Annotated in this window: 32 protein-coding genes and 1 tRNA gene (2 of these 33 cut by a window edge); 19 read left to right on the forward strand and 14 right to left on the reverse strand. The window is 73.5% G+C overall.

Annotated elements, in window-relative coordinates; genetic code table 11:
* The 6 genes from AB0I49_RS03165 to AB0I49_RS03190 form a co-directional block, all read left to right on the forward strand.
* A protein-coding gene (locus AB0I49_RS03165; RefSeq protein ID WP_363225072.1) for an amino acid adenylation domain-containing protein crosses the window boundary here: on the forward strand, positions 1 to 434 show its 3' end. The gene continues 4,672 nt to the left of window position 1, outside the view; only the last 434 of its 5,106 coding nucleotides appear in the window; its start codon lies beyond the left edge, outside the window; its stop codon occupies positions 432 to 434.
* Positions 431 to 24,463, forward strand: coding sequence for a non-ribosomal peptide synthase/polyketide synthase (locus AB0I49_RS03170; protein ID WP_363225073.1), 24,033 nt, complete (start codon positions 431 to 433; stop codon positions 24,461 to 24,463). Before AB0I49_RS03165 ends, AB0I49_RS03170 begins: the two co-directional genes overlap by 4 nt.
* A gap of 107 nt (positions 24,464 to 24,570) precedes the next feature.
* Positions 24,571 to 25,518: an ornithine carbamoyltransferase gene (locus AB0I49_RS03175; protein ID WP_363225074.1), complete on the forward strand. Its 948-nt coding sequence runs from the start codon at positions 24,571 to 24,573 to the stop codon at positions 25,516 to 25,518.
* Entirely contained in the window at positions 25,515 to 26,840 is a 1,326-nt protein-coding gene (locus AB0I49_RS03180) for an MFS transporter (RefSeq protein ID WP_363225075.1), read from the forward strand. The genes AB0I49_RS03175 and AB0I49_RS03180 overlap by 4 nt, the downstream gene beginning before the upstream one ends.
* Positions 26,837 to 27,781, forward strand: coding sequence for a TauD/TfdA family dioxygenase (locus tag AB0I49_RS03185; protein ID WP_363225076.1), 945 nt, complete (start codon positions 26,837 to 26,839; stop codon positions 27,779 to 27,781). The genes AB0I49_RS03180 and AB0I49_RS03185 overlap by 4 nt, the downstream gene beginning before the upstream one ends.
* 42 nt (positions 27,782 to 27,823) lie before the next feature.
* Positions 27,824 to 27,988 (forward strand): hypothetical protein, encoded by a 165-nt coding sequence (locus AB0I49_RS03190; RefSeq protein ID WP_363225077.1) that lies wholly within the window; start codon positions 27,824 to 27,826, stop codon positions 27,986 to 27,988.
* On the opposite strand, the gene AB0I49_RS03195 is transcribed toward AB0I49_RS03190, so the two are convergent.
* Entirely contained in the window at positions 27,975 to 29,306 is a 1,332-nt protein-coding gene (locus tag AB0I49_RS03195) for a sensor domain-containing protein (RefSeq protein WP_363225078.1), read from the reverse strand. The two genes, AB0I49_RS03190 and AB0I49_RS03195, sit on opposite strands and share 14 nt — an antisense overlap.
* A 176-nt stretch (positions 29,307 to 29,482) precedes the next feature.
* On the opposite strand from AB0I49_RS03195, the gene AB0I49_RS03200 reads away from it, so the two are divergent.
* The 3 genes from AB0I49_RS03200 (at position 29,483) to AB0I49_RS03210 (ending at position 33,847) form a co-directional block, all read left to right on the forward strand.
* A complete protein-coding gene (locus AB0I49_RS03200; protein WP_363225079.1) occupies positions 29,483 to 30,220 on the forward strand; it encodes an ABC transporter ATP-binding protein in 738 nt (245 codons plus the stop codon).
* Positions 30,214 to 32,748: an ABC transporter permease gene (locus AB0I49_RS03205; RefSeq protein WP_363225081.1), complete on the forward strand. Its 2,535-nt coding sequence runs from the start codon at positions 30,214 to 30,216 to the stop codon at positions 32,746 to 32,748. The genes AB0I49_RS03200 and AB0I49_RS03205 overlap by 7 nt, the downstream gene beginning before the upstream one ends.
* A 181-nt stretch (positions 32,749 to 32,929) precedes the next feature.
* On the forward strand, positions 32,930 to 33,847 hold the full coding sequence (locus AB0I49_RS03210; RefSeq protein WP_363225082.1) for a thioesterase domain-containing protein: 918 nt from the start codon (positions 32,930 to 32,932) through the stop codon (positions 33,845 to 33,847).
* Here AB0I49_RS03210 and AB0I49_RS03215 read toward each other — a convergent pair.
* Complete coding sequence (locus AB0I49_RS03215; RefSeq protein ID WP_363225083.1) at positions 33,736 to 35,601, reverse strand: BTAD domain-containing putative transcriptional regulator; 1,866 nt, start codon at positions 35,599 to 35,601, stop codon at positions 33,736 to 33,738. The two genes, AB0I49_RS03210 and AB0I49_RS03215, sit on opposite strands and share 112 nt — an antisense overlap.
* Positions 35,602 to 35,873: 272 nt before the next feature.
* Positions 35,874 to 39,224, reverse strand: coding sequence for a BTAD domain-containing putative transcriptional regulator (locus AB0I49_RS03220; protein WP_363225084.1), 3,351 nt, complete (start codon positions 39,222 to 39,224; stop codon positions 35,874 to 35,876).
* A 456-nt stretch (positions 39,225 to 39,680) separates the two neighbouring features.
* On the opposite strand from AB0I49_RS03220, the gene AB0I49_RS03225 reads away from it, so the two are divergent.
* The 3 genes from AB0I49_RS03225 to AB0I49_RS03235 all read left to right on the forward strand — a co-directional run bounded on the left by AB0I49_RS03225 (position 39,681) and on the right by AB0I49_RS03235 (position 43,379).
* On the forward strand, positions 39,681 to 42,368 hold the full coding sequence (locus AB0I49_RS03225) for an FtsX-like permease family protein (RefSeq protein WP_363225085.1): 2,688 nt from the start codon (positions 39,681 to 39,683) through the stop codon (positions 42,366 to 42,368).
* A gap of 484 nt (positions 42,369 to 42,852) precedes the next feature.
* Positions 42,853 to 43,017, forward strand: a complete 165-nt coding sequence (locus tag AB0I49_RS03230) for a hypothetical protein (RefSeq protein WP_363225087.1) — start codon at positions 42,853 to 42,855, stop codon at positions 43,015 to 43,017.
* 68 nt (positions 43,018 to 43,085) lie between these two features.
* Complete coding sequence (locus tag AB0I49_RS03235) at positions 43,086 to 43,379, forward strand: Dabb family protein (protein ID WP_363225088.1); 294 nt, start codon at positions 43,086 to 43,088, stop codon at positions 43,377 to 43,379.
* A gap of 159 nt (positions 43,380 to 43,538) precedes the next feature.
* On the opposite strand, the gene AB0I49_RS03240 is transcribed toward AB0I49_RS03235, so the two are convergent.
* Positions 43,539 to 44,054, reverse strand: a complete 516-nt coding sequence (locus AB0I49_RS03240) for a hypothetical protein (RefSeq protein ID WP_363225089.1) — start codon at positions 44,052 to 44,054, stop codon at positions 43,539 to 43,541.
* Here AB0I49_RS03240 and AB0I49_RS03245 point away from each other — a divergent pair.
* The 4 genes from AB0I49_RS03245 (at position 44,053) to AB0I49_RS03260 (ending at position 49,936) form a co-directional block, all read left to right on the forward strand.
* Positions 44,053 to 44,871: an RNA polymerase sigma factor SigF gene (locus tag AB0I49_RS03245; protein ID WP_363225090.1), complete on the forward strand. Its 819-nt coding sequence runs from the start codon at positions 44,053 to 44,055 to the stop codon at positions 44,869 to 44,871. The two genes, AB0I49_RS03240 and AB0I49_RS03245, sit on opposite strands and share 2 nt — an antisense overlap.
* A gap of 200 nt (positions 44,872 to 45,071) precedes the next feature.
* Positions 45,072 to 45,908: an RNA polymerase sigma factor SigF gene (locus tag AB0I49_RS03250; RefSeq protein WP_030892813.1), complete on the forward strand. Its 837-nt coding sequence runs from the start codon at positions 45,072 to 45,074 to the stop codon at positions 45,906 to 45,908.
* Between the two features lie 84 nt (positions 45,909 to 45,992).
* Positions 45,993 to 46,787, forward strand: a complete 795-nt coding sequence (locus AB0I49_RS03255) for a hypothetical protein (RefSeq protein ID WP_363225091.1) — start codon at positions 45,993 to 45,995, stop codon at positions 46,785 to 46,787.
* Between the two features lie 2,390 nt (positions 46,788 to 49,177).
* Positions 49,178 to 49,936 (forward strand): phosphotransferase, encoded by a 759-nt coding sequence (locus AB0I49_RS03260; RefSeq protein ID WP_363225093.1) that lies wholly within the window; start codon positions 49,178 to 49,180, stop codon positions 49,934 to 49,936.
* A 90-nt stretch (positions 49,937 to 50,026) separates the two neighbouring features.
* Here the strand turns inward: AB0I49_RS03260 and AB0I49_RS03265 are convergent, their stop codons facing one another.
* Positions 50,027 to 50,527: a flavodoxin family protein gene (locus tag AB0I49_RS03265; protein WP_363225094.1), complete on the reverse strand. Its 501-nt coding sequence runs from the start codon at positions 50,525 to 50,527 to the stop codon at positions 50,027 to 50,029.
* Positions 50,528 to 50,641: 114 nt separating this feature from the next.
* The gene (locus AB0I49_RS03270) at positions 50,642 to 51,196 is read right to left on the reverse strand and encodes a hypothetical protein (RefSeq protein ID WP_363225095.1); all 555 of its coding nucleotides are present in this window, start codon (positions 51,194 to 51,196) and stop codon (positions 50,642 to 50,644) included.
* Positions 51,197 to 51,240: 44 nt separating this feature from the next.
* Between AB0I49_RS03270 and AB0I49_RS03275 the strand changes: the two genes are divergently transcribed.
* Positions 51,241 to 51,708, forward strand: a complete 468-nt coding sequence (locus tag AB0I49_RS03275; RefSeq protein WP_363225096.1) for a MarR family winged helix-turn-helix transcriptional regulator — start codon at positions 51,241 to 51,243, stop codon at positions 51,706 to 51,708.
* 107 nt (positions 51,709 to 51,815) lie between these two features.
* On the opposite strand, the gene AB0I49_RS03280 is transcribed toward AB0I49_RS03275, so the two are convergent.
* The 6 genes from AB0I49_RS03280 to AB0I49_RS03305 form a co-directional block, all read right to left on the reverse strand.
* Positions 51,816 to 51,887, reverse strand: a tRNA-OTHER gene (locus tag AB0I49_RS03280).
* A gap of 104 nt (positions 51,888 to 51,991) precedes the next feature.
* Complete coding sequence (locus tag AB0I49_RS03285; RefSeq protein WP_363225097.1) at positions 51,992 to 52,402, reverse strand: hypothetical protein; 411 nt, start codon at positions 52,400 to 52,402, stop codon at positions 51,992 to 51,994.
* A 68-nt stretch (positions 52,403 to 52,470) separates the two neighbouring features.
* Entirely contained in the window at positions 52,471 to 53,193 is a 723-nt protein-coding gene (locus tag AB0I49_RS03290) for a hypothetical protein (protein ID WP_363225098.1), read from the reverse strand.
* A 487-nt stretch (positions 53,194 to 53,680) separates the two neighbouring features.
* Positions 53,681 to 53,899, reverse strand: a complete 219-nt coding sequence (locus AB0I49_RS03295) for a DUF397 domain-containing protein (RefSeq protein ID WP_363225099.1) — start codon at positions 53,897 to 53,899, stop codon at positions 53,681 to 53,683.
* A 47-nt stretch (positions 53,900 to 53,946) separates the two neighbouring features.
* Positions 53,947 to 54,165 carry a DUF397 domain-containing protein gene (locus tag AB0I49_RS03300; protein WP_363225100.1) on the reverse strand — a complete coding sequence of 73 codons (219 nt, stop codon included), beginning with the start codon at positions 54,163 to 54,165 and terminating at the stop codon, positions 53,947 to 53,949.
* Positions 54,166 to 54,176: 11 nt separating this feature from the next.
* Positions 54,177 to 55,013, reverse strand: coding sequence for a helix-turn-helix transcriptional regulator (locus tag AB0I49_RS03305; RefSeq protein WP_363225101.1), 837 nt, complete (start codon positions 55,011 to 55,013; stop codon positions 54,177 to 54,179).
* A gap of 215 nt (positions 55,014 to 55,228) precedes the next feature.
* Between AB0I49_RS03305 and AB0I49_RS03310 the strand changes: the two genes are divergently transcribed.
* Positions 55,229 to 55,639 (forward strand): ATP-binding protein, encoded by a 411-nt coding sequence (locus AB0I49_RS03310; RefSeq protein WP_363225102.1) that lies wholly within the window; start codon positions 55,229 to 55,231, stop codon positions 55,637 to 55,639.
* On the forward strand, positions 55,636 to 56,814 hold the full coding sequence (locus tag AB0I49_RS03315) for a methyltransferase domain-containing protein (protein WP_363225103.1): 1,179 nt from the start codon (positions 55,636 to 55,638) through the stop codon (positions 56,812 to 56,814). The genes AB0I49_RS03310 and AB0I49_RS03315 overlap by 4 nt, the downstream gene beginning before the upstream one ends.
* A gap of 52 nt (positions 56,815 to 56,866) precedes the next feature.
* Here AB0I49_RS03315 and AB0I49_RS03320 read toward each other — a convergent pair whose 3' ends face one another.
* Together AB0I49_RS03320 and AB0I49_RS03325 are read right to left on the reverse strand one after the other, a co-directional pair.
* Positions 56,867 to 57,244 carry a nuclear transport factor 2 family protein gene (locus AB0I49_RS03320; protein WP_363225105.1) on the reverse strand — a complete coding sequence of 126 codons (378 nt, stop codon included), beginning with the start codon at positions 57,242 to 57,244 and terminating at the stop codon, positions 56,867 to 56,869.
* 170 nt (positions 57,245 to 57,414) lie between these two features.
* On the reverse strand, positions 57,415 to 57,671 hold the 3' portion of the coding sequence (locus tag AB0I49_RS03325) for a helix-turn-helix domain-containing protein (protein ID WP_363225107.1). It continues 121 nt past the right edge of the window; only the last 257 of its 378 coding nucleotides appear in the window; the start codon falls outside the window, past its right edge; the stop codon is at positions 57,415 to 57,417.

The raw sequence follows: 57,671 nt of genomic DNA on the forward strand, positions 1-57,671 counted from the left end.
TGCCCGACTACATGGTCCCGGCCGTCTTCCACACCCTCGACGCCCTGCCGCTCACCGCCAACGGCAAGCTCGACCGCGCGGCGCTCCCCCGCCCCGAGACCGCCGCCGACGCCCCGCCGGGCGCCGGGCGGCCCCTCGACGTCGTGGAGGAGCGGATCTCCGAGATCTGGGCCGAACTGCTGGGCGCCGCGCCCGGCGTGGACGACGACTTCTTCCGCACCGGCGGCAACTCCATCCTCGCCATCCGGCTGATCTCCCGCGTCCAGGGCGCGTTCGACGTCGGCCTGCCGCTGCGCGCCATCTTCGAGTCCCCCACCGTCGCCCGGCTCGCCGCCGCCGTCACCGCGCTCGTCCAGGCCGAGATCGACGCCATGTCCGACGCCGAGGTCCTCGCGGACCCGGCCCTGCCGACGCTGAAGGAGCACGACGCATGACCACCGGCGAAGCCGAGCACACCACCGTGGCCGACGACCGGCTCCGCGCGGAGCTGCTGCGCCGGCGGCTCGCGGGCCGCGGCGCCGGACGGCGCGCGGCCATCCCCCGCGCCGACCGCTCCGCGCCCCTGCCGCTCTCCGCCGGCCAGCAGCAGATGTGGTTCCTCAGCCGCCTCGACCCGGACAGCGGCGAGTACCTGGTGCCGCAGGCCCTGCGGCTGCGCGGGCCCCTCGACGCGGACGCGCTGCGCGGCGCGGCGACGGCGCTGGTGGCCCGCCACGAGATCCTGCGCACCCGGTACGCCTTCGAGGGCCCCGAGCCCGAGCAGCGCGTGGACGCCCCCGGCCCGGCCCCCTTCACCACCGACGACCTCGGCCGCCTCCCGGCCGGCGAACGCCTGGAGCGGGCCCGGAGCCTGCTGGCCCGCGACGCCGCCGAACCCTTCGACCTCGCCGAGGGGTGGCCGCTGCGGATGCGGCTCCTGCGGCTCGCCGACGACGACCACATCCTGATCACCGTCTTCCACCACATCGCCTGCGACGCCTGGTCCACGCAGGTCTTCGCCGCCGAACTCAGCGCCCTCTACCGCGCCGCGACGACCGGCGGGATGTCCGGCGGGGTGTCCGCCGAGGCGGCCGGGCTGCCGCCGCTCGACGTGCAGTACGCCGACTACGCCGCCTGGCAGCGCGAGCAGCTGTCCGGCCCCGCCCTCGACCGGCACCTGGCCCACTGGCGGCAGCGGCTGGCCGGGCTCCGGCCGCTGGAACTGCCCACCGACCGGCCGCGCCCCGCCGTCCGCGACTGGCGGGGCGCGTCGGCGGAGGTCCCGATCCCGGCGGAGACGGCCGCCGCCGTACGGGCGCTGGCCGCGGCCCACGACACCACGGCGTTCACGGTGCTGCTCGCCGCGTACCAGGCGCTGCTCGCCCGCTACACCGGATCGACCGACATCGCCGTGGGCACCGTGGTCTCCGGCCGCGCCCGGCCCGAACTCCAGCACCTCATCGGCTACGGCATCAACAGCCTCGTCCTGCGGGCCGAATGGGACGGCGACCTCCGCTTCGAGCACCTCCTCGGCCTGGCCCGGACCACGGTCCTGGACGCCTTCGACCACCAGGAGACGCCGTTCGGCCGGCTCGTCGACGAGCTCCAGCCCGAACGCGACCTGTCGCGCACCCCGCTGTTCCAGACGGCGTTCACCCTCCACGAGCCCCGCACCGCAGCCTTCGACCTCCCCGGCGTGCGCGTCGCGCCCTTCGGGACGGACAGCGGGATCGCCCGCTTCGACCTGCACCTCCAGGTGCTGGAGGAGGGGGACGGAGCTCTGCGGGGCCGGTTCGAGTACGCCACGGCCCTCTTCGACCAGGGCACCGTCGAGCGGATGGCCCGCCACTTCACCGCGCTCCTCACGGCCGTCACCGCCGACCCGCGCACCCGGCTCTCGGCCGTGCCCCTCTACGACCCCGCCGAACTCCTCCCGGCCGCCGACGGGCCGCGCGCCCCGGCGGCCGACGACGACCCGCGCCTGGTCCACGAGGCGTTCGAGGAGCGGGCCGCCGCCGCCCCGGACGCCGTCGCCGTCACCTTCGACGGCCGGGACCTGACGTACGGGCAGCTCAACGCGGAAGCCAACCGCGTCGCCCACCGGCTCCGCGAACTGGGCGCCGGACCGGAGCAGTTGGTCGGCGTCTGCCTGGACCGCGGCCGCCACCTGCTGCCCGCCCTGCTGGGCGTCCTCAAGTCGGGGGCCGCCTATCTGCCGCTCGACCCCGCCAACCCCGCCGACCGCCTCGCCTACATCGTCCGCGACGCCGCCGCGACCGTCGTCCTCACCGAGGAGCGGCACGCCCCGCTGGCCGAGGAGATCCACCGGGGCCCGGCCGTCGTCCTCGACCGCGCCGACAGCGGGCTCGACCGGCAGCCCACGACCGACCCGGCCGTGGGCGGCGTCCCCGACCGGCTCGTCTACGTCATCTACACCTCCGGCTCCACCGGCCGCCCCAAGGGCGTCTGCCTGACCCACCGCAATGTGCTGCGGCTGCTGACCACCGCCCAGCGGCACTACGGCTTCGGCCCGCGCGACGTGTGGCCGCTGTTCCACTCGTACGCCTTCGACGTCTCCGTCTGGGAGATGTGGGGGGCGCTGCTGGCCGGCGGCCGGCTCGTCGTCGTACCGGCCGACACCGCCCGCTCCCCCGAGGACTTCCTCGCCCTCCTCGACGAGCAGCGCGTCACCGTGCTCAACCAGACGCCCTCCGCGTTCCGCGCGCTCGTCGCCGCCGCGGCCGACGACGACCCGCGCGTCGACCGGCTCGCGCTGCGCGCCGTCGTCTTCGCCGGCGAGAAGCTCACCCCCGCCGACCTGCGGCCCTGGGTGGAGCGGCGCGGGCTGGAGAACCCCGCGCTCGTCAACATGTACGGCATCACCGAGACCACCGTGCACACCACCTACCGCCAGCTCACCGCGGCCGACCTCGCCCCCGACGCGGGCAACCCCATCGGCCACCCGCTGGACGACCTGCGCGTCCACCTCCTCGACCGGTGGGGGCGGCCCGTGCCGATCGGCGCGACCGGCGAGATCCACGTCGCCGGCCCCGGCGTCGCCCGCGGCTACCTCGGCCGCCCCGCCCTGACCGCCGAGCGCTTCGTGCCCGACCCGTACGGGCCGCCCGGCAGCCGCCTCTACCGCAGCGGCGACCTCGCCCGGCGGCTCCCGGACGGCGCGCTCGAATTCCTCGGCCGCATCGACGCCCAGGTGAAGATCCGCGGCTACCGCGTCGAACTCGGCGAGATAGCAGTCGAGTTGACCTCGCACGCGGCGGTACGCGACGCCGTGGTACTGCTCCGCGAGGACACCCCCGGCAGCCCCGAACTCGTCGCCTACCTGATCCCCGAGGCAGGCGACGCGCCCACCCCGGCCGAGCTGCGCGAAGCCCTCGGCCGCACCCTGCCCCCGTACATGGTTCCGGCCGCGTACGTCACCCTCGACGCCCTGCCGCTCACCACCAACGGCAAACTCGACCAGCGCGCCCTCCCCGCCCCCGATGGACGCGCCCGCCGGGCCGCCGACGCCTACACCGCGCCCCGCACCCCCACCGAGGAGCGGCTCGCCGCCGTCTGGGCGACCGCACTCGACCTGCCGCGCGTCGGCGTGGACGACGGCTTCTTCGAGCTCGGCGGCGACTCCATCCGCGCCGTGGCGCTCGTCGGCGCGCTCCGCGCGGCGGGCTACGACCTCGCCGTGCGCGACCTCTTCGAGCACCAGAGCGTGGCCCGCCTCGCCCAGCTGCTCACCGGCCGCCCCGCCCCCGCGGAACTGCCCGCGCCCGTCGGCCCGTACGAGCTGATCGGCGCGGCGGACCGGGCGCTGCTGCCGCCCGGAACCACCGACGCCTACCCGCTGTCGCAGGTGCAGACCGGCATGGTGCTGGAGATGCTCGCCGACGGCGGCCGCAACAACTACCACAACGTCACCACCTTCCGAATCCGCGACGGCCGCCCCTTCGACCCCGAACTCCTGGCCCGCGCGGCCGAGACCGTCACCGCCCGCCACGAGGCCCTGCGCACCTCCATCGACCTCGACGCCTACTCCGTGCCGATGCAGCTGGTCCACGCGCGGGCCGCGATGCCCCTGGGCTCCCGATCGCTGCGCGGCCTCGACGCGACCGCGGTGGAGGCGGAGCTGCGCGCGTACACGGCCCGCGAACGCGCCGAACTGTTCGACCTCTCGACGCCCTCCCTGATGCGCCTCTTCGCCCACGACACGGGCGACGGCGGCTGGTGGCTGTCGGTCACCGAGTGCCACCCGGTACTGGAGGGCTGGAGCCACCACTCCCTGCTCATGGAGCTGCTGGAGGTATACGGGCGGCTCAGGGACGGCGGCGCGGAAGCGGAGCCGGAACCGGAGCCGGAGTCGGCGGAGGCCCCCGGCGTGCGGTTCGCCGACTTCATCGCCGCCGAGGCCCGCGCCCTGACCGACGACGGCGACCGGCGGTACTGGCAGGGGCTCATCGAGGCGTACGAGCCCTTCGCCCTCCCCACCGGCTGGGGCGACGGCTCGGCCCCCGGCGCACCGCACGCCACCCACCAGGCCGAAGTCCCCGTCCAGGACCTCATGGGCCCGCTGCGCGCCCTGGCCACGCGGTCCAGGGCGTCGCTGAAGAGCGTCATGCTGGCCGCGCACCTCAAGGTCATGAGCCAGCTCACCCACGAGCCCCGGTTCCTCACCGGCCTCGTCACCGACTCCCGCCCCGAACTGCCGGGCGCGGACCGGGTGTACGGCATGTACCTCAACACCGTGCCGTTCGCGTACGACCGCACGGCCGCCACCTGGCGCGACCTGGTCGGGCAGGTCTTCGCCCGCGAGGCGCAGATGTGGCCGCACCGCCGCTACCCGCTCCCGGCGATCCAGCGACTGGCGGACGGGCGGCAGTTGCTGGACGTCTACTTCAACTACCAGGACTTCCGGCAGGTCGACACCGACCTGGTCGACTACCTGGCGAGCATCGACGACAGCCCCACTGAGTTCCCGCTGACCGTCTCCAGCCGCGCGGGCCACGTCATCCTCACCGCGAGCAGCCGCGCCCTGTCGCAGCGGAACACGGACCGCATCGCGGCGATGTACCGCCTGACCCTGGAGGCCATGGCCGCCGACCCGGACGGCGACGCCCGCGCCGTACGCCTCCCCGAAGACGAACGCGCGCGGACTCTGGAGGACGGGAACGACACGGCCACGGCGGAGGCGGCGGCCTGCCTCCCGGAGGCATTCGCGGCGCAGGCCGCCGCCCGGCCGGAGGCCGTCGCGGTGACCGGCGGCGACGGCACCGGGCTGACCTACGGCGAACTGGATGCGCGCTCCACCCGGCTCGCCCTGCACCTGCGGGGCTCGGGTGTGGAGCGCGGCGATGTCGTCGGGGTGCTCATGGACCGCTCACCGGCGCTGCTCACCACACTGCTCGCGGTGCAGAAGGCGGGCGCGGCCTATCTGCCGCTGGACCCCGCGCACCCCGGCGAACGGTCGGGCCGAACCCTCGCCGACGCGGGCGTACGGACCCTCGTCACCTCCACGGCCGCGCAGGCGGAGACGGTGGCCGGTGCGTACGGCGGGCCGTCGGTCGTGCTGGACCGGGACGCGGCGGCCGTCGCCGAGCAGCCGGCCACCGCGAACTGGCCCGCCACGGACCCGAACGCGCTCGCCTACGTCCTCTACACCTCCGGCTCCACGGGCCGCCCCAAGGGCGTCCGCATCCCGCACGGCGCACTCGGCAACCTCCTCGCCGGAATCCGCCGCACGCTCGGAGACTCCGAGGCGGGCGCGGAGACCTGGCTCGCGTCCACGTCGGTCTCCTTCGACATCTCCGGCCTGGAGCTCTACCTCCCGCTGGCCGGCGGGCACCGCGTGGTCCTCGCCGACGACGGCCAGGCCAAGAACCCGCAGTCGCTGCTCGGCCTGATCGCCGGGCAGGGCGTGACGCACATACAGGCCACCCCGTCCGGCTGGAAGCTCCTGCTGGAGTCCGGCTTCGACGCGCCCTCCGCCACCGCTCTGGCCGGCGGCGAGGCACTGCCGCTGGAGCTGGCACGCGAACTGCGGGGACGCGTGGCGCGGCTGGTCAATGTCTACGGGCCCACGGAGACCACCATCTGGTCGGCCGCCTGGGACGTACCCGCCACCCCCGAGGCCATCTCCATCGGCACACCCATCGACAACACGCAACTCCACATACTCGACCCGCACTTGGACCTCGTGCCTACGGGCGTGATCGGCGAACTGTGCATCGCCGGGGACGGGCTGGCGCACGGCTACCACCGCCGACCCGACCTCACCGCCCGGAGCTTCGGCCCGAACCCATACGGGCCTGCGGGCTCACGCCTCTACCGCACCGGCGACCTCGCACGACGGCTCGACGACGGGACCATCGAATTCCTCGGCCGCACCGACACCCAGATCAAGATCCGCGGCTACCGCATCGAACCCGGCGAGATCGAGACCGCACTGACCGCCCACGAGTCGGTCCGGGACGCGCTCGTCACCCTCCACGGAGACGCCGAACTCGTCGCCTACCTGATCCCGGAGGCGGACCGCTCCCCCACCCCCGCCGACCTGCGCGAAGCCCTCGCCCACACCCTGCCCGCCTACATGGTTCCGGCCGCCTACGTCACTCTCGACGCCTGGCCCCTCAACGCCGCCGGAAAACTCGACCGCCGCGCCCTCCCCGCCCCCGGCGGAGACAGCAGGCAGGCCGCCGACACCTACACCGCGCCCCGCACGGAGACCGAAACCCGCATCGCCGACGCCTGGGCCACAGCCCTCGGGGTGGACCGGGTCGGCGTCCACGACAGCTTCTTCGACCTGGGCGGCGACTCCATCCGCGCCATCGTCCTCGTGTCGGCGGTGCGCAACGCCGGTTACCGGCTCGCCGTGCAGGACGTCTTCGAGCACCGCACCGTCGCCGAACTGGCGCTGCACCTCGGCGACAGCACCGAGGAAGTGGAGGAGACGGCGTCCACCGAGCCGTTCGCCCTGATCTCCGCCGAGGACCGCGCCGCGCTCCCCGACCACATCACCGACGCCTACCCCGTCTCCCAGGTCCAGCTCGGCATGCTCATCGAAATGGACCTCGACCCCGACCGGGTCACGTACCACAACGTCGACGCCTTCCGCATCCGCGACCGCCGGCCACTGGACCCGGCAGCGCTCCAGAAGGCCACCGACACCCTCACCGCCCGCCACGAGATCCTCCGCACCGGCTTCGACCTCACCGGCTACTCCCAGCCCCTCCAACTCGTCCACACCACCGCCCCCAACCCCCTCACCACCACCGACCTCACCCACCTCGACGAAGCAGCGCGGAACGCGGCCATCGAGGCGTGCATCGCCGAACAGCGCACCACGCCCTTCGACATGTCCCGGCCGCCGCTGGTGCGCTTCATCGCGCAGGCGCTCGGCGACAGCGAATGGCACCTGGTCTTCACCCACTCCCACCCGATCCTCGAAGGGTGGAGCCACCACTCCCTGCTCACCGAGCTGCTGGAAACCTACGAGCAGGTGCGGGACACCGGGGCCCCGGCGGCGGCGGAGGCGCCGCCCAGCCGCTACGCCGACTTCATCGCGGGCGAGCTGGCCTCCCTCGCCGACGAGGACGACCGCGCGTACTGGAGCGGCGTCGTCGGCACGTACGCGCCCTTCGCCCTGCCCGCCGGCTGGGGCGGCGGAGCGGACGGCGCCCCCGCCTCGTACCGGACGTCCGTCCCGGTGCTCGACCTCGAAGCGCGGCTGCGCGCACTCGCCGGGGAGACCCGCACGTCGATGAAGAGCGTGCTGCTGGCGGCGCATCTGAAGGTGCTGAGCCAGCTCACGCACGAGACCCGGTTCCTCACCGGCCTCGTCACGGACTCCCGGCCCGAACTGCCGGGCGCGGACCGGGTGTACGGCATGCACCTCAACACCGTGCCGTTCGCGCACGACCGCACGGCCGCCACCTGGCGCGAGCTGATCGCCCAGGTCTTCGCCCGCGAGGGCGAGCTGTGGCCGCACCGCCGCTACCCGCTGCCCGCCATCCAGCGGCTCTCGGGCGAACAGCAGCTGCTGGACGTCTACTTCAACTACCAGGACTTCCGGAAGGTGGACACGGACTGGGTCGACTCGCTCGGCAATCTGGACGACCTGGACGACAGCGCCACCGAGTTCCCGCTGACGGTCTCCACGCGGGGCGGGCATCTCGTGCTCGCCGCGGACGGCCGCTCGCTGTCCCGCGCGCAGACGGACCGGATCGCGGCGATGTACCGCCTGGTCCTGGAGGCCATGGCCGCCGACCCGGACGGCGACGCCCGCGCCGTACGCCTCCCCGAGGACGAACGCACGCGGACTCTGGAGAACGGGAACGACACAGCCACGGCGGATACGGCGGCCTGCCTGCCGGAGGCGTTCGCGGCGCAGGCCGCCGCCCGGCCGGAGGCCGTCGCGGTGACCGGCGGCGACGGCGCCGAACTGACCTACGGCGCACTCGACCTGGGGTCCGACCGGCTCGCCGCGCACCTGCGCGAGCTGGGCGTACGGGCCGGGGACGTCGTCGGCGTGCTGCTGGACCGGTCGCCCGGCCTGCTCACCGCGCTCCTCGCGGTGCAGAAGGCGGGCGCGGCCTATCTGCCGCTGGACCCCGCGCACCCCGCCGACCGGCTGCGGTACCTCGTCGAAGACGCCTGCCCCAAGGCGTTCGTGTCCCAGAGCACCCATGCCGCGACGGTGCAGGCCATCCATCCCGCCGGCCCCTCGGTGCTGCTGGACCGGGACGCCGCCGCCATCGCCGAGCATCCCGCCGCCGGGGCCCGGCCCGCGACGGACCCGGACTCCGTCGCGTACGTCCTCTACACCTCCGGCTCCACCGGCCGCCCCAAGGGCGTCCGCATCCCGCACCACGCCCTCGGCAACCTCCTCGCCGGAATCCGCCGCACGCTCGGAGACTCCGAAGCGGGCACGGAGACCTGGCTCGCATCGACCTCCGTCTCCTTCGACATCTCCGGCCTGGAGCTCCACCTCCCGCTGGCCGGCGGACACCGCGTTGTCCTCGCCGACGACGACCAGGCCAAGAACGCCGAGGCCCTCACCGCGCTCGTGGCACGGCACGGCATCACGCACGTACAGGCCACCCCGTCCGGCTGGAAGCTCCTGCTGGAGTCCGGCTTCGACGCGCCCTCCGCCACCGCTCTGGCCGGCGGCGAGGCACTGCCGCTGGAGCTGGCGCGCGAGCTGCGGGGACGCGTGGCGCGGCTGGTCAATGTCTACGGGCCCACGGAGACCACCATCTGGTCGGCTGCCTGGGACGTACCCGCCGAACCCGAGGCCATCTCCATCGGCACACCCATCGACAACACTCAACTCCACATCCTCGACCCGCACTTGGCCTTCGTGCCTACGGGCGTGATCGGCGAACTGTGCATCGCGGGCGACGGTCTGGCGCACGGCTACCACCGCCGCCCCGACCTCACCGCCCAGGCGTTCACCCCCGACCCGCACGGGCCCGCGGGATCACGCCTCTACCGCACCGGCGACCTCGCGCGGCGGCTCGACGACGGCTCCATCGAGTTCCTCGGCCGCACCGACACCCAGATCAAGATCCGCGGCTACCGCATCGAACCCGGCGAAATCGAGACCGCGCTGACCGCCCACGAGTCCGTGCGGGACGCACTCGTCACCCTCCACCGAGACGCCGAACTCGTCGCCTACCTGATCCCGGAAGCGGGCAGCACGCCCACCCCCGCCGACCTGCGCGAAACCCTCGCCCGCACCCTGCCCCCATACATGGTCCCGGCCGCGTACATCACCCTCACCGCCTGGCCCCTGAACACCGCCGGGAAGCTCGACCGCCGTGCCCTCCCCGCTCCCGACGACGGAAGCAGGCAGGCCGCCGATGCCTACACCGCGCCGCGCACGGAGACCGAAACCCGCATCGCCGACGCCTGGGCCGCCGCCCTCGGGATGGACCGGGTCGGCGTCCATGACGGGTTCTTCGACCTCGGGGGCGACTCCATCCGCGCCATCTCCGTGACGGGGGCGCTCAAGGCCGCGGGGTACGACCTCTCGGTCCGCACGATCTTCACGCATCCGACCGTCGCCGAACTGGCGGAATTCCTGACCGAACGGGAGAACACGGTGTCGCCCTCCGAGGCCGGACCGGAAACCACACCCGACGCGTCCGCGGCGGCGCTCGCCGACGCGCTGCGCGCCGCCGGGTTCGACATCGCCGCGGGCGACGTGCGGGAGAAGACGTCGGTGGCCGACCTGCTGGCGCTGATGTCCGACAAGACCCGGGCCGCGACCGGCGCCCACGCCGAAGCCGAGCCGCCGAAGCCCGAAGTGCCCACGCCGGTCGGGCCGTTCGAGCTGATCTCCGCCGAGGACCGGGCCCTGCTCCCGGACGGCGTCACCGACGCCTACCCCCTCTCGCAGGTGCAGGTGGGCATGGTCGTCGAGGCGCTGCTCGACGACGGCGGGGACGACTACCACCGGGTGACGACGTTCCGCGTCCGCGCCGGGCGCCCGTTCTCGGCCGCCGCGCTCCGGGAGGCCGTGCGGTACGTACTCGCCCGCCACGAGGCGCTGCGCACGTCGGTCGATCTCACGGCGTACTCCGTGCCCCTCCAGCTCGTGCACGAGGACGTCTCGGCCCCCGTGCCGGTGGTCGATCTGCGCGGCCTGGCCGAGGCGGAGCTGCGGGCGGCGCTCGACGGGTTCGCGGCGCGCGAGGAGGCGTCGCCGTTCGATCTCCAGCGGGCGCCGCTGCTGCGGGTGGCCGCGTTCGTCGAGAGCGAAGAAGCCTGGCATCTCGGCCTCACCCACAGCCACATCGTGCTGGAGGGCTGGAGCCACCACTCCCTGCTCGCCGAGCTGACCTCCGTCTACGGGCGGCTCGTGAACGGGGAGTCGCCGGAAGCCGATCGGCCGGGCGACGGTCAGCCGAGCACCAGTCAGCCGGGCGCCGGGTCCGGGGCCGGGTCCGGGTCCGTGCGCTTCGCCGACTTCATCGCGGGTGAGCTGGAGTCGCTGGGCGACGAGGACGACGCCGCGTACTGGCGCGCCGTCGTGGCCGGCCATCCGACGTTCGCCGTCCCCGCCGGCTGGGGCGACGGCGGCGCGGAGCCCGGCGCGCGGCACCGCGTCCCCGTCGCGTACGGCGACCTCGAACCCCGGCTGCGGGCCCTGTCCGCCGCCGCCCGCGTATCGATGAAGAGCGTCCTGCTCGCAGCGCACCTGAAGGTGCTGAGCCAGCTGACGCCGGACGGCGCGTTCGCCGCCGGTGTCGTGATCGACGCGCGCCCCGAACTGCTCGGCGCGGACCGGGTGTACGGCATGCACCTCAACACCGTGCCGTTCGCGCACGACCGCACGGCCGCGACCTGGCGGGACCTCGTGGCCCAGGTCTTCGGCCGCGAGGCCGCGCTGTGGCCGCACCGCCGCTACCCGCTGCCCGCCATCCAGCGGCTGGCGGGCGGGCAGCCCGTCGTCGACACCCTGTTCACGTACCAGAACTTCCACCAGGTCGATACGGACGTCATCGACGTGGGGGCGGGGCTCGGGCACGCCGTGTCGCAGTTCCCGCTCGCCGTCTCGACGGTGGCCGGGCACCTCGTCCTGACCGCCGACGCGACCGCCCTGAGCCGGGAGAACACGGACCGGATCGCGGCGATGTACCGGCTGGTCCTGGAAGCGATGGCCGCCGACCCGGACGGCGACGCGCGTGCCGTGCTGCTGCCGGCCGAGGAGGAGGCGCTGGTCGTCTCGGGCGGGAACGACACGGCGACGCGGACGCCGCCGGTCTGCTTCCCGGAGGCGTTCGCCGCGAACGTCGCCGCGCACCCGGACGCCGTGGCGGTGACCGGCGACGGCGGCGCGGGCCGTACGAGCGGCGCCGCGCTGACCTACGCGGAGCTCGACGCGCGGTCCACGCGGATCGCCCACCACCTGCGGGCCTCGGGCGTACGCGCCGGGGACGTCGTCGGCGTGCTGCTGGAGCGCACCCCGGATCTCCTGGCGGCGCTCATCGCGGTGCAGAAGGCGGGCGCGGCCTATCTGCCGCTGGACCCCGCGCACCCCGCGCCGCGCCTCGGCCGGACCCTCGCCGACGCGGGCGTACGGACCCTCGTCACCTCGTCGGCCGCGCGTCCCGAAGGGATCGCCGGGGCCTACGGCGGGCCCTCCGTGCTGCTGGACCGGGACGCCGCCGCCATCGACGGGCGCCCCGCCACCGGGACCTGGCCCGCCACGGACCCGGACTCCGTCGCGTACGTCCTCTACACCTCCGGCTCCACCGGCCGCCCCAAGGGCGTCCGCATCCCGCACCACGCCCTCGGCAACCTCCTCGCCGGCATGCGCCGCACGCTCGGGCACTCCGCGGCGGGCGACGAGACGTGGCTCGCGGCCACCTCCGTCTCCTTCGACATCTCCGGCCTGGAGCTCTATCTCCCGCTCGCCGGAGGGCATCGCGTGGTGCTCGCGGGCGACGCCGGGGCCAAGGACTCCGAGGCTCTGGCGGCGCTCGTCATGCGGCACGGCGTCAGCCATGTCCAGGCGACGCCCTCGGGGTGGAAGCTGCTGCTCAGCACGGGTTTCCGGCCCTCGGGCCGGACGGTCCTGGTGGGCGGCGAGGCGCTGCCCCCGGAGCTGGCGCGCGAGCTGCGCGCCGCCGCCGGGCGGGTCGTGAACGTGTACGGGCCGACGGAGACCACCATCTGGTCGGCTGCCTGGGACGTGCCGGCCGAGCCCGCCGCCGTCTCCATCGGCGGGCCCATCGACAACACCCAGCTCCACATCCTCGACCCGCACCTGGACCTCGTGCCCCTCGGCGTGATCGGCGAACTGTGCATCGCGGGCGCCGGGTTGGCGCACGGCTACCACCGCCGTCCCGACCTCACCGCCCGGAGCTTCGCCCCGAACCCGTACGGGCCCGCGGGCTCCCGGCTCTACCGCACCGGCGACCTCGCGCGACGGCTCGCGGACGGCTCGATCGAATTCCTCGGCCGCACCGACGCGCAGGTCAAGATCCGGGGCTACCGCATCGAGCTGGGCGAGATCGAGTCGGCGCTGCTGGGCGCGGCGGGGGTCCGGGACGCCGCCGTCGTCCCGCGCGTCGAGGAGAACGGCGACGCGTGGCTCGCCGCGTACGTCATCCCGGTTGAGGGGGCCGAGGTGCGGGCCGCCGAGCTCCGCGACGAGCTGCGCGGCACGCTCCCGGACTACATGGTTCCGGGCGTGTACGTCACGCTCGACGCCTGGCCCCTGAACACCGCGGGGAAGCTCGACCGCGCCGCGCTGCCCGCGCCCCGCCCGGCGGCGGACGATCTGTACACGGCCCCGCGCACGGAGGCCGAGGCCCGCATCGCGGACGCCTGGGCCACCGCGCTCGGCGTGCAGCGGGTCGGCGTCCACGACAGCTTCTTCGACCTGGGCGGCGACTCCATCCGCGCCATCGTCCTCGTCTCGACGATCCGGGACGCGGGCTTCCAGGTCGCGGTGCAGGACGTCTTCGAGCACCGTACGGTCGCCGAACTGGCCGCCCATGTGGGGGCCCAGGCCGCGCCGGTCGCCGCCGAGTCCTTCACCGAGCCGTTCGCCCTGATCTCCGCCGAGGACCGGGCCGGGCTGCCCGGCCACGTCACCGACGCCTATCCCGTCTCCCAGGTCCAGCTCGGCATGCTCATCGAAATGGACCTCGACCCCGACCGGGCCATTTACCACAACGTCGACGCCTTCCGCGTCCGCGACCGCCGGCCGCTGGACCCGGCGGCACTCCAGAAGGCCGCCGACGCCCTCACCGCCCGCCACGAGATCCTCCGCACCGGCTTCGACCTCACCGGCTGCTCCCAGCCCCTCCAGCTCGTCCACGCCACCGCTCCCAGCCCCGTCACCACCACCGACCTCACCCATCTCGACGGGGAGGCGTTCACGGCCGCGCTGCGCGAGGTGAACGCGGCGGAGAGCGGCGCGCCCTTCGACCGGTCCCGGCCGCCGCTGTTCCGGGCCCGGGCCGTCGTGGAGAGCGACGCCGCCTGGTGGCTGGTGCTCACGCACGCGCACCCGATCCTGGAGGGCTGGAGCTACCACTCCCTAATGACGGAACTCCTCGCCCTGTACCGGGAGTTGACCGACTGCGGAGACCTCCGCGAGGAGGCCCACGAGCCCGCCGCCCGCTACGCGGACTTCATCGCGGGCGAGCTGGCCTCCCTCGCCGACGAGGACGACCGCGCGCACTGGCGCGGCGTCGTCGACGCGTACGCGCCCTTCGCCCTGCCCGCCGGCTGGGGCAGCGCCGACGCGCGGGCCGCCGACGGTGCGTACGAACCCGTCCAGGTGCACGTACCGCTGCACGACCTGGCCGACGGGCTCCGCGCCCTGGCGGCCGGCGCCGGGGCCTCCCTCAAGAGCGTCGTGCTCGCCGCGCATCTCAAAGTGCTGTCCCAACTCACCGACGAGGAGCGGTTCTTCACCGGCCTGGCCTTCGACACCCGGCCCGAGATCCGGGGCGCGGAGCGGGTGGCGGGGATGCATCTCAACACGGTGCCGTTCGCGTACGACCGTACGGCCGCCACCTGGCGCGGCCTCGTCGCCCAGGTCTTCGACCGCGAGGCCGGGCTGTGGCCGCACCGCCGCTACCCGCTGCCCGCCATCCAGCGGGAGGCCGACGGGCGGCGGCTCATCGACGTGATCTTCAACTATCTGGACTTCCACCAGGTGGACACCGAGCGGGTCGACGAGGGCGCGAGCTTCGGCGCGGGGGCCACCGAGTTCCCGCTCGCCGTGATCTCCCGCGACGGCTACCTCGGGCTGCGCACCGACACCCGCCACCTCAGCCGGGCCGACGCCGGGCGGATCGCGGAGATGTACCGGCTGGTCCTGGAGGCCATGGCCGCCGACCCGGACGGCGACGCCCGCGCCGCCCGCCTGCCCGAAGCCGACCTGCGCGTCCTCCTGCCCGCGCGCTCCCCCGCCGAGCCGGTGACCGGGACGCTGCACGCGGCGTTCGAGGCGCGGGCCGCCGCCGCGCCCGGCGCGGTCGCGGTCGTCGCGGGCGGCGTCCGCCTCACCTACGCCGAGCTGGACGCGCGCGCCACCGCCCTCGCCCGCCGGCTGCGGGCCCTGGGCGTCGGCCCGGAGGACGTCGTCGGGGTCTGCCTCGACCGCGGGCCCGACCTGGTCCCGGCGCTGCTCGGCGTCGTCAAGTCCGGCGCCGCGTACCTGCCGATGGACCGGGAGCAGCCCGCCGCCCGGCTGGCGTTCATGACCGAGGACCTCTCGCCCCGCGCCATCGTCACGGACGCCGCGAACGCGGAGCTCGCGGGGACGGGGTACGACGGGCCGCTGGTCCTCGTGGACGGCGACGCGGCGGCCCCCGCCGGGGACGCGCCCGACCCGGAGCCGCCGGCCGTCCACCCCGACAACCTCGCGTACGTCATCTACACCTCCGGCTCCACCGGCCGCCCCAAGGGCGTCGGCGTGACCCACGCCAACGTCGCCCGGCTGCTGCGCGCCACCGAGGAGCGGCTCGCCCTGGACGGCGGGCAGGTGTGGGCGATGAAGCACTCGTACGCCTTCGACGTCTCCGTGATGGAGCTGTGGGCGCCGCTGCTGCGCGGCGGCAGCGTGGTGGTCGTACCGGCCGACGTCGCCCGCGACCCCGACGCGCTCCTCGACCTGCTGGTCGAGGAGCAGGTGACGGTGATGGAGAGTTCGCCGTCCGCGTTCCGGGGCATCGTCGCCGCCGTCGAGCGGGACGATCCGCGCGTGGACCGGCTGGCGCTGCGCACCGTCTTCTTCGGCGGCGAGAAGCACACCGGGGCGTGGCTCGCGCCGTGGACGGCGCGGTTCGGCGCGGACGGGCCCGAGCTGATCAATGTGTACGGGCCGACCGAGACCACCGTGCAGATCACCCACCACCGCGTCACCGCCGCCGACCTGGCGAACCCGGCGGGCATCCCGCTGGGCCTGCCGCTGTCCGACGCCCGCGCGCTGGTCCTGGACCGCGACGGCGGCCTGGCGCCGGTCGGGGTGGCCGGCGAACTGTGCCTGGGCGGGCCCGCGCTGGCCCGCGGGTACGCCCGCCGCCCGGCGCTGACCGCCGCGAGCTTCGTGCCCGACCCGTACGGGCCGCCCGGGTCCCGGCTGTACCGCACCGGCGACCTGGTGCGGGTGCTGCCGGACGGCGGCCTGGACTTCGTCGGCCGCGCCGACGACCAGGTGAAGATCCGCGGCTACCGCATCGAACTGGGCGAGATCCAGGCCGTGTTGGCGGCGCACCCGGCGGTCCGCGAGGCCGTCGTCGTGGCGGACACGTCCGCGCCGGGCGACCCCCGGCTCGTGGCGTACGCGGTGCCGCGCGAAGCGTCCGGGCAGCGGACGGACGGGCTACGGCCGGACGGGCAGCGGACGGACGGGCAGCGGGCGGCGGGGCTGCCGTCGGCCGCCGAGTTGGCCGGGCACTGCCGGGAGCGGCTGCCCGAGTACATGGTCCCCTCGGCGTTCGTCGCCCTGGAGCGGATACCGCTGACCGCCAACACCAAGGTGGACCTGCGGGCGCTGCCCGCGCCCGACTGGGCGGCGCTCGCCGCCGACCGCCCGTACACCGCGCCGCGCACCCCCGACGAGGAGCGGGCCGCGGCGATCTGGGGCGGCGTGCTGGGCCTGGAGCGGGTCGGCGTCGAGGACAGCTTCTTCGACGTGGGCGGCGACTCCATCAGCGCGGTGTCCCTGGTGGGGGCGTTGCGCGCGGCCGGGTTCGACGTGTCCGTACGGGACGTGTTCGACGCCCGTACGGTGGCCGGGCTGGTCGCGGCGGCGGGCGGCCGGGGCGCGGCGGCCGGGCCGCGGCGGGCCGTCGAGCCCTTCGCCCTGCTGACGCCCGAGGACCGGGCCGCGCTGCCCGCCGGGCTCACCGACGCGTACCCCGTCTCGCAGGGGCAGCTCGGCATCCTCGTCGAGATGCTCGCCGAGGCGGGCGGAAACAAGTACCAGAACGTCAACGCCTTCCGCATCAACGACAGTTCGCCCTTCGACGCCGATGCCCTGGAGCGGGCCGCGGGCATCCTGGCGGCCCGCCACGAAGTGCTGCGCACCGGCTTCGAACTCGCCGGCTACTCCGTTCCCCTGCAACTCGTGCACGCCGAGACCGCCATGCCGGTGACGGTGCGCCGCCTGGACGCCGCCCGCGCGGCCGACGCGGAGGCCCGCGACCGGGCCGTACGGGACTTCGTCGCGGAGCAGCGCTCCGCGCCCGCCGACATCGCCCGGCCCTCGCTGCTGCGCGTATCGGCGCTGGTGGGCGACGAGGGCGGCTGGTGGCTCGGGCTGGCGCAGAACCACGCGATCACCGAGGGCTGGAGCCACCACTCGCTCCTCGCGGAGCTGCTGGAGATCTACCAGGCGCTACGGGACGGCCGGCGGCCGGCCGAGCCGGAGCGGCCGGCCGTGCGGTACGCGGACTTCGTGGCCGCCGAACTGGAGGCGCTGGAGTCGGCCGACGACCAGGCGTACTGGCGGGGCGTCACCTCCGGGTACGAGCCGGTGCGGCTGCCCGAGGGGTGGGGCGACGGCGCGGCGGAGCCGGAGCCGTTCCTGGTGCGGGTGGCGTTCGCGGACGTCGAGCCCCGGCTGCGGGAGCTGGCCCGCGACGCGCGCGCCTCGATGAAGGCGGTGCTGCACGCCGCGCACCTGACGGTGCTCGGGCGGCTCACGGGGGACACGGCGTTCAGCGGGGGCCTGGCCATGGACGCCCGCCCGGAGGCGCTGGGCGCCGAACGGGTCCTGGGCATGCATCTGAACACGGTGCCGTTCGCCTTCGACCGGCGCGAGCGCACCTGGCGGGAGCTGGTGCGGGAGGTGTACGAGCGGGAGGCCGCGCTGTGGCCGCACCGGCGGTTCCCGCTGCCCGCGATCCAGCGCCAGGCGGGCCGCCGGCGGCTCGTGGAGATCGCCTTCAACTACCAGGACTACAAGCAGGTCGACACGGACCTGGTGGACGTCGGGGCGAGCACCGGCGACGGCTCGACGGAGTTCTCGCTGATCGTCACGACGCTCGGCGGCCATATCAGTCTGGCCACCCACACCGGGGTCCTCGGCCGCCGGGCGGCGGACCGGCTGGCGGCCGTGTACCGCTCGGTCGTCGAGGCGATGGCCGCCGACCCCAACGGCCGCGCCATTGCCGCGCTGCCGCCCGGCGAGGAGGAGGAGCTGCGGGCGTGGGGCGCCGCCGCGTCGAACGCGCCCGTGACGCGCTCGGTGCTGGACGTGTTCGCGGCACAGGCGGCGCGAACCCCGGAAGCCGTGGCCGTCTCAGCACCCGAACTCGCCATGAGCTACGGGGAGTTGGACGCCCGTTCCGACGCGCTGGCGGGCCGGCTGCGCGCGGCCGGGGCCGGGCCGGGGGCCGTGGTCGCCGTCTGCCTCGACCGGTCGCCCGTACTGCCGCTCGCCCTGCTGGCCGTACTGAAGTCCGGCGCGGCCTATCTGCCGCTGGACCCCTCCTACCCGGCGGCGCGGCTGGCCTTCATGCTCGCGGACTCGGGGGCGGCGGTGCTGCTGTCGGCGGACGACCCGGCCGGCGCCCTGCCCGAGTGGGACGGCCCGCGGATCGCCCTGGGAGCGCGCGGGGACGCGGACGGCGCCCCCGCGGACACCGGGTTCACCGCGCACGCCCCGCACCCGGACGAGCTGGCGTACGTGATGTACACCTCCGGCTCCACCGGCGCCCCGAAGGGCACGATGATCCCGCACCGCGGCGTCGTGCGGCTCGTCCACGGCACGGCCTGGCCCGGCGCGGGCCCCGGCGACGTCGTGGCGCACGCCGCGAGCCCGTCGTTCGACGCCGCCACCCTGGAGATCTGGGGCGCGCTGCTGAACGGCGCCCGGCTGGAGGTCCTGGACCGGGACACCGTCCTCGACGCCTCGTCGCTGGCCGACGCCCTGCGCACGCGCGGCGTCACCGTGCTGTTCCTGACGACGTCGCTGCTCAACCATGTGGTGCGCGCCGCGCCACACGCCCTCGCGACCGTACGGACCGTCCTGTTCGGCGGCGAGGCCGCGGACGCCGCGACCGTACGGGCCCTGCTGCGCGCGGGCGCGCCCGGCGCCCTGGTCAACTGCTACGGGCCGACGGAGAACACCACGCTCTCCGCCGTCCACCGCGTCACGGCGCTGGCCGACGACGCGCCGTCCGTGCCCATCGGCGGCCCCGTCGACCACTCCCGCCTGTACGTGCTCGACGCCGACCTGCGGATGGTCCCCGGCGGCGTGCCCGGTGAACTGTGCGTGGCCGGGCCGGGCCTGGCGCGCGGCTACCTCGGCCGCGCCGCCCTGACCGCGAGCCGCTTCGTACCGGACCCGTACGGCCCGCCCGGCGAGCGGATGTACCGCACCGGCGACACCGTCCGATGGCTGCCCGACGGCACGCTCGACTTCGTCGGCCGCGCGGACGGCCAGATCAAGCTGCGCGGCTTCCGCATCGAGCCGGGGGAGATCGAGGCCGCGCTCCTCGCCGACCCGGCGGTCGCCGCCGCGACGGTGCTGCTGCGCGAGGACACGCCGGGCTCCGCACAGCTGGCCGCCTACGTGGTCCCCGCGGACGGCAGCGCCCCCGAACCCGCCGCGCTGCGCGAGCGCCTGTCGCGCGCGCTGCCCGCGTACATGGTCCCAGCCGCGTACGTGCCGGTGGAGCGCATCCCGCTGACGCCCAACGGCAAGCTCGACGCCCGCGCCCTGCCCGTACCGGGGGACGCGGCCTTCGCGTCGGGCGGCGCCGGCACAGCCCCGCGCACCCCCGACGAGGAGCGGATCGCCGCGGTGTGGGCCGAAGTGCTGGGCCGGGAGCGGGTCGGCGCCGACGACAGCTTCTTCGACCTCGGCGGCGACTCGATCCGCGCGGTGTCCCTGGTCGGGGCGTTGCGCGCGGCCGGATACGACGTCGCGGTCAGCGAGGTCTTCGAGCACCGCACGGTGGCCCGGCTGGCGGCGGTCACCGCCGGCCGCGCCGGGCGGGCGCTGCGCTACGTCGAGCCGTTCGCGCTGATCGGCCCCGAGGACCGGGCGCTGCTCCCCGCCGGCGTCACCGACGCCTACCCGCTCTCGCAGCTCCAGACGGGCATGCTCGTCGAGCTGCTCGCCGAGTCGGGCGCGAACAACTACCACAACACCACCTCCTTCGACATCCACGACGGGCGCCCCTTCTCGCTGCCCGCCATGCGCGAGGCGGCCCGGCTGGTGGTGGCCCGGCACGAGTCCCTGCGGACCTCCATCGACCTGGACACGTACTCGGTTCCGCTGCAACTCGTCCACGAGAGCGCCGAGATGACCGTCCGGCTGCACGATCTGACGGGCCTGGCGCGGGGCGAGGTGGACCGCCGCGTCGCGGAGATCAGCACGGCGGAGCAGGCGGACCTCTTCGACGTCCGCACGGCCCCGCTGGTGCGGCTCGCGATGGCGCAAAGCGACTTCGGCTGGCGGATGTTCCTCAGCCTCAACCACACCGTCATCGAGGGCTGGGGCCACTACAACCTGTGGATGGAGCTGCTCACCGCCTACGCGACGGTCCGCGACGGCGGCGTGCCAAAGGAGCCCGAGCGGCCGCTCGTGCGCTTCGCCGACTTCATCGCCGCCGAGCACGCGTCGGTGGCCTCCGCCGAGGACCGCTCCTACTGGCAGGGCGTCGTACGGGACTACGCCCCGTTCACGCTCCCCGCCGCGTGGGGCGGCGACCCGCGGACCCCGGCGCGCCCGTTCTCCGTCACGCTCTCGCTGCACGACCTCCAGGACCGGCTGCGCGCCGTGGCGGCGGAGGCCGACGTGTCGGTCAAGAGCGTGCTGCTGGCCGCGCACCTGAAGGTCATGAGCCAGCTGACCGAGGAGTCGGACTTCCACACCGGGCTGGTCTGCGACTCCCGGCCCGAGGCGCCGGGCGCGGAGCGCGTGTACGGCATGTACCTCAACACGCTGCCCATCGCCCACCGGCGCGGGGCCCGCACCTGGCGCGAGTTGATCTCCCGGACCTTCGACCGGGAACTGGAGCTGTGGCCGCACCGCCGCTTCCCGCTGCCCGAAGTGCAGCGCCTCGCGGGCGGGCGGCGCGTCGTCGACGTGTTCTTCAACTACCTCGACTTCCGCCAGATCGACCGCGACCTCATGGACATCGGCAGCAGCATCCGCGAGGGCGGCACGGAATTCGCCCTGGCCGTCACCACCATGGCCGGCGAACTCGGCCTCCTGACCAACTCCCACGTCATGAGCCGGGAACGCGCCGAGCAGGTCGCCGCCATGTACCGGCTGGTGCTGGAGTCGATGGCCCGGGACCTGGACGGCGACGCGCTGGCGGCGTACCTGCCGCCGGACGAACGCCGGGCGCTGCTCTCCTGGAGCGCCGGGAGCATGGGGACGGAGGGGGCAGCGGGAGAGCCGGGCGCCCGCGGCCCGGCAGCCGTCGGCCCCGTGCCCGCGCCCGTGCACCAGCGCATCGCCGAGCAGGCGGCCCGTACGCCGGACGCCGTCGCCGTCGAGACGGCCGCGGCCGGTGCGGACGGCGCGGACGGCGCGGACGGCGCGCCGGCCATGACGTACGGGCGGCTCGACGCCGACGCCAACCGGTTCGCGCACCATCTGCTCGCCCTCGGGGTGTCGCGCGGCGACGTGGTGGCGGTGCTGACCGAGCGCGGGCCGCGGACACTGGTGGCGCTGCTCGGCGTGCTCAAGGCCGGCGCCGGGTATCTGCCGCTCGACCCCGAACAGCCCGCCGAGCGCCTCGCCCACCAGCTCGCCGACTCCGCGGCGCCCGTCCTCGTCGTCCCCGGCGAACCGGCGGGGGCCGTGCCCGAAACGGCGGCCCGGCTGGTCCGCCCCGACGGCGCGGACGCCGCGGCCGTCGCCGCCCGCCCCGCCACGGACCCCGAGGCGGCGGCGGGCCCCGACGACCTCGCGTACACGATCTACACCTCCGGCTCCACCGGCCGTCCCAAGGGCGTCCTCGTCACCCACGGCGGGCTCGCCAACTACCTGGACTGGGCGCTGGGCCACTACGGCATGGACGGCCGCGACGGCGCGCCGATGTTCGGCTCCTTCGCCTTCGACCTGGCCGTGCCCAGCTTCCTGCTGCCGCTGATCGGCGGCCGGAGCGTGACCATGCTGCCGGGCGGCGCGGCCCGCGAGGAGCTGCCGGAACTCCTCGGCGGCGAACGGGACTTCTCCCTCGTGAAGATCACCCCGGCCCATCTCGACCTGGTCTGCGCCGAGCTCGGCCCCGGCGCGGACGCGGCCCCCCGCGCGTCGGTCCGCACCTTCGTCGTCGGCGGCGAGGAGACCCACCCGGAGATGGCGGCCCGCTGGCGGCGCGTCTTCCCCGGCGCGCGCGTCGTCAACGAGTACGGGCCGACGGAGGCCGTGGTGGGCTGCGTCGTGCACGACGTCACCGACACCACGGACGCCTCCCGGCCGGTGCCGATCGGCCGCCCCATCACCGCGATGGAGGCGTACGTCCTGGACGCCGAGCTCCAGCCCGTACCGGTCGGGGTGCCCGGCGAACTCCTCCTGGGCGGCGCGGGGCTCGCCCGCGGCTACCACGGCCGTCCCGCGCTGACCGCCGAGAAGTTCGTGCCGCACCCCTACTCCGCCGAGCCCGGCGCGCGCCTCTACCGCACCGGCGACCTCGCCCGGTTCCGCCCGGACGGCGCCCTGGACTTCCTGGGCCGCCGCGACGACCAGGTGAAGATCCGCGGCTACCGCGTCGAACTCGGCGAGGTCGAGGCCGCGCTGCTGCTCGCACCGGGCGTCCGCGACGCCGCCGTACTGGCCCGCGAGGACCGGCCAGGCGAGCGCCGGCTGGTCGCCTACACCGTGCCGGAGGAGCCGGGGGCGGACCGCCCGCGGGCCGAGGAGCTGACCGCGCACCTGCGCCGCACCCTCCCCGCCTACATGATCCCCGCCGCCTACGTCACCCTCGACGCCCTGCCCCTCGCCTCCTCCGGCAAGACCGACCGCAAGGCGCTGCCCGCGCCCGGTTCCACCGGGCAGCAGCCGGCCGGCGTGCCGTACAGCGCGCCGCGCACGGCCACGGAGAAGACCCTCGCGGCGATCTGGGCGGAGGCCCTCGGCGTGCCGAGGGTCGGCACGGGCGACAGCTTCTTCGCCCTGGGCGGCGACTCGATCATGGTGCTGCCGCTGATCACCGCGGCCCGCAAGGCCGGGCTGACCGTGTCGCTGCGCACCCTGTACGAGAGCGAGACGCTCGGCGAACTGGCCGCGGCCGTCACGCCCGTACGCCCCGAACCGCCCGCGGCCGGATCGCCCGCAGACGGACCGGCCGCAGACGGACCGGCCGACGCCGACCCGGCGGACCTCGCGGCGGCGCTGCGGCTGGTCATGACCCACCAGGACCGGCTCGGCCTCCAGGTCCTGACGGGCGGCGCGCCCGCCGAACTCCCCTCCCCCGAGGAGGAGATGGCGCGCCACCGCGTGCCCGGCGCGGGCGTCGCGGTGATCCGGGACGGGGAGATCGCGGAGGTGCGCTCGTACGGGCTGCTGAGCGCGGACGGCGGGGAGCCGCTCACCGGGCGGACGCTGTTCCCCGCCGGTTCCATCAGCAAGCACGTGTCGGCACTGGCGGTCCTGCGGCTGGCGCGGGACGGGCTCATCGACCTCGACACGGACGTCAACGAGTACCTGACGTCCTGGCAGGCGCCCCGCTCGCGGACCCCCGTCACGGCGGCCGGGCTGCTGCGCTTCAGCGCGGCCGTCAACCACCCGCCGACCGACCTCGCCGACCACGGCTACCGACGCGGCGAGCCGCTGCCCACCGCCGCCGACGTGCTGCACGGCAGGCGGCCCGCGAAGACGCCGCCCGTACGCCTCGACGCGGAGCCGGGCACGGTGTTCCTCAAGAACAACGTGGCCTATACGGTCCTCCAGCAGCTCATGGAGGACGTCACCGGCACGCCGTTCCCGGAACTCGCCCGGCAGTTGGTCCTCGACCCCCTCGGGATGACGGCCAGCAGCTACCGGCCCGAGCACCCGGAGACCGCGGGCCGGCCGGTCGCCCTCGGCCACGACGAGCACGGCGTGCCGCTCGCCGACGGCTGGACCGCCTCCCCCGACCTGGCCGCCGCCGGCCTGTGGACCACCCCCGCCGACCTCGCCAAGGTCGCCGTCGAGATCCGCCGGGCCCACCGCGGCCTGCACTCCGAGGTGCTGACCCGCGACCTGGCGCGGCGGATGCTGACCGTCGCCGAACCGAGCCGGTTCTACGGCATGGGCAGCATCGTCGACGAGTCCGGCGGCGACCTGGACCACGGCCACACCGGGCGCACCGACGGCTACCGCTCGGCGATGCTCAGCCAGCTCGCCGCCGGCACCGGTGTGGTGGTCATGACCAACGCCGAGTCCGGGCGCGAGGTCATCAAGCGCGTACTGGCGTCGGTGCGCGACGAACGCGCGTGGGCGGAGCGGGGCGAGATGACCCGGCTCTGGGAGCGCGGACAGGTCAACCCGGACGCCCAGGACTGAGGCCGCGGGCGGCCGGCCGCCCGCGGAGACCCCGCCTCCGCCGCCCCCAGAGCCCTCGCCTCCGCCGAACACCCCCAGCACGGACCGACCCGAAAGGACGGGACACCATGGACCGGCCCGTACGCCGTCTCCTGTCGATCGACGACCTCACCGACGACGACCTGCGCTCCATCGTCGAGCGCGGCGTCCACTTCGCCTCCGGCGCGGGCGCCGGCGAACGGCCGCTGGCCGACTGTGTGGCCGGCGTCTACTTCCAGAAGACCTCCACCCGCACCCGTACCGCCTTCTCGGCCGGTGCGCTGCGCCTCGGCGCGCACATCGTGACGTACGGGCCGGCGGACCTCCAGACCAACACCGGGGAGACCGTGGAGGACACCGGCCGCGTCATGGCCCGGATGCTGGACGTCCTGGTGGCCCGCATCAGCGGGCCCGACGAGGACTTCCACGCCCTGTCCGGCGGCGGCCGGCTGCCCGTCGTCAACGCGATGGGCGCCGTCGAGCACCCCACCCAGGCGCTCACCGACCTCACCACCCTGCGGCAGCGTTTCGGGCGCGTGGAGGGGCTGCGCGTGCTGTACGTCGGCGAGGGCAACAACACCGCGAACGCGCTGGCCCTGGCCCTGGCCCGGTACCCCGGCTGCCATCTGGAGCTGCGCACCCCGCCCGGCTACGGGCTCGACGCGGGCGCCCGCGAACGGGCCCTGGCCACGGCGGCGCGGACCGGGACGCGCGTCGTGGAGCGGCACGACATGGCCGGACTGCCCCCGGACTTCGACGCCGTCTACACCACCCGCTGGCAGACCACCGGCTTCACCAAGCCGGACGAGGACTGGCGGGAGCGGTTCGAGCCGTTCCGCGTGACGCGCGGCCTGTGGCGGACCTCGCCCAAGGCCGTGTTCCTGCACGACCTGCCCGCGCACCGCGGCGAGGAGGTCGACGCGGACGTCCTGGACGGCCCGGCGAGCATCGCCTTCGAGCAGGCCGCGAACAAGATGTACTCGGCGATGGCGGTACTGGAGTGGTGCCGCCTCGGCCCGCGCGGCGGCACCGCGTGACGGCGGACGCCGACCGGGACCCGCGGCCGCCGCTGCGCCGCAACCGCGACTACGTCCTCCTGTGGACGGGCGCCGGGGCGACCCTGCTCGGCGCCCGCGTCAGCGGCATCGCCTACCCGCTGCTGGTGCTGTGGCAGAGCGGTTCGGCGACGGCCGCCGGGCTCGTGGGGTTCGCGGCGATGCTGCCCAGCCTCGTGGTGCAGCTGCACGCCGGGGCGCTCGTCGACCGGTTCGACCGGCGGCGGCTGATGATCCTGTGCGACCTGGGGTGCCTGCTGGCCACGGCGAGCGTCGCCGCGGCCGTCCTCACGGGGCATGTCCTGCTGCCGCACCTGATGGCCGCGGCCTTCGTCCAGGGCAGCCTGGCGATCTTCTACCGGCTGGCCGAACGGGCCGGGGTGCGCCACCTCGTACCGCCCGGCCAGCTGCCGCAGGCGCTCGGCGCCAACGAGGCGCGGGGGCAGGCCGCGGGGCTGCTGGGGGTGCCGGCGGGCAGCTTCCTGTACGCGGCGGCCCGCTGGTCGCCGTTCTCGGCGGCGGCGCTGGCGCACGCGATGTCGCTGGTCTCGCTGCTGCTGATCCGCAAGAACTTCCAGGACGCCCCGAGTCCCGGCCCGCCGGACGCCGCGCCCCCGCGCAAGCTGACGAAGGAGATCACAGAGGGCCTGGCCTGGACGTGGCGGCAGCCGTTCCTCCGCACCGTCATGATCCTGATCAGCGGCAGCAACCTGCTCTTCCAGGGCCTCTCGCTGGTCCCCATGGTGATCATCCACGAGTCGGGCGGCTCGGCCGCCGACATCGGCGTGATCACGGCCGTCAGCGGCGTCGGCGGAATGCTGGGCGCGCTGTCCGGGGCCTGGTGGATGCGCCGGGCGAACCTGCGGACGCTGGTGATCGGCTGCATGGCGGGGTGGGCGGTCATGATGCCGCTGGTCGCCTTCACGCAACGCCCGGTGCTGATCGGGCTGCTGTTCGCGCTGGCCGCGCACATCGGCGGCGTCTCGAACGTGGCGGGCGGCGTCTACCAGGTGCGGATCACCCCCGACGGGCTCCAGGGCCGGGTCAGCTCCGTCATGGGCGTACTGGGGCAGGGCGCCAACTCGCTGGGGATGCTGGCGGGCGGCGCGGCCCTGGACACGTTCGGAGCGAGCCGCACGGTGCTGGGGATCTCCGCCGCGATGGCCGTGATCGCGCTGCTCTCGTTCCTGCTGCCCGCGGTCGCCCGCGCCCCGGCCGACGAGGACCCCGCGGCAGCCGACGCCGCCGACGGCCCGGGGCCGCCCGGCCCAACCGACAACGCACTGGAGAGGAACGCGACATGACGACGACCGGGAGAGCCTGGGCGCCGCTGGAGATCGACCCGGCGACGGCCGACGCGCCGCCGACCCCCGAGGGGCTCCTCGACCACCTCAGCGACACCGACCTGACCGGCCGGCTGCTGCTCGACCACAAGGCGCTGGTCTTCCGCGGCTTCGGGGTGACGCCGCGGACCCTGACGCCGGTGCTGGAACTCCTGGTGCCGGGGCGGCTCGCGTACGTGCACGGGAACTCCCCGCGCACCAAGGTCGGCGACAACGTGTACACCTCCACGGAGTACCCGGCCCAGTTCACGATCTCCATGCACAACGAGCTCTCGTACGCGGACCGCTGGCCCTCGCGGCTGTGCTTCTTCTGCGAACGGGCGCCGGAGACGGGCGGGGCGACCCCGGTGCTCGACGGCGCCCACTGGCTGGACTCCCTCGACCCCGAGGTCCGGGAGGCGTTCGCACCGGGCGTGCGCTACGCGCAGAACCTCCACGGCGGCCAGGGCCTGGGCAAGAGCTGGCAGAGCACCTTCGAGACGGAGGACCGCGACGAGGTGGACGCCGTCCTGGACGCGGCGGGCGCCGACTGGACGTGGCGCCCCGACGGCGGCCTCCGCGTCAGCCGGCTCCGCCCCGCCACGGTCGAACACCCCGTCACCGGCGACCGCGTCTGGTTCAACCAGGCCGACCAGTGGCACCCCGCCTCCCTCGGCGAGGGGACCGCGGCCGACCTGGCCCGCCTCCTCCCCCCGGAGGAGCTCCCCCAGTCCGTCACCTTCGCCGACGGCTCTCCCATCCCCGACGCCTACGTGCTCCAGGCCCGCGACCGCGGCCTGGCCTCGGCCGTGGACGTCCCCTGGCGCGAAGGCGACCTCCTCCTCGTGGACAACGTCCTGGCGGCCCACGGCCGCCGCCCCTACACGGGGCCGCGGCGGGTGCTGGTGGCCATGTCGGACTGAGGGCGAGGCTTACCGCTACGGCTCCGGCACGGCCTGCACGTCGTGCACGTCGTGCCGGAGGCCAACCGGGGCTCCGCCTCCCGCCGGTTCGCCGCCTCGCGCCAGTTCGCCGCCCTCGTGGTCCAGGCGCTCCAGGTCCCCGGTACGGAGCGCCCGGCGCTGCCGCCCGCGCCCCGGCCGTCATCCGCGCTGCTCAAGACCGTGTAGGGCCCGGGGAATCCACCGCCTCCGCCGGTATCTCCAGCCGTACGAGCGTCGGCCCGCCCACCGGGCTGGAGATCAGCAGCCGGCCGTCCATCACCGCCAGCCGGTCCGCGAGCCCCAGCAGCCCCGTGCCCTTGGCCGTGTCCGCGCCGCCCTTCCCGTTGTCGCGGATCTGCACCACCAGGCAGTCGCCCGCCAGCTCCCCGCGCACCTCCGCCCGCCGCGCCCCGCTGTGCTTGGCGACATTCGCCAGCACCTCGCAGACCGCGAAGTACGCGGTGGACTCCACCGCCTCCGGCAGCCGGCCCGGCAGGGCGAATTCGACGTCCACCGGGACCGGCGACCGGTCCGCGACGTCGTGCACCGCGCTCGGCAGGCCCCGGTCGGTGAGCACCTGCGGGTGGATGCCCTGGATCAGCTCGCGCAGCTCCTCCAGGGCCAGGCCCGCCTGGTCCTGGGCCTTCGCGATCAGCCCGGCGGCCTCCTCGCCCTCGGACATCCCGGCCAGCCCCAGCAGCATCGTGAGCGCCACCAGCCGCTGCTGCGCCCCGTCGTGCAGATCGCGTTCGATGCGCCGGCGCTCCGCCTCGAAGGCGTCCACCAGCCGCGCCCGCGACCGGCTGACCTCCAGCAGCCGCTGCGAGAACTCCGCTTCCCGCCGCCCCAGCACCATCCGCGTCAGCGCCGCGCGGCCCCCCGCCACCACGCCCATCAGATAGCCCCCGGCGGGCAGCCACACCAGCCCGAGCAGCCCGGTGGCCGCCGCCTGCGGCAGGGAGGCGATGTGCCAGCCCGGCAGCAGCTGCACATGCCCGTTGACGCCCGCCGCCACCGTCCCCGCCTCGTACAGCACCCCTACGGGCAGCAGCAGGCCGAGGCCGAGCGCCGCCAGGTCCACGGGCCACAGCAGCAGGCAGAAGACGAAGAGGTAGCCCAGCTCCCGCCAGGTGACGGGTTCGCCGAGCCGGGTCCGGGCCCACGCCACAAAGCCGGGGCGCTCCGCCGCCGGGTGCGGATCGCGGACGGCCGGGCCGCCCAGCAGCCGGACCCGGTGCCGTTCCACCGCCCCCATCGGCACGCCGGCCAGGCAGATCGCGGCGAGCAGCGGAACGCCGATCAGCAGCACGGACAGCACCGTTCCGACCAGGACGAGGGCTAAGAGCAGCCCGAACGCGCCCGCGCCGCACACCGCCCCCGTCGCCAGGTACACGGCCGACCGCCACGGCCACCCCGAGCACAGATAGCCCCGGCGGCGCAGCGCCCGCCACACCCCCGGCTGCCCGTCCCGCGCGCCGCCCGCCGCCCCCTGCTCCCGCTCCATTGCGGAAACGATACGGACGGCCGCGTACTCCGTCCCGCGGTCCTGCCCCCGTAACGCGGTAGTGCCCGCCCTACCCCTCGCGGGATGGTCCAGCAGGTCAGTAGTGCCTGCCATACCCCCAAGACTCGTCCCTGCGGTAGTGCGGCGACCGGCCCCCCGCCGGTTTCCTGATACCCATGGACGCCAACGAACCGGTACAGCTCTTCTCCGTGTCGAGGAGCTACGGCACCAAGCCGAACTCGGTCACCGCCCTCGACAACGTGACCCTCTCCATCCCCAAAGGGTCGTTCACCGCCGTCATGGGCCCCTCCGGGTCGGGCAAGTCGACGCTGCTGCAGTGCGCGGCCGGCCTCGACCGGCCCACCGGCGGCCGGGTGGTGCTCGCCGGCACGGACCTGACCGGGCTGAACGAGACCGCGCTGACCCTGCTCCGCCGCGACCGTATCGGCTTCGTGTTCCAGTCCTTCAACCTCCTCCCCTCGCTCACGGCCGAGCAGAACGTCTCCCTCCCGCTGCGGCTGGCCGGCCGCAGGCCCGGCGGCACCGAGATCCAGGACGTGCTGGCGGCGGTCGGGCTCGGCGAGCGCGCCCGGCACCGGCCCGGCGAGCTCTCCGGCGGCCAGCAGCAGCGCGTGGCCATCGCCCGCGCCCTGATCGCCCGCCCGCAGGTGCTCTTCGCCGACGAGCCCACCGGCGCGCTGGACACCAGCAACTCCCGCGAGCTCCTCGCGATGCTGCGGGACATGGTCGACGACGGGCTGACCATCGTGATGGTCACGCACGACCCGGTGGCCGCCTCGTACGCGCACCAGGTGATCTTCCTGGAGGACGGCCGGATCGCGGGCCGCCTCGAAGGGCCGACGGCCGCGGAGGTGGCGGCCCGGATGACCCATATGGAAACGGCGCGATGCTGAGCATCGCCCTCGACACGCTGCGCAGCCGGTGGGCCGGGTTCGCCGGCACGTTCCTCGGGCTGCTGCTCGGGGTCGGCCTGCTGGCCACCGTCGGCGTGACGATGACGGGCTCCGCGAACAGCTCGGGGGACCGGCCGCTGCGCTACGCGGCGGCCCCCGTCGTGGTCCGGCCCGCCGGCGAACTGTCGGTGGTCAGCCGCGGCTACACCGACCGCCTGCCGCTGACGGATTCCCCCGGACTCCCGCCGCAGCTGGTCGCGAAGGTCGAGGGGACCGGTCGGACCACCGTCGACCGGACCTTCTACGCGCAGCTCGCCGGCGTACGGGCGAAGGACGGCGGCCACCCGGTCGGGCACGCCTGGTCCGCCGCCGCCTTCACCCCGTACCGGCTCACCGCGGGCAGGGCCCCCGCCGACAAGGGCGAGATCGTCGTCGGCGGCGGCGACCCCGCCCTCGTCGGCCACCGTACGAGCGTCCTCACCGCGCGCGGCGCGGCCACGTACACGGTGTCCGGCGTCACCGCGCCCGTCGCCTTCGAGCAGGCCGTCTTCTTCTCCGACGCCGAGGCCGCCCGCCTCTCGCCGCGCGTCGACGCCCTCGTCTCGCACGCCGACCCCGACGCCGTACGGCACGCGGTCGGCGGCGCCTCCTCGGCGACCGTGGGCAGGGTCGGCGCCGACCACTCCCCCGTGACTTCCGGCGTACAGGTCCTGACCGGCGACGACCGGCACGACGCGGACGCCGCCAAGGCCGAGGACGAGGCGGCGCTGCGCTCGGTCGACGGGCTGCTGGGGGTGGCCGGGGGCCTCGCCGCGTTCGTATCGGTCTTCGTGGTGGCCTCCACCTTCGCCTTCTCCGTCACCCAGCGCCGCCGCGAACTGGCCCTGATGCGCACGGCCGGGGCGACGCCGCGCCAGGTGCGCGCGATGGTCCTCACCGAGGCCGTCCTCGTCGGGACGGCGGCGTCCGGGCTCGGCGCGCTGCTGGGCGTGCCCGGCGGTCCGCTGCTCGCGAAGTGGCTGATCTCCCGTGGCCAGGCGCCGAGTTGGTACCACGTGTCGTTCTCCGGGTACGCCGTGCTCGCGGTCGTCGGGGCGTTCGTCGCCGGGGTGCTGGTGGCGGCGTGCGGCGCGGGCGTCGCGTGCTGGCGGGCCGGGCGCGTACGGCCCCTGGAGGCGCTTCAGGAAGCGGCGGTCGATCGCGAGTCGATGGCCGCCTGGCGCTGGGCGTGCGGCCTCGCGGCGCTGCTGCTCGGCGTGCTCCTGGTCGTCCTCACACCGCTCATCAACCCGCTGATCACGGTGGCGGCGGGCGAGGTCGTCGCCGGGGTGCTGGTCGTCGCCCTCGCGCTGCTCGCGCCCGCCCTGTCGAAGCCGCTGGTGCGCCTGGTGACCGGGCCGCTGACGTTCTTCACGCGCGGCGCGACCGTGCTGCTGGTGCGGCAGAACGCGCTGAGCGCCGCCCGCCGCACCGCCGCCACCGCGACCCCGGTCCTGGTCACCGTGGGTCTGGCCGCCGCCGTACTCGGCTCCGTCAGCACCCTGGACGCGGCCCGCGCCACCGAGCTGAGGCACTCCACGAGCGCCGACTTCACCGTCGTGCCGCACGGCACGACGGGCCTCAGCCAGCAGGCCGTCCAGCGGGTACGGGAGGTGCCCGGCACCCGCAGCGCGCCCGTCACCTCCGTGAACGTCTTCGGGCCGCAGCCCGGCGCGAACCTGGTCCAGTACACCGCGCAGATCGTCGACCCCGGCGACATCGGCTCCGTCTTCCACCTGCCGGTCGTCTCGGGGGACCTGAACGCGCTGCGCGACGACAGCATCGTCGTCGACGAGGAGTGGGGGAAGAAGGCGGGCGACAAGGTCCGGCTGTTCCTGCCCGACGGCGCCCCGGCCACCCTCACCGTCGCCGCCGTCGTCAAGAGCGGCGTCGGCGGCCACGCGGCGTTCCTGACCCCCGCCCACCAGGGCGCCGCGCTCGTCAGCCGCATCGACGTGAAGGTGCGGCCGGACGCGGACCCGGCGGCCGTGGCGGCGGGGCTGCGCCGGGCCGGCCGGGGCCTCGGCGCGCGGGCAGTCTCCAACGCCGACTGGGCCGACGCCGTCAACAGCGCCCAAGCCGCGCACAGTTGGCTGAACGCCGCCACGGTGCTGGCCGTCGCCCTCGTCTACACCGGCCTGTCGATCGTCAACACCCTCGTCATGGCCACCACGGCGCGCGGCCGGGAGATGGCGATGCTGCGCCTCTCGGGCGCCACCCGGCGGCAGGTGCTGCGGGCGATCGCGGGCGAGACGCTGACGGTCGTCGCGGTGGGCGTGGCCCTGGCCGCCGGGGTCGCGGTGCTGACGCTCACGGGCCTCGACGCGGCGCTGGGGTATCTGGTGGGCGGCAGTCCGGTCGTCGTGCCGTGGCTGCCGCTCGGGGCGATCACCGCGGCCTGCGGCGCCGCCGCGCTGCTGGGCACCGCGGTCGCGGCCCGGCTCGCGCTGCGGGCCCGGCCGATCGAGCTCGCGGGGGTGCGCGAATAGCCGGGCGCGGCCGCACGACACCGGCCGCCGCCGACGGACCCGTTCGCAGCTCCGTTCACGTCCCCGTTCCCAGTCCCGTCCCCAGCCCCGCTCACCGGCCCCGTTCACCGGCCCCGTTCACGGCGGCCAGGAGGAGACAGACATGGCGTCTTCGAGGAGACCCGACGGTCCGGAGGAGAACATGACGGCACACTCCCGGCCCGCGTCCGCCCCGGCGGACGGCCACCGCTGGTTCCGCAGGCACGCCCGCGCGGACGCGGCGCGGCTGCGGCTGGTCTGCTTCCCGCACGCCGGGGGCGCGGCCAGCCTCTTCCGCGACTGGCAGGGCGGCCTGCCGCTCGACGTCGAGGTCCTGGCGGCCCGCTACCCGGGGCGGCAGGACCGGTTCCGGGAACCGTGCATCACCTCGATGCCGCAGCTGTGCGACCGCATCGTGCAGGCGCTCCAGCCGTTCCTGGACACGCCGTTGGCGCTGTTCGGCCACAGCCTCGGGGCGAAGGTCGCGCACGAGGTGACGGCGCGGCTGGAGCTGCGCCACGGCGTCGGGCCCGTACGGCTCTTCGTCTCCGGCACCGGCCCCGCCCACCTGGCGACGGCCACCGCACCGGCCGCCCTGGACGACGCGCGGCTGATGGCGCACACCCGCCGGCTGGGCGCGGCCAACGCGCACCTGCTCGACGACCCGGAACTCGCCGCCCTGCTGCTGCCGTCGCTGCGCGGGGACTACGAACTCGCCGCGGGCTACCGGCCGACCCGCGCCCAGCTGACGCGCGTACGGGCCCCGATCACCGCGTTCACCGGCGACCGCGACCCGCTCACCCCGCTCGCGGACGTACTGGCCTGGGCGGAGCTGACCCGCGGCGGCTTCGACCATCTCGTCTTCCCCGGCGGGCACTTCTACCTGGAGCCGTGGCGGGCGGCCGTCCTCGACGAGATCGCGGCCGCCCTGCCGCTGCCGTACGTCCCCCTCCAGCCGACGCAGACCGATCAGGCGGCGACGGCCTCGCCGAGCGGTGGGCGCGCGGAGAGCCGGGCCGAGGGCCGGGCGGAGGACTGTGCGCGGGACTGCTCCAGGAGCGACAGCTGTACGAGCGGGTGAACCCGGTAGCGCAGCCGCCCGTCGCCGTCCACGGAGCCGACGTCCAGGAGGCGGCTCTCGACGACCGCGCCCAGCGCCTGCTCGGCCTCGTCCGGCGAGGTCCCGAGCAGGGCGGCGACGGCGGGCGCCGAGATGTCCGGCGTGCCGAGGGCGGCCACCGCCGCGCACGCCCGCCGGGCCTCCGCGCCGAGCCCCCGCCAGGCGGAGCGCAGCGCGGCCCGCACATCGAGGCCGCCCAGGCGCAGTTCGTCCAGGCGGCGGGCCGGGTCGGCGAGCCGGTCGGCGAACGCGTCGAGCCGCCGGTGCGGCTGGGCGAGGAGCCGGCCGCCGCACACCCGCACGGCGAGCGGCAGCAGCCCGCAGCTCTCCACGATGCGCAGCGCGGCCTCCGGTTCCCGCGCGACGCGCTCCGCCCCGGCGACGGCGGCCAGCAGGCCGAGCGCCTCGGCGGCGGCGAACGGCCCGAGCCGCACCACATGGGTCCCCTCCAGCGCGGTGAGCGGGCCACGGCTGGTGATCACGGCGCGGCACGGCCCCGCACCGGGCAGCAGGGCCCGCAGGTACGCGTCGGCGGCGGCCCCGTCGAGGTTGTCGAGCACGACGAGCGCGGACCGCTCGGCGAGGGCCGCGCGGTAGAGGCGGGTCCGCTCGGTCAGGGCGGCGGGGATGTCGCCGGGCGCGTGGCCGAGGGCCCGCAGGAAGGCGGCGAGTACGTCCGCGGGCCCGCGCTCCGCGGCGAGGTCGGCGTAGAGCTGCCCGCCGGGGAACGCGGCCCGGCTCAGCGCGCCCGCCCGCACCGCCAGCGCGGACTTCCCGGCGCCGGGCATGCCGGTGACCACGATCCGCTGATGGCGGCGGGGAGCGCCGCCCGCCGCGGGGCGCAGCACGGAGACGATGTCGGCGAGGTGTTCGTCGCGGCCGGTGAAGTCGGGGGCGGCGGCCGGCAGCATGGCGGGCACGGCCGGCGCCCGCTCGCCGACGGTGACGGGACCGCGCGGGCCGGGCCGCCGCGGCGGTACGGGCGCGAGGCCGCCCGTCAGGATGGACTGGTACGTCTCGCGCAGCACCGGCCCCGGATCGATGCCCAGCTCCTCGCGGAGCAGCCGCCGCCCCTCCTGGTGCACGGCGAGCGCGTCGGCCTGCCGCGCGCACCGGTACAGGGCGCTCATCAGCTGCGCCCGCAGCTGCTCGCGGAGCGGGAAGTCGGCGACGAGACGGGTGAGTTCGGGGACCAGCCGGGCGTGCCGGCCGAGTTCGAGGTCGGCCTCGATGCGCCCCTCCAGCGCGGACATCCGCGCCTCCTCCAGGGCGGGCAGTTCGGCGCTCTCCAGGAATTCGGCGACATTGGAGAGCGCGGGCCCGTGCCACAGGTCCAGCGCGGACCGCAGCCGGGCCGCCGCGCTCTCGTACTGCCCGGCCGCGAGGTCGCCGTGGCCGAGCGCCGCCCGCTGCTCGAATTCGGTGAGGTCGAAGCGGGCGGTGCGGGTGTCGAGGACATATCCGGGGTGGCGCCGCCGGAGTTCCACGCCGGGGCCGAGCCGTTTCCGGAGCCGGGATATGTACGTGTAGATCTGCGAGGTGACGGTGGCCGGCGGCCGCAGCCCCCAGAGCAGTGTGCTGAGCCGGGAATCCGGCATCATGCGGCCCCTCGCGAGCAGGAGCGCGGCGAGCATGGTGCGCTGCTTCTCCCCGTCGAGGGGGATCTCGACGCCGTCGAGCGCCACGCTGAGCGGTCCCAGAACGCGGAATTCCATTTGCCACCCCGTATAAGCGAAAGAGCGAAACTGAATGAGCCGCCGCCCGGCGCCGGTCGGTGCACCGGTCAAGGCCCGTAGGACCACCCGGAATTCACGCCGATTCGGTGGTCGCCGCTGGGGACAGTAGCGCGCGGGAGTTTCGGGGCCTTATCAGGCCGATATGCGGTGGCCGATATGCGATGAGGGCGCGGGGGTCAGGGCCGGGGGCGGGGGCGGGGTCGGGGGGCGGGTCGGGGGCGGGAGAGCTCGCCCGCCCCCTGCCGAAACGCTCAGGCGGAGCCCCCGTCGGCCACCGCCAACGGCGCCCCCGCCTCGGGCGAGGACTCCAGCGCCGCCAGTCCCTCCGCCGCCCGGCGCGTCCACAGCGAGGACCCCAGCCCCTGGAAGAGCGCACCGGCCCGCCCATAGTGACGGCGCGCGTCCGCCACGTCGTGCGACTCGGCGCGGACACACCCCTGCGCCAGATGGATACGAGCCAGTACGAAAGGATTCTGCGTACGCGACGCGACCGCCGCCGCCTCGTCCAGCACGGCCCGCGCCTCGTCGAACGCCCCCGCCGCCAGCCGGCTCTCGCCGATGCCCAGGAGCGCGTGCGCCTCGCCGAGCGCGTCGTGCTTCTCCCGGACGATCCGCAGCACCTCGCGGGAGCACAGCTCGGACTCGTCCAGCCGCCCCTGGCTCCGGTAGGCCCCGGCCAGGGTGTTGAGCGCCTGCGCCAGGGCCCGCGTCTCGCCGATCGCCTCGGCGACCCGCACCGCCTCGCGCGCCCGGCGCTGCGCCGCGCCCGGCCGGCCGAGCTCCAGGTCGATCTGGGCGAGGTTGCGCAGCGCGTGGGACCGGGCGGAGTCGTCGCCCATGGCGCGGAAGGTGGCCAGCGCGTCGGTGAGCCGCTCGCCGGCCGCGTCCAGGTCCCCCCGCACGCGGTCGATGATGGCCAGGTTGCGCAGCACGAGCGCCCGGCCGTGCCGCTCCCCGGTCCGTACGAACGCGGCGAGCGCCTCGGAGAAGTAGGACACGGCCTCCTGGTAGCGCTGCTGGAACAGCTCGGTGGAGCCCAGTTCGTAGAGCATCACGGCCTCGCCGCGCCGGTTGCCGGCCCGCCGGGCGGCGGTGAGCGCGCTGTACGCCGAAGTCCGCCAGTCGCAGAGGTAGTTGCGGGTCTCGAAGAGCACGGAGGCGCAGCTGACCAGGCCCCAGGCGATCTCGTCCATGCCGAGCCGGCCGGCCTGCTCGATCGCGGCAGTCAGGGAGCGCCGCTCGGTCTCGAACCAGTCCAGGGGCGAGCGCAGCAGCGCGTCGAGCACGCCGGAGCCGGGCGGCCGGCGGGGCGCGGTGGCGTGCAGGATGGCGTAGTCGCCGCCGTACTCGCGCCGGTGCGCCTCCTCGGCGAGGGTCAGCCAGGTGCGGAACACCCGTTCCAGGGCGGCCCGTTGGGCGGCGGGCGGCTCTCCGGAGCAGGCGCGTTCACGGGCGTACAGGCGCAGCAGGCTCTGGAAGCGGTAGCGGAGCGCGCCCGTGGCGTCGGTCCCGACGACCTCCAGGAGCTGTACGTCCACGAGTCGCTCGATGAGCCGCTCCGCATGGGGCACGCCGATGTCCAGGAGGGCGGCGCCCACCCAGCTCGTGAAGTCGGGCAGGTCCAGCAGGCCGAGCCGGCGGTACATCTGCGCGGCGTCGCGTTCCAGATAGCGGTAGCTGAGCTGGAAGCCGGTGCGCACCTCCAGCTCGCCGTAGCTGAGTTCGTCGAGCCGGCGGCGTTCGTTGGCGAGGAGTTCGACGAGGCGGCGGACCGTCCAGTGCGGCTTGGAGGCGAGGCGGGCGGCGGCGATGCACAGGGCGAGCGGCAGCCGGTCGCACAGGTCGGCGAGTTCGGCGCCCGCCGCCGCGTCGGCCCGTACCCGCCCGTCGCCGACCAGCCGGTCCAGGAGCCGGACGGCCTCGGCGCGGTCGAGCAGCGACACCGGGACGGTGACGACGCCGTGGTCGGCCATGAGCTCGCCGAGGGATTCGCGGCTGGTCACCAGCGTGGCGGAGCGGCCGCTGCCGGGCAGCAGGGGCCGGACCTGGGCGAAGGAGGAAACGTTGTCGAGGACCACCAGCACCCGGCGGCCGGCGAGCAGGGAGCGGTACAGCGAGGCGCGCTCCTGCACGTCGACGGGGATCTCCTGGCCGGGCACGCCGAGCGCGCGCAGGAACTGTCCGAGCACGTCCTCGGGGCGCAGCGGTCCAGGCCGCCCGCCCGACTGCTCACCTTGCGGCCCGCCCCGCACCTGCTCGCCTTGCGGCCCGCTCGACTGTCCGCCCCCCGTCTGCCCGTCTTGCCGCCCGCTCGACTGGTCGTCCTGCCGTCCGCTCGGCTGCTCGCCCGGCTGCCCGCCCTGTCGCCCGTCGTATCCGGTGAGGTCGGCGAAGAGCACGCCGTCCGGGAAGTCGGCGGCCACCGAGTGCGCCCAGTGGACCGCGACGCAGGTCTTGCCGACGCCGGCGGGACCGGTGATGAAGCCGACCGAGGGCCCGCCCGCCGTCGAGGGTCTGCGCCGTAACGGGCCGAGCGCCGCCGTCTCCGCTTCCCGCCCGGTGAACGCGGCGACGTCGCGCGGGAGTTGGGCGGGCCGGGTGTGCGGCCGGGCGCGCGGCGCGCCTCCGGCATCGTCCCCGGCGCCGGGGACGGCGGTCGCGGCGGGCGGCTGGGGCGCCGGGCTCTTGGCGCCGCGCAGGATCGCGTGGTGCAGTTCCTGGAGCGCCGGGCCCGGTTCGAGCCCCAGCTCGGCGACGAGCTGGCGGCGCCCCTCGCGGAACGTCTCCAGCGCCTCCGCCCGCTGCCCGGCCCGATGCTGGGCCAGCATCAGCTGGAGCCGCAGCCCCTCGCGCAGCGGGTGGTCGCGGACCAGGGCGGCCAGCTCGCCGGGGACGGCCTGGTGATGGCCGAGCCGCAGACGGAAGGCGGCGCAGTTCTCGTACGCGACGAGCCGGCGCTCCTCCAGTTGGGCCGCCTCGTCCTCGACGGTGCGGCCGCCGACCCCGGCCGCCGCGCCGCCCTGCCAGAGGGCGAGCCCCCGTTCGAGGAGCTCGACCGCGGCCCCGATGTCGTGGGCGCGGGCGGTCCGCTCCGCCCGCTCGACCAGGGACGTGAACTCCATCGCGTCGACGCGGTGCCCCTCGGCGAGGAATCGGTAGCCGGGGTGTTCGGTGATAATCACGTCGCCGGGCATTCCGGCGCCCCGGAAAATCTTGCGCAATCGCGCAACGCAGATCGCGACCTGCGTTCTCGCCGTGGTCGGCGGCTTCCCTTCCCAGACCTCCTCCACCAAAGCGTCGACGGGCACGACCGCGCCCATGGCCAGCACCAGCATGACGAATATCGTTCGTTGCCGCGGGCCACCAATCGGCACGGGTTTCCCGCCGCCGGTTACCGACAGCGGTCCCAGAAGTCTGATGTCGAGAGTCGTGCCCGGCTCACTGCCCACTGTTCCCCTCCCCCGTACGACCTGAAGCCGACACGGAGGGCAGCGCGCAGCGCTCGGCCCCCGCCCGGCTCCACTCGCCCAGACCTTACGTGCGCACCAGACCCAGGGGAAGAATAATTTCCTAGACCATGCACCTAACCGGAATGCTCCCATTCCAGATGCACGGACAGAAACAGCGGACAGAAACGGCGGCACAGCCCGAACGGAAGATTCAAGGTTTGGCAAAAACAAGGCGTCCAGTACACCTACCCGCTGCCCGAGCGCTTCTCGGCGACGGCCGCCAAATGAAAACGGAACGATAAAGCGGCGAAGGAACCGCTTTCTATGGTGACGGCTGACAGTACCGACCGTTACCAACCGAAGCGAGAAAGGCCGCCGACATGCCCGCGCAGCGAACGAACATCACGGATGTCACGGACATCGCAGACACGACCCACACCGCCGGTTACGCCGACAATACTGACAACACCGACAATCAGGACTGGACCTGACCGCCCCCGCCCGCCCCGGACGGCCGGACCGGCGGCGGCGAAAGGTAGGGCCTGGCATACCCCCAAGACTCGGTCCTGAGCCACTGTGCGCGGACCGTCGGCCCGATTGGCTTGGACCATGAGCGACGAAGAGCCGACCGGCCTGCGACTGGTCCCCCCGGCGAGCGGCCCGCAGCCGCCCGGCCGCCCGGCCGAGACGGGCGGGACAGGCGGGGCAGGCAGAGCGAGCCGGGCGAACAAGAAGGGAAGGGCGACCGGAAAAGGCAAGGCGACCGGGAAGGGGAAGGCGGCCAAGGCCGAGAAGGCGGGCATGCTGAACCTCGCCTGGCACACCCTGCGCACCCGGTGGGGCGCCTTCGTCGGGCCGTTCGTCGCGCTCATGCTCGGGGTGGCCCTGCTCTCCGCCATGGGCCTCGTGCTCGCCGCGACCGCCACCACCCCCGACCGCGGGCCCGGCCGGTTCGCCGCCGCCCCCGTGGTCGTACGCGGCGAGCCCGACCTCACCGTGCCCGACCCCTGGGGCGGCCGGAACAAGGAACCCCTGGAGGAGCCGCGCGGCCTGTCCGACGCGCTCGTGGCGAAGGCCCGTACGGCCGGCCGCACCGTACTGGACCGCAGCTTCCCCGCCCAGCTCGCCGGCGGCCCCGACCAGCAGATCGGCCACGCCTGGCCGTCGGCGGCCCTCGCCCCCTACCGGCTGACCGCCGGGCGCCCGCCCGCCGCCGACGACGAGATCGTCGTCGGCGGCTTCGGCACCGCCAAGCCCGGCGACAAGGTGACCGTGCTGACGCCCGAGCGGGCGCGCACCTACACCGTCTCCGGCGTCACGGCCCCGGTCTCCTTCGAGCACGCGCTCTTCTTCAGCGAGCGGGAGGCCGCCCGGCTCTCCCCGCGCGTCGACGCGCTCGCCTCGTACGGCCGCGCCGACGCGGTGCGCGCGGCCGTCGGCGGCAAGGCCCAGGTCCTCACCGGGGACGGCCGGCGCGACGCCGACCCGCGCGCCAAGGAGGACTCCGAGGCCCTCGTCGGCGTCAGCAGCCTGCTCGGCATGGCCGCCGGCGTCGCCGCCTTCGTCTCCGTCTTCGTCATCGCCTCGACCTTCTCCTACTCCGTCGTCCAGCGCCGCCGCGAACTCGCCCTGCTGCGGCTGGCCGGCGCCACGCCCCGCCAGGTGCGGCGGCTGGTGCTCAGCGAGGCGAAGATCGTCGGCATCGCCGCCTCCGCCGCCGGCTGCGCCCTGAGCGTCCTCGGCGGGCCGCTGCTGGCCGACTGGCTGGCCGGGCACGGCATCGCGCCGGAGTGGTTCTCCGTCTCGCCGTCCTGGCTGTCGGTCCTGCTCGTCCTCGCCGCCTTCGCGCTCGGGGTGCTCCTCGCCTGGCTCGGCGCCGCCGTCTCGGCCTTCCGCGCGGGCCGGGTCCGGCCGCTGGAGGCGCTCCACGACAGCGAGGCCGAGCGCAAGGCCATGACCCTGGGCCGCTGGCTGTTCGGGCTGACCGCCCTGGTCTGCGGCATCGGGCTGCTGGTCGGCGCGCCCCTGCTGCCGCCGCTGTACTGGGCCGGGCTCACCGCCATGGTCGCCCCGGCGCTGATCCTCGCCTTCGCGCTGCTCTCGCCGGTGGTCATCCCCCTCATCGCCCGGCTCGTCACCGCCCCGCTCGCCCGCAGCCGCGGCGCGGGCACCATGCTCGTACGGGCCGCCACCCTGACCTCGATCCGCCGCACCGCCGCCACGGCCGCGCCGGTCCTCATCACGGTGGGGCTGGCCTGCTCGCTGTGGAGCACCTCGGGTTCCATCCAGACGGCCCGTTCCACAGAGGTCGAACACCAGGTGCGCGCCGCCGACATGGCCGTCGTCCCGCTCCACGCGCCGGGCCTCAGCCGCGCCAACGTGGACCGGGTCCGCGCGGTGCCCGGCGTGGACGCGGCGGCCACCACGCCGACGACGGTCTTCACCGTCCCCGGCGCCGACTCGCTCCTCTACCCGGCCGGCGCCCCGCTGCTGCCCTACCCGGCGCGGGCCGTCACCCCGTCCGCGCTGGCCGCCGTGATGAAACTCCCGGTGGTCTCCGGAAAACTCACGGACTTCGGCGACAGCACGATCGTCGTCGACGAGTCCTGGAACCGCTCCGTCGGCGACAAGGTCAAGATCTGGCTCGCCGACGGCCGCGAGGTCTCGCTGCGCGTGGCGGCCGTCGTCAAGACCGGCCTCGGCGACAGCGGCGTGTTCGTGAGCCCCCGCTACGCCGGTACGCGGCTGCCCGACGCGGTCTACGTCAAGCTGCGGCCCGGCGCCGACCCGGCGGCGGCCCGCGGCGCGGTGGCGGCGGCGGCCCGCGACGGGTTCGCCAAGGCGGTGCCGATCGGGCAGTGGACGGCGCGCGTGGACGCCCGCAAGGCGGAGGAGACCCGGCTCGCGCTGCTCGTCATCGGCGGCATCGCCGTCCTCTACACCGGCGTCGCCATCGCCAACACCCTGGTCATGTCCACCCGCCACCGCGCCCGCGAACTCGCCCTGCTGCGGCTGTCCGGGCTGACCCCGGCCCAGGTGCTGCGGGTGGTGGCGGCCGAGGCGCTGCTGGTGGTCACGGTCGGCGTGGTGCTGGCGGCGGGGGTCGCGGCGCTCAGCCTGGGCGGGCTGTGGATCGCGCTGCGGCAGATCGTCAGCGGCGCCCCGGTGGTGATCCCGGCCGGCCCGGTCGCGGGCATCGCGGCGGCCTGCGCGGTGATCGCGCTGCTGGCCACGGTGGCCCCGGCCTGGTACACGCTGCGGACACCGGCGGTACGGATGACGGCTACGGGGGGCTGAGGGGCGGACGGGGGTACGTACGGGCGTACCTAGGCAAACGCGATGGGCAGCGCGTACGGCCCGAGGCCAGGCGGCCCGTAAAACAAACGGGCACGGCGAACGGGCATAACAAACGGGCCGCGCAAGAAGCGCGGCCCGCGGTGGAGGAGGAAAGAAGGACGGGGGAAGCGGCATCGGGGGGACAAGCCGCTTCCCCCGATGAGGACACGGCCTGCTAGCCCGGGCCGCGCTCAGGGGGGAAGCGCGCGGCCGGACCCCGCAGTGAGGCCCATGTCCCTCGCCCCTCGGATTCCTGCCAGATCCGTTGGGGCTCGCCTCCATCCTGCGCTCTTTCCAGGGCGGGGCCAGCAGGCAAAGGACCTCGTTCGCCGGGCCTTTGGTCCTTAAAGATGACATCAACGCACGGATGCGGACCGACGACTCGTCCATATGTGTGGATAGACTCACGCGAGACAGAGGGGACGGCTGGGGAGGCAGAGGCGACATGGCACAAGCGAGGAAGATAGCCCTCATCATCGTTGTCATCTTTGTGCTGTACACGATCATCACCTCACCGCCCCGCGCCGCCGAACTGGTCCAGATGGGCTTCCAGGCCATCTCGGACGCCGCGCACAGCGTCGGCGAGTTCATGACCCAGCTGATCAAGTGACCCGGTCGGGCCGGTCGGGACGACCGGCCGCGTGACCGGCTCCGCGCCGTCCACAGGGAGAGATCCGCGTGCTACGCCACCTGGTCCTGTTCAAGCTCGATGAGGGCGTCACGCGCGACGACCCGCGCGTCGTCGCCGGTGCGCGCGCGTTCGAGGAGTTGGGCGGGCTCATCCCCGACCTGCGCTCCTGGGAGTGCGGCTGGAACGTCGCCGACCGCCCCATCGCGTACGACTTCGCCATCAACTCCTCCGTCGAGGACGCGGAGGCGCTCCAGCGCTACCTGGAACACCCGGCGCACCAGGCGGGCGTCGCGCTGTGGAAGGAATTCTCGACCTGGGTGATGGCCGACTACCCGTTCTGACGGGCCGGCCCGCCGGGCCCCGTTTTCTCGGACTCATGTCCGAGAAAACGGGGCTTTTTTCGTACACCCTTCGACCACCTGCCGCTCCGGCGCGGCGCGCCGCACGTGCGTCCGGCAGACCGCTCGACAGACCACCTGACAGACCGACAAACAAACCAACTAACGAACCAACACGTCGTTATGGGGTGCTTGCACACAGTGCACATGTCTTGTGATGCTATGACCGCTTTTGACGGACGCATAGACCATGAGGGGAAGGGGTGGCGTGAGGATGTCGGCCCGTACCGCGCCGGGAACGCCGCTCCAGAGCAGGAGCGGCGCCGAGAGCGAGCCCGCGGCCGGGAGCCGTGAGGCGTCGCCTCCGGAGCGGGAGACAGCGGCCGAGAGCCGGGGGTCGGTGCCGGAGCCGAGCGAGGGACCGAGCGAGGGACCGACAACCAGGCCGAGCGAGGGACCGAGCGAGAGGCCGACGACCGGGACGGGCGAGAGGCCGAGCGAGGGGGCGACGACCGGGACGGGCGAGAGGCCGAGCGAGGGGGCGGCGACCAGGCCGAGCGAGGAACCCGCGGCCGGGACGGGCGAGGGGCCGACGACCAGGCCGACGACCGGGACGAGCGAGGGGCCGGCGGCCGGGCCCCAGGAAACACCGCACCCGACCTCCGGCCCCGAACCCATGGCCGAGGCCCCCCAGCCCTCCGAAGGCACCCCTCAGGCCCGCGCGCGGGAGCGCCGCGGGGCGGACGCCCGCGCGCTGACGCAGGTCCTCTTCAAGGAGATCGCCGACCTGGAGCCGGGCAGCAGCGAGCACGCACGCGTGCGCGCGGCCCTGATCGAGGCCAATCTGCCGCTGGTGCGGTACGCGGCAGCCAGGTTCCGCAGCCGCAACGAGCCGATGGAGGACGTGGTCCAGGTCGGCACGATCGGTCTGATCAACGCCATCGACCGGTTCGACCCGGACCGCGGGGTGCAGTTCCCGACCTTCGCGATGCCGACGGTGGTCGGCGAGATCAAGCGCTACTTCCGCGACAACGTCCGTACGGTCCATGTGCCGCGCCGGCTCCACGAGCTGTGGGTGCAGGTCAACGGCGCGACGGAGGACCTGACCGTGCTGCACGGCCGCTCCCCGACCACCACCGAGATCGCCGAACGGCTGAAGCTCACCGAGGAGGACGTGCTCGCGTGCATCGAGGCAGGCCGCTCGTACCACGCGACCTCGCTGGAGGCGGCGCAGGAGGGCGACGGCCTGCCGGGCCTGCTCGACCGGCTGGGGTACGAGGACCCGGCGCTCGCCGGAGTCGAGCATCGCGACCTCGTCCGCCATCTGCTCGTACAGCTGCCGGAGCGGGAGCAGCGGATCCTGCTGCTGCGGTACTACAACAATCTGACGCAGTCCCAGATCAGTGTGGAGCTCGGGGTTTCGCAGATGCACGTGTCCCGGCTGCTCTCGCGCAGCTTCGCACGCCTGCGTTCCGCAAATCGGATCGAGGCGTAATCAACGCGAGGGACCCCTGCCCCACTCCTTCGGGGCGGATAAGTCGACATGGCGCTACAGCGTGTTGCCGACATGTGACATTCTGCTGGAACCGCGTTTGCCGCAGCGCCGCCTCCGGTATTCAGGTGGAGGCTGCACTCCTCGTACGAACTGGGTACGGGGGAGCTGCTGCAACCCGTCCGCGACCTCAAGGGGGTGGCATGTCCGTAGAACTGGGCAGCTCGAAGGTGCTCCTCACCAAAGACGCACCACACGATGTGCTTGACGACTGCGACGCCATCGACACTCGCACCCTCTCCCGCGCCCTCTTCCTGCGGCTTGCCACGCTTGCCAAGGACAGCGCGGAGCGTACGTACGTACGCGACACCCTCATCGAACTGAACCTGCCGCTCGTGCGCTACGCGGCGGCCCGATTCCGCAGCCGCAACGAGCCGATGGAGGACATCGTCCAGGTCGGCACGATCGGCCTCATCAAGGCGATCGATCGTTTCGACTGCGAACGCGGGGTGGAGTTCCCCACCTTCGCGATGCCGACCGTCGTCGGCGAGATCAAACGCTTCTTCCGCGACACGAGTTGGTCGGTGCGCGTCCCCAGGCGGCTCCAGGAGCTGCGCCTGGCCCTCACCAAGGCCAGCGACGAGCTGTCGCAGAAGCTCGACCGCTCCCCGACCGTGCCCGAACTGGCCATGTGCCTGGGCGTGTCCGAGGAGGACGTGGTCGACGGCCTGGCGGTGGGGAACGCGTATACCGCCAGTTCGCTGGACTCCCCCTCGGCCGAGGAGGACGGCGGCGAGGGTTCGCTGGCCGACCGGCTCGGCTATGAGGACTCCGCGCTGGAGGGCGTCGAATACCGCGAGTCGCTGAAGCCGCTGCTGGCCAAACTGCCGCCGCGCGAGCGGCAGATCATCATGTTGCGCTTCTTCGCCAATATGACGCAGTCGCAGATCGGCGAGGAGGTCGGGATCTCGCAGATGCACGTGTCCCGGCTGCTCACGCGGACGCTGGCGACGCTGCGCGAGGGCTTGATCGCGGACTGAAGGGGCAGGGCCGGGCCGACCACGCGGCTCGGCACCCCTGCGGAATATCTATACAGCTGACGCCTCGTCAGCCACACTGGCCCGATGCGACGGACGACGATCGGCTCCGCCTCGGCGACGGCGCTCTGCCTCGGCCTCCTGCTCACCGGCTGCGGCAGCGGCGGCCGCGACGGCTACGTCGCGGCCGAAGCGGCGGGCCCCGCCGGCGACCACGCCCCGGCCTCGGCCGTACCGCCGAAGGACGGCGTGGACCTGGTACCGCTGGACGGGGACGGGGACGGGAAGAAGAACAACAGCCCGACGCCGGGCCGCCCGAACCCAAGCGAAAAGACTCACACGCCGGGCGCTTCCAGCACCCCGGGCGGTCCTACGGGCAAGAGCACGGGGACCCCTCAGACACCGACTGCGGGTACAAACAGCGGTACGGGCGGGGGCATGAGCAGCGATACGGGCAAGGGCGCGGGAACCTCGCACGGTTCCCCCCAGAAGCCCCCTGCCACCCCCAACCCCCCAAGCTCTCCCGGCACCCCCGGCACCACCCCTCCCACCAAGCCGACCACCCCGCCCCCGACCCCGGCGGCCCTGACTGTGAGCAAGCCCAAGCGCGCCCCGGCCGACCACCGCTGGTGCGAGAAGGTGACCGTCACCTTCACCAACACCGGCGGCAGCCCCATAACCAAGGGCATCGTCACCTTCGAGACCCACATCATCGGCGCCCTCGGCATCGACTGGGCCACCATCAAACAAACCCGCCCGCTCCCCGCACCGATCCCAGCGGGAAAGCGCAAGGAACAGACCTGGCCCATCTGCGTAGACGCCTGGCGAGTCCCACTAGGAATGCACATCGAGACACAGAACGTCACAGCGAACTGGAACTGAGACCGAGCAACCCCACCCCGACAGCCGGCAAGTCGGCGAGTCGGCGAGAGCGCGGCCCGGATGGCGGCATGGGGGCGGGCCGGGGTCGGTTCGCTGGGCGCGGCGGGGTACTCGACTGGGGTTAGAGAGGCTCGCTGCGCATAGCGCTGGCCGCTACCGCGAGGCGGTCGTGGTGAGTTGGCGGGGTGCGGGGACGAGGGTGGCGCGGGCCTGTGATCCAAGGGACCAGCGGCGGCGGGACTGGGGGTTGGTTCGCTACGTGCTGCCCGGTGTGGAGTTGAGGCACCAGCGTGGCTGCCGCGTGGGGCGGCATTGCGCCCAGTCGACTGCGGCTCTCGCCTCGGACCCTTCGGGCCCAAAGCGCCAGCAGCGGCAGGGAAGGGGGCGGGCCGGGCTCGGTCCGCTGCCTGCGGGTGGGTTCGCGGCTGAGGTTAGGGAGGCTCGCTGCGCATAGCGCTGGCCGCTGCCGCGAGGCGGTCGTGGTGGGTTGGTGGGGTGCGGGGCCGGGGGCGACTCGGGCCTGTGATCCAAGAGATCAGCGACGGTGGAGCGGGGTTGGTTCGCTACGCGCTGCCCGGTGCGGAGTTGAGGCACCAGCGTGGCTGCCGCGTGGGGCGGCATTGCGCCCGGTCGACTGCGGCTCTCGCCTCGGACCCTGCGGGTCCAGAACGCCAGCAGCGGCAGGGGAGGAGGCGGGCCAGAGCCAGTTCGCTGCCTGCGGCGGGGTTTGTGGCTGGGGTTAGGGAGGCTCGCTGCGCATAGCGCTGGCCGCTGCCGCGAAGTGGCTGTGGTGGGAGCTTCGGGTGCGGGCGGGGTGCGGCGCGGGCCTGTGATCCAGCGGCGGGCGGCGGCGCTGCACCCGGGAGCACTGGCCGGGGAGGGTTCCCGCCCGTAGAAGAGCGGCCCAGGGCTGGGGAAATCCCACTCCGGCGGCCCGTGTGCCCGGTATGCCCGATAGGCCAGGCCCACCGTTCAACAGAGTGCGCCTACCGCCCGGTTCCGGGTCCGCTATGACGCTTTTGCCGGGCGGTAACTCCACCCTACCTATGAGTAGCCGACGAGCCGCCCCGGGTCGCCGCTCCTCTGCCGCCGCTGGCCGCTGCCGCGAGGTGGTCGTGGTGAGTTGGTGGGGTGCGGGGGGGCAGGGAGGGGCCCGGGGTCCATTCGCTGGCCGTCATCCGGCCCGAGGCCGGGCTGCAAGAGGCTGCGCCGCGTTCCGCAGGGGTACTCGCGGGTAGGGTGGAGTTACCGCCCGACAAAAGTGCCTTACCGGACAGGGAAGTGGGCGGTAACCCCACCCCGTTGCCCCATCAACTTCACAGGCTGGGCATATCGGTCACGCTGACCGCCAGATGAGGGTTTCCCCACCCCAAGGCCCCGCCCAGCGGGCGGAAACTACCCCCGGGCCCCAAGCCCCGCCCCACGCGCTGCGATCCGCTGCCCTGCTTGTGATCACAGGCCCGCGCCACCCCGCCCCCGCACCCGAATTCCCCACCGCAACCACTTCGCGGCAGCGGCCAGCGCTATGCGCAGCGAGCCTCCCTAACCCCAGCCACAAACCCCGCCGCAGGCAGCGAACTGGCTCTGGCCCGCCCCCTCCCCTGCCGCTGCTGGCGCTCTGGACCCGCAGGGTCCGAGACGAGAGCCGCACTCAACCGGGCGCAATGCCGCCCCACGCGGCAGCCACGCAGGTGCCTCAACTCCGCACCGGGCAGCGCGTAGCGAACCAACCCCGCTCCATCGCCGCTGATCCCGTGGATCACAGGCCCGAGGCCACCCCGCCCACGCGCTCGACGACCCCACCACAACCATTTCGCGGCAGCGGCCAGCGCTATGCGCAGCGAGCCTCCCTAACCCCGGCCACGAACCCACCCGCAGGCAGTGAACCGGCACCCGCCGCCCCCTCCCCTGCCGCTGCTGGCGCTTTGGACCCGAAGGGTCCGAGACGAAACCCGCACCCAACCGAGCGCAATGCCGCCCCACGCGGCAGCCACGCAGGTGCCCGAACCCCACACCGGGCAGCACATAGCGAACCAACCCCCGCCCCACCACCGCTGATCCCCTGGATCACAGGCCCGAACCACCCCGCACCCGCACCCGAAGCTCCCACCACAGCTACTTCGCGGCAGCGGCCAGCCGCAAAGCGCAGCGAGCCTCCCTAACCCCAGCCACAAACCCCGCCGCACCCAGCGAACCGACCCCAGGCCGCCCCCTCCCCCGCCGCTGCCAGCGCCCTGGGCCCGCAGGGTCCGAGACGAAACCCGCGCCCGACCCACCCCCAATGCCGCCCCACGCGGCAGCACCAGCACCCGCCCACCGCCCCAGCCCCCGCCCCACCCCCGCCATAAACCCCGCGACATAGCCGAGCGCCCCCGCAATACTGATCGCCCATGGATGAGGTCAAAGTCGTCGTCGCCCATTCCGAGCGTGCGACCCTGCGCGTCGGCGACGTGTTTCTGAAGGTGGACGCCGATCAGGCGCGCCTCGACATCGAGGTCAAGGCAATGGCCTTGGTACCGGTTCCGACCCCGAAGGTCCTGTGGCACAAGCCGCCCGTACTGGCCATCGAGGCGGCGGCAGGGACGGCGCTCGGCCGCCTCGGCGAACCGTCGGCGACGTCCCCGGCCGCATCCCCGGCGGCGTGGGCCGCAGCTGGTGCCTCGATTCGGAAGTTGCACGACGCGCCGTTGCCGCCCTGGCCCGGTCGGCGCGGCAAGGGCCTCGACGAGGTGGCGGCGGAGCTCGACGACGAGTGCGAGTGGCTCGTGGCGAACGGCGTCCTGCCCGCCGACCTGGTGACCCGCAACCGCCAGATCGCCGAGGCCGCGCTCCGCCCCCGTGCTCCGGTGTTCGCGCACGGCGACCTCCAGATCGCCCACGTTTTCGTCGACGGCGACGAGGTCACGGGCATCATCGACTGGTCCGAGGCCGGCCAGGGCGACGCCCTGTTCGACCTCGCCACCTTGACTCTCGGGTACGAGGAACACCTCGGCGACGTCATCGCCGGCTACGGCACCGACGTCGATCTCGACGCGATCCGCGGGTGGTGGTCGTTGCGAAGCCTGGTGGTGATTCGCTGGCTGGTCGAGCACGGCTTCGACCCGTTCGCGCCGGGCTGTGAAGTCGACGTACTGAAATCCCTGATGTGAGGCTACGGCCCAGTAACCGGCCGGCAGACCCGGCACGTACACAGGTACTCGGGTACTCGGGTACTCGGGTACTCGGGTACTCGGGTCAACTCACCGGCCACCCGCCCTACCTCCCCCACCCCTCTCCCCCACCCTCCCCGCAAACTCCCGAGCAGCGGCCAAGTCCCCGGCGTTCGGCCGTCGCCGGTTGATGCCGCCGACGAGTTTGAAGGGCGCCCACGTGTCGAAGCCCCGGCACGAGAAGCTCCCCGCGACCTCGAAGCCCTTCCTCTCCAGGACCCGCCCCAACGGTCGGGCGAACGGCGTCGGCGGCAGATCCGGCAGCCCGCTGGTGGCGAACACGAACGCCCGCCCCCACCGCGTGGCGGACGCCACCGGCAACCCCGTCGCCCAACCCGTCAGTCGCGGATGCAGCCTCCCGTAGAACACGCCCGACCCGAACCCCACGACGTCCGCCTCGCCGAGCTCCCCCGAGTCGGCCTCTTCAGGGGAGACGACCTTCGCCCCCAGCACCTCAGCCATGCTGTCGGCGACCCGCCGCGTGTTGCCGTGCGACACCGAGACGCACACGATGACGGCCTTCACCTTCACCAGCCCCTTTCGCCGTCCGCCTTCTCCGGCTTCCGCGCTCCTGACAGAGCAACGAAGCCGTACGTGACAGCGACACCAGGCATGCCAACAAAGCCCGGCATGACAGCAGCAGCGCTATCCCCGCCGCCCCCTCCAAAGCAGCACGACGGCGATGAGCCCGGCGGCACTCGGCAGCATCCCGACCCACCCGAGCAGCGCCGGCAGCCCCGTGTCCCCGGAGGTGTCCTTGATCAGCAGGTTGGTGAGGGCGATGGACCCGCCGAGCAGGAAGACGACGGTCGCGCCCGTACGGGCCCACCGCTTCCGCTTCCTCACAGCCCAAGCCGTCCACAGCCACGCGGCGACCCCGACCGCCCCCACCACGGCGAGGTACGTCAGATAGACCCTGGCGCCGGAGGCCACCTCGGCCTGACCGATGTCCGGGTACCCGGCCCTTATGTGCCGGGACAGCACGTCGGCGACCCCTTGCCCCACGAACGCGACGGCCGTGGCGATCACCGTGAGCGCCAGCCCCGCGTACAGAGCCACGAGACCCGCCGCGCAGGCGGGCGCGTACGAGCAGGAGGCGGCGGCGTCAGCAGCCTTGCGGATACAGACGATGACGACATGATCTCTCCCCGTCTCGCGTAGTGACGCAGTGACGCCCAGGTAGATAGATTCCCAACTCAAACGATTCACACTGAGAATCGTTATTTCAAGCTACCATAATTCACGTGAACGAGCGCGACGACTGCCCAGCCCCCATGCCGCTCGTCGAGAGCCTCCCCTTCCGGCTCGGCGTCCTCGGCACACTGGTCACGGACCAACTCGTGGCCCGCCTGAAATCCCATGACCTGAAACCGAAGCACGTCGGCCTGATGACACTGCTCAGCGCCAAAGCCCCCGCTTCCCAACTGGAACTGGCACGCATCATGGGCGTCGCCCCGAGCCTGATCGTGACGCTCGCCGATCACCTCGCCGAACTGGGAGTGGTCCAGCGGGAACGCGACCCCGATGACCGCCGCCGCCAACTCCTCACCCTCAGCGACCGCGGTCAAGACCTCCTGACGGAATGCGCCATGGCCTCGGCCGCCCTGGACGCCGAACTCACCGCCGACCTCACCCCTGACGAAACCGCCGCCCTGCGTACGGGCCTCCGCAAGCTCGCCGCCCGCACCGGGGCCCCAGTCGCGGACGGCTAGTTCGGCGACCGACGCCGACCCCAGGAGCCCAGCGCCCCCGGGGGAAACGACAGAAAGTGAACGGCAATGCCGAAGGCGCCGTACTCACCGAGTACGGCGCCTTCGTGTGGAGCGCCCGGCAGGCCTTGCACCTGCATTTCCCGCTGGATGGCGGGCGTCTTGCCTTGGACCACAGACGCGTGACTCCCGGCTGCGCGCCGGGGTTATGTAGATGATCTTACAGGCCAGGGCCCCCTGTTGACCAACGCGCGCCGCCGGTCCGCGGTCGGTCAGTTGCGAACCCTCACGCCTTCAGGTCGAAGCGCCAGGTTTCCGACGGGACGGTGAGCCTCGTGGCTTCGTGGTACGGCCCGAGCATGACGGCGTCCGCGGAGAGCGTGTACGTGTCGTCACCCCAGTACTGCACGCTACGGCTCAGGATTCGTCCGCTCGGATGCGGGATGTCCTTCCTCAATCCTGCGTCATCGATTATCACTTGCCGGCCGACGGTGACCGTGAAAGAGGCGGGGCTGATCCTCGCAGGGTATTTCGCATCGGCGTACCACCACCCGGCCACCCAGAAGTACTGAGCCTCGGACACGTCGAGGAAGGCAGAAATGGTCTCCGCGTTGTACCGCAGGCCGAAGGTGAAGTGGCCGTACGTCCACTCTCCATCTCCATAGACGGGACGGGTCTCGGACCTGACCTCTGCCATTCTCCCCCCATCAACTGTGGGCCCGGACCTTGGAGATCCGGACCCACGGCCATCGTCCCGGTCTGTCACTACTTCTTGCTCAACCTCTCGGCGTCGTACGCCAATTCGTTGGGGGACTCGACCAGCAGAGGAACGATGTTGTCCCGGGCGCTTATCTTCCGTGCCCAGATCTCACTGGGCGACCACCCGGTGTTGAGGTGGTACTGGACCTTACGGTTGCCTACCCCGGTCACGTCGATGAGCAGACCGGGGGCGAATGCCCTCTCGATGACGGTGCCGGTGTTGATCGCGTCGGAGGCGAAGAACAGCAGCACCCGCTCCACCGGAGTGAACACATTGATGTTGCCGCCGAACAGCGGGAACGCACAGAGGGGGTTGAACGACGACGTGTCGCCGACGTTGCTCCGCTGGGAGATGCCGGTGGTGAACTCGGTGCTCGTCTCGTTGTAGACCGACACGGCCCCTTGAAGCCCGTCAGGCGATACGGTGCCCGTCCCTGTGATGTTCTTGACCTCCAGGGTCTGGCCGAGCTCGATGTTGTACGAGTTGCTGGCGGTGACCTGGCCGTCGGGGATGATCTGCGAGTGCGAAGTGAATGCCTTCAGTTGCGGCGCCCACGTGATCTGCGTTTCCGTCATGTAGTTGAGGGAGCTGAACCAGACCAACGGCCTGCCGTTGGCCGACGAACTGCGCACTCCCCTGAAGCCGTACAGACGGAAACCACCCTCGCGAAGCCTGTTGGTTGTCGCGTCATCCATCTCGATGGAGATGCTGTACCCGTCCTGCGCCATGCTCGACTCTCCCTCTTTCGAGTGCGGTCTCAGCGCGGCGAGTCTCGCAGGCGGCACGCACCCGCAAACAGGGAACAACCGGCCATACGAATGCGGCTCCGCTGACCAATTGCCCCTGTTGAGCCAAGCTCCCTACGGTCGTCGGCCCTGCGTGCAAAGGGCTGCGTAATTTATCTACGCGCACCCGCATGGCACCCATAGGAAAGGAATGCCAGGCGAGAGACTTTTGATCTAGCGACGCGCCCCGGCAGCCAAAAAGTAATCGCGGGCGAGAAACGTTCGCACGGTGCGCAGCGCTCGGCCGGCCGAGCGACGACTGTGACCCGAACGCGCCCACGGGAATGCAGCAACGCCTGATGCGACTGATGCTCGCGCGACATTTCCGCAAAGGCGGTGGACGTGAATCACGTGCGCCCTCTGTCGCTTGGGGCGAGAACGTAGGAGTAGGCAGCAGAGTCCACTTGATGCCGCGGGGCCAGGCCCATCCCTATCGGTGTACGGACAGCCCGAACCCGCCGCCGGGGGCACCGGCCTTCACGTGTCGCATCAACCCGGCCACCGCCGGGCGGGTGAGGGAGAGCACGCTGGCGGGGGCGTCGCTCTCGCGAAGAAGAACGACGCCGCCCACGGCGGCGAGTTCGACGCAGTTTGGCGCATCTTCGTCGCTAGAGAACGAAGACTTCTGCCACTTGATGTCGCGAGTCATACCGGCCCCTTCACGTAACTCCGCACGATTCAGCGATGTACAGCGGCCTACCGATGTACGGGCAGCTCGAAGCCCCCCTCAGAGGCCCCAGCCTTCACTCGTCGCATCAACCCGGCCAACCCCCCACGCGTGAGGGAGATCACGCTGTCGGGAGCTTCGCTCTCGCGGAGGAGGACGACACCGTCTACAGCGGCTAGTTCGACGCAGTTGGCCGCATCATGACCGCCGGAGAACGAAGACTTCTGCCACACGGCAACCAGTGTCATGTTGGGCCCTTTCACATGCTCTGCACGAGGCGGTGGATGAGCTCGCTCGACTCTACGCTCCCCAGTGCCGCCGCCTCCAACTTGCGGATGATCGCTCGGTACCGGCGGAGTTGCGCTTCCGCATCCAGAAAAGCAGAACCGTGCGGAGTGTCCAGCAGGACCGTGTCCAGCTGCGGAACGAGGCCGCCCGCGTACAGCAGCGGCGCACCGATACCAGCGAATCCATCCACGTCGAACGGGACAACGCGCACGGTCACATGAGGTAGTTCGGACTGTTCCAGGATATGGAGTAGCTGATTGCGAGCGACCTCCCTGTCAGCCGCCCTGATGCGCAGTGCCGCTTCATGGATCACCGCCAAATAGGGAACAGGCAGCCCTTGACGCCGCAGCCGGAACCGTACGCGCATCTCAAGTTCTTCCTCCGACAGTTTTGGCACCGCGGAAGCGAAGATCGCCCGAAGATGTTCGTCGGTCTGCAACAGGCCGGGAATGTAGATGCTCTCGAAGTTCGTCAAGCACACGGCATGATGTTCCAATTCAGCCAGGTCCAGGTAGCCGGAGGGCACCCACCCCCGGTACTCCTCCCACCACCCCCGCCCCCGCTCCGTCGCCATGGCCGCCAGCGCGTCCACGAGCGCGGCGTCGTCGCACGCGTACTGGCTGGCCAGGTGACGTACGCGCTCCGCGCTGACGCCGACCCGTCCCGCCTCCGTCGCGGAAACCTTGGTCTCGGCGATGCCCGCCGCACGAGCGGCCTCCCGTCCGGTCAGACCTGCTCGTTCTCGAAGTTTGCGCAGTTCAGCGCCGAGTCGTTCCTGGCGGGCAGTGACAACGCTTCTCGCCGGCATGTTCCTCTGCTCTCGCGGGAGTTGAAAGTACGAGTATCCCAGTCCGGCTTGACCGGGTTCAACTGGACCCCTACCGTGTGTGACGCAACACACACGCTGCGATTCCGGGAAGTCGGAAGTGCACCGCCCCGTCACGCCACGACGGCCGCGGCCATGCCACCGCACCCATCAACCGCAGTGCACCCCGACACCCCCCTCACACTCGGAGTGCCCGTATGCCTGAAAACAACGATGAAGAGCCGTGGGAGTACACGCTTTACATCCCACACGAAGCGCGCGCGGTCACCATCTGCCGCCGCGCACTACGTCTGATCCTCTCCGCACACGAGCTGTCGCACCTCTCCGAGGTGGCGGAGTTGCTGGCGACGGAGCTGGTCGGCAACGCCGTACGCCACACCAAAGGGCCCGCGGCCCTCGGAGTGCGCTGGGCGGGCGGGGTTCTCCGCATCGGTGCGTGGGACGCGGACCCCACGCCGCCCACTCCCCCGCTGTACACGCCGAGCGATGCCGAGAACGGCCGCGGCCTGGCGCTCGTACGCTCCTGCGCCGACGGCTGGGGCTGGCACGCGCTCAACTCCCCCGGCGACAGCGGCAAGTACGTCTGGTGCGAACTGGCGGCGGCGTGAACGGCACCGCACTCGACGCCGCCATGGCGCAGCGAAGGCTGTGGCCCGGCCGCGCGCCGTGGATTCGGGAGGCCGTGGGCGATGTGCCACGGCACGCGTTCGCGCCCGAGCGGCTGTGGCGATGGGATGGCCACGCGTACGTACCGGTGGACCGGGAAGCCGAAGCCGGGCGGTGGGCGGCGCAGGTGTATGCGGGGCCGGACGACCCCACCGTTACGCAGGTCATCGACGGGCGGGCAACGTCCAGCCTGTCGTGCGTCGCCGTCGTGGTCGACATGTTGGATTCGCTGAAGCTGAAGCCGGGGCAGCGCGTGCTCGAACTGGGTACGGGATCGGGCTGGAACGCCGCGCTGCTGGCGCGGCGTTCCGGGCCGGGGCTCGTAACCGGCGTGGAGACCGACCCCGGGCTCGCCGCACAGGCCCGAACTCGGCTGGCCGCCATAGGACTCTACGTCACGGTCGAGGTCGGCGACGGGGCCGCCGGGTGGCCGGCGGGTGGGCCGTACGACCGGGTGATCTGCACGTACGCGGTCGACGCAGTCCCATGGGCGTGGGTGGAGCAGACGCGGCCCGGCGGGCGGATCGTCACGCCCTGGGGGCGGTTGGGGCACGTGGCGCTGACCGTCGCCAAGGACGGCGCGTCGGCGACCGGCTGGGTGCAGGGGCTGGCGACCTTCATGCCCAGCCGCGGCACCAGCCCGCCGCCCACCTGGCAGCAGGCACGCGGTGCCGGTCCGTCGCCGGAGGCGGAGCGGTTCGCCGTACGGGACCTCGGCCCGCTGCGTGCGGACCCCCACCTGCTGTTCGCGCTGCGGGTGGCCCTGCCGGACGTGCACCTGACTCTCGATACGTGCGGCGGGGAGGGCGACGGCGACCCGGCCGTACGGCTCCACGACACCGGCCGCACCTCCTGGGCCACCCTCCGCCCCTCCCCCGGCGGCAACGGAACAGCGGTGGTCCACCAGTCCGGGCCGCGCCGCCTGGCGGACGAGGTGCTGGCCGCCTGGGACGAGTGGGCGGCCGAGGGCTCGCCCGAGCTGTACGACTTCGGCATGACGGTCACGCGGCACGACCAGTACGTATGGGTCCGCCACCCCGCCACCGGCCGCCGGTCGGCGCCCCGGCGCGGCGCACCTCTTGGACCGACCCCGTCGAGGCGCACTTCGGACCGCTGAAGCAGTTCCCCATCGCCAGCCCCGGAGCCCCGGAGCCCCGAACGGGGCCGGTTCAGGAGGCGGACGGATCGATCTCCCCCGCGAAGACGATGATCTGGTCGATGAGGCTCCGCCGCAGGTGGACGACGTCCGTTCCCGCCAGGCGGGGGCCTCCGTCCGGCGTCGTGAAGACCCACTGGTACCGGGCCCACTCGTCCGGCATGTCCACCGCCGAGCAGCGCACCATCGTGCCGGTCCCCGCGGGGTGGCGCCGGATGTCCAGCACGAACCGCTCGACCGCCTCGATACCCTCACTGCGGCCCAACGGCCCCCAGAAGACCACGTCCGAGGTCAGGGCCTGGGAGAGCAGCGCAGTCACATAGCTGTCGTCCGAGGCGTTGAACGCGGAGATGAACGTGTCGATCGCGGACCGCGCAGTCTCTTCCTGCATATACCAGTAATACCAGTCACCCCGTCACCCAGTCTCCCTACGGACCGCGCTCGTCCCGTGAGCCGTCTCCCGACCTCGGTGAACCATCCCGGTCGCGGCACTACGCGGACGGCGTGTCCGGACGGGGCGTCGTACTCGGCACGGGCGTCGTAGTCGCCGCGGGCGTCGTACTAGTCACGGGCGTCGTACTCGGCACGGGCGGCGTCGATGCGGGGCAGGTGCGCGATGCTCCACTCCAGCAGGGGTGCGGTGGCCTGGCGGAGGGTCGTGCCCATCGGGGTGAGTTCGTAACTGACGTGCGGCGGCATGACGTTGCGGACGGTCCGCGTGAGGATTCCGTCGCGTTCCAGGCCGCGCAGGGTGACGGTGAGCATGCGCTGGCTGATGCCGTCGATGGCCCGCTTGAGCTCGGTGAAGCGGAGCGGCC

This window comes from Streptomyces sp. NPDC050617 (assembly GCF_040654795.1).
Classification (GTDB): domain Bacteria; phylum Actinomycetota; class Actinomycetes; order Streptomycetales; family Streptomycetaceae; genus Streptomyces.

Excerpts from the sequence above, each read along its gene's own strand:
- AB0I49_RS03170 (WP_363225073.1), top strand. The coding sequence starts at position 431 with ATGACCACCGGCGAAGCCGAGCACACCACCGTGGCCGACGACCGGCTC.
- AB0I49_RS03175 (WP_363225074.1), top strand. The coding sequence starts at position 24,571 with ATGGACCGGCCCGTACGCCGTCTCCTGTCGATCGACGACCTCACCGAC.
- AB0I49_RS03185 (WP_363225076.1), top strand. The coding sequence starts at position 26,837 with ATGACGACGACCGGGAGAGCCTGGGCGCCGCTGGAGATCGACCCGGCG.
- AB0I49_RS03195 (WP_363225078.1), bottom strand. The coding sequence starts at position 29,306 with ATGGAGCGGGAGCAGGGGGCGGCGGGCGGCGCGCGGGACGGGCAGCCG.
- AB0I49_RS03200 (WP_363225079.1), top strand. The coding sequence starts at position 29,483 with ATGGACGCCAACGAACCGGTACAGCTCTTCTCCGTGTCGAGGAGCTAC.
- AB0I49_RS03205 (WP_363225081.1), top strand. The coding sequence starts at position 30,214 with ATGCTGAGCATCGCCCTCGACACGCTGCGCAGCCGGTGGGCCGGGTTC.
- AB0I49_RS03210 (WP_363225082.1), top strand. The coding sequence starts at position 32,930 with ATGACGGCACACTCCCGGCCCGCGTCCGCCCCGGCGGACGGCCACCGC.
- AB0I49_RS03215 (WP_363225083.1), bottom strand. The coding sequence starts at position 35,601 with ATGGAATTCCGCGTTCTGGGACCGCTCAGCGTGGCGCTCGACGGCGTC.
- AB0I49_RS03220 (WP_363225084.1), bottom strand. The coding sequence starts at position 39,224 with ATGGGAGCATTCCGGTTAGGTGCATGGTCTAGGAAATTATTCTTCCCC.
- AB0I49_RS03225 (WP_363225085.1), top strand. The coding sequence starts at position 39,681 with ATGAGCGACGAAGAGCCGACCGGCCTGCGACTGGTCCCCCCGGCGAGC.
- AB0I49_RS03230 (WP_363225087.1), top strand. The coding sequence starts at position 42,853 with ATGGCACAAGCGAGGAAGATAGCCCTCATCATCGTTGTCATCTTTGTG.
- AB0I49_RS03245 (WP_363225090.1), top strand. The coding sequence starts at position 44,053 with ATGGCCGAGGCCCCCCAGCCCTCCGAAGGCACCCCTCAGGCCCGCGCG.
- AB0I49_RS03240 (WP_363225089.1), bottom strand. The coding sequence starts at position 44,054 with ATGGGTTCGGGGCCGGAGGTCGGGTGCGGTGTTTCCTGGGGCCCGGCC.
- AB0I49_RS03250 (WP_030892813.1), top strand. The coding sequence starts at position 45,072 with ATGTCCGTAGAACTGGGCAGCTCGAAGGTGCTCCTCACCAAAGACGCA.
- AB0I49_RS03255 (WP_363225091.1), top strand. The coding sequence starts at position 45,993 with ATGCGACGGACGACGATCGGCTCCGCCTCGGCGACGGCGCTCTGCCTC.
- AB0I49_RS03260 (WP_363225093.1), top strand. The coding sequence starts at position 49,178 with ATGGATGAGGTCAAAGTCGTCGTCGCCCATTCCGAGCGTGCGACCCTG.
- AB0I49_RS03285 (WP_363225097.1), bottom strand. The coding sequence starts at position 52,402 with ATGGCAGAGGTCAGGTCCGAGACCCGTCCCGTCTATGGAGATGGAGAG.
- AB0I49_RS03290 (WP_363225098.1), bottom strand. The coding sequence starts at position 53,193 with ATGGCGCAGGACGGGTACAGCATCTCCATCGAGATGGATGACGCGACA.
- AB0I49_RS03295 (WP_363225099.1), bottom strand. The coding sequence starts at position 53,899 with ATGACTCGCGACATCAAGTGGCAGAAGTCTTCGTTCTCTAGCGACGAA.
- AB0I49_RS03300 (WP_363225100.1), bottom strand. The coding sequence starts at position 54,165 with ATGACACTGGTTGCCGTGTGGCAGAAGTCTTCGTTCTCCGGCGGTCAT.
- AB0I49_RS03305 (WP_363225101.1), bottom strand. The coding sequence starts at position 55,013 with ATGCCGGCGAGAAGCGTTGTCACTGCCCGCCAGGAACGACTCGGCGCT.
- AB0I49_RS03310 (WP_363225102.1), top strand. The coding sequence starts at position 55,229 with ATGCCTGAAAACAACGATGAAGAGCCGTGGGAGTACACGCTTTACATC.
- AB0I49_RS03320 (WP_363225105.1), bottom strand. The coding sequence starts at position 57,244 with ATGCAGGAAGAGACTGCGCGGTCCGCGATCGACACGTTCATCTCCGCG.